The following is a 54,436-nucleotide window of genomic DNA, read 5'->3' as shown; positions in this document are numbered from 1 at the left end:
AGAGCCTGCACACGCTCGGGCCTGCGGAGCGTTGGCCCGGACGGGGGCGTCGACGCCGGCGGTTCGGGTTCGGTGGCTGCCTCAGCCGTGGCCTCGTCCGTGTCGGCGGCCGGTTCTCCGACCGTTTCCCGGTGCCCGGTCGGCAGCGCGTTGAGCGCCGTGCCGGCCTGTGCCCGCTCACCCGGACCCGGGGACGGCCGGGGCGGTGTCACCGCGGCCGGCGGTTCGGCCTCGGCGGCAGTCCCGTGCGGAGCCTTCCCCGCCTCGGCGATCAGCTCCGTGACGGTTCCACCGTGTCCGGGCAGCAGGGCATCGAGCGCCGCCCAGGCCCGCGTCCGCTCTCCCAGATGCGCCTGTGTCAAGGAGTGCAGGCCGGCGACCGCAGCCGTGCCCAGCAGATCCCGTTCGGCGAGGCGGGCGAGTGCGGCCAGGGCGTGGGCCGTGGCGAGGGCGTCGAGGTCATGGGCGTACGGCTCGGACAGCAGGTCGCGCAGGGAGCTGGTACCCCGGGCGGTGGCGAGCAGCGCGGGCAGCCGGGCGGGGTCCTCGTACGGCTCGCCCTGCGCGCGCAGTCGGCGCGGCCCGTCGCCGTCCGGGGCGGCCAGGGCCTCGGTGACCGTGTCCACGACGGCCCGGCTCAGCCAGGCGGTTGCGGCGGGGTCGTCGAGCAGGGCGCGTACGGCGTCCGGGCCGGTCCGCTCCCAGATCCTCAGCAGGGCGTACCGCTGGGCGACTTGGCGCACGCCCCACCGCAGTGCCGGAACCACGAGTTGCGGGTCGCCCGAGCCGAGCAGCGGGGCGAGCCAGGTCCGCGGGGCCCGGCCGTGCGGCGCCGTCAGCTCGGCGCGCAGCGCGTCGTCGAGCGGAACGGTGTCGAGCCGCTCCGCAATGGTGCGGCGCAGGGACTGGGTGGTGCGCGGATTGCGGTAGACGGCCGCGGCGACCTGGGCGTCGCCGACCGCGGCCAGCCGGGCCAGGATCCGGGTGTCGAGCCGGGGATGGCGGGCCAGGGCTGCCCGGGTGCGGATGTCGCCGTGGTCGATGACGGCGGCGACCAGGGCGGGCGCCGGCGGTGTCCCGCCGGCCAACAGTTCTGCCGTCACCCGCTCGGGCAGGGCGGCGAGTGCGGCCGCGGCGTGCCGCGGCTCCGTGTGTTCGAGGAGCAGGCCGAGCGTGCGGTGGACGCTGCGGGGCGCGGGCGGACGGAGCGTGTCGTCGGACACCGGGGCGCCGGCGGCGCGGCGAGCAGTTCGGGCAGAGTGCCACGGTGCCCGGCCAGCGCGTCGTGCAGCCCGCACCAGCGGGCCGCGTCCGCACCGAGGTGGCGCCCCGTCAGCTCCCGGAGGTACGCGGCGGTGCCGTCGTCGGCTCCCCCCGCGGCGGCGACCTCGGCCGCCACCGAGCGCGCGGGCCGCGCCCGCTCCACCGCCCTCAGCGCGGCACCGCTGCACAGGTCCGCGCTCTCCGCGTCCGGACCGACCCGGACCGTCTCGCGCAGTAGTCGCTCTGCCGTCCCCACCTGCGTCTTCGTCATGCTAGACACGGCTCCGGCCCTCCCGGTCGGCACCGGCACCGGCCTCGTCCGGCCCGCCGCTGTCTCGACCGCCTTCACAGGCTGCCGGCGGGCGGGCGTCCGGCCGAGTCCGCTGCAGCCTCCGGCTCCCTGGCCGTGGTGGCCGATGCCCCCCCTGCTTCACCGGTGCCTTGTGCCCGCGCACCGGACATCTGCCGCGATCCACCGAACCCCCTCGACATCCCCTTGTACGCAGAAGAGCGAACGGTAAAGGAAGAGCAGAGGGCGGTCGGCGGAGGGTTCAGGTGCTCAGCCGGTGGGTGGTTCCTTTCAGGCGGAGCGGAGCATCGGCCGGGCCCTGAACGGCGTTGTCGCGTCGTTGGATGCATGACGGCCCGATGGTGCGCCGCGGTATGCGGGCCCGTGAGCCGGAGCTGTGGACAGCCTGCCGACCGGGATCGGCGCGTGAGACCCGCGGCTCACCACCTCCCGCAGAACCACACAGGGATCGGTTACCCGTTCGGCGGGGGCCGGCGGCCGTACTTCTTGATCGACTGCTCGATGGCGTACGCGGTCCTGGTGAACGTCTCGATCTGCTCCGTCGTCAGGTCCTGTACGGAGAGCTCCTCCAGGGCGCGCCACATGTCGGCGATGGGCTCGCGCAGGGCGCGGCCTGCGTCGGTGAGCCGGACCACCATGACCCGCCGGTCGTGTTCGGCCGGTTCCCGGGTGAGCAGTCCGGCGTCCTGCATGCGGCGCAGCGACTTGGAGACGGTGGAATGGTCGAGTCCGACGCTGTCCAGCAGTTCGGACTGGGTCTGGCCGTCGCGGTCGAAGAGCTGCATCAGCAGCAGCTCCTGTCCCGGGTGCAGGTTCATCGCGCGGAGCATGGCGGCGGCGTGACCGCGGTGGGCGCGGGCGAGCTGGAAGACGGCGTAGCTGAGGCGTCCGTCGCGCGCCGTGCCGGGGGTTCTGGAGGCGGGGTCGGTCATCGCTTCTCCTCAGGCGTCGTGGCGGGTGGGGCAGTCGGTGTACCCGGTCCCGCCGCCGCTGTAGAAGGTGGCCGGGTCGGGGGTGTTCAGCGGCGCTCCGGAGCGTACCCGTTCGACCAGGTCGGGGTTGACCAGCGCCGGCGCGCCGGCGGAGACGACGTCGGCCCGGCCGTCGGCGACGTCCTTGGCACGCGCGGCCGGGTCGGCGCCCGCGCGGTTCAGCACGAGCGCTCCCGGCCACAGCGGCCGAAGGGTGTCCAGGAGTTGCTCGTCGCCGGTGTGGACCAGGTGCAGGTAGGCCGGGTCCAGCGGTGCGAGGGCGCGCACCGGCGCCGGGTACAGCTCGTGCGTGTCGTCCTCGCGGATGTCGTTGTACGGGTTGCCGGGGGACAGCCGGATGCCGGTGCGGCCGGCGCCGATCTCGTCGGCGACGGCCGCGGCGACCTCGACGGCGAAGCGGATGCGGCCCTCGACCGGGCCGCCGTAGCGGTCGGTGCGCTCATTGGCGTTGCTGGAGAGGAACTGGTGGACGAGGTAGCCGTTGGCGCCGTGGATCTCCACGCCGTCCGCGCCGGCCTCGACCGCACAGGCGGCGGCGCGGCGGTAGCCCTTCGGCGCGGGAGGATACGGGCGGGAGGCGGGACGGGTGCGGGCCGGTCGGAGGCGGTCGGCCGGGCCGGGACCGGTCCCGGCCCGGCAGGAGGGTCAGTCGACGGTGAGGACGCGCTTTCCGCGGCCGTGGCCGGCGTCGATGGCCTGCTGTGCCTCGGCCGCGTCGGCGAGCGGATGGACCGCGCCGACCGTGATCACCAGCGCGCCCTCGGCGGCCTGCTGGGCCAGTTCGGCCAGTCGGGCGGCCGAGCGGCGCTGCGGGCCCTCGGCGAAGACGACGCCGAGTTCACCGGCCCGGAAGTCGGCGGTGGTGACGATCCGGTCGGTGCCGCCGCGCAGGACGATGGAGTCCTCCAGCGCGCCCTTGCCCGCGGCGTCGAAGACGGCGTCCACGCCCTTCGGGGCGACCGCGCGGACCCGCTCGACCAGACCCTGTCCGTAGACCAGCGCGGTGGCGCCGAGAGACGTCACGTAACTCTGGTTGGCCGGGCCGGCGGTGCCGATGACGCGGGCGCCGCGTGCGACGGCGAGCTGCACGGCGACGGTGCCGAGCGCACCGGAGGCACCGTGGATCAGCAGGGTCTCACCGGCCTTGACATCGAGCAGGTCCAGGACCCGGTCGGCGCCGTCGCTCGCCACCGGCAGCGCGGCCGCGTGCGTCCAGTCCAGGCCGGCCGGCTTGGGGGCGAGGACGGCCGCGGTGGCCAGTGCGTACTGGGCGTAGGCGCCGGTGTCGGACCAGCCCAGGACCTCGTCCCCCACCTTCAGCCGGTCGACGCCTTCGCCGAGGGCGTCGACGACCCCGGCGATCTCCCCGCCGGGGATGGCGGGCAGTGTGGTGGGAAAGATGGCCTGCATGATCCCGGAGCGGATCTTGCCGTCCACCGGGTTGACGCCGACCGCCCGGACGCGGACGCGCACCTGGCCGGGACCGGGCTCGGGGATCTCGGTCTCCGCTTCGCGCAGGACCTCGGTGCCGCCGAACGCGTCGAAAACGATGGCCTTCATGACTGCTGTCTCCCTTGATGGACCGAGCCGGCGACCCACGTTATGTGGCCGACCACGTAAACGTAGCACCGTTTATGTGGCTAGCCAAGTATTAGGGGGGCGGCGGTACGCGACTCGGTGTGCGGAGCCCCGGGCCGCCGGTGCGGCTCGTCAGCCGGGCACAGGCCCGCAGTGTCCACAGAACCGCTTTCTCGCGTTTCTCGCACAGGACGAAGAAGGGTGCCGGCCCCGGTCACGGGAGGGCACCCCGCCGGAAGCCGTCCGTCGAGGTGCGGCAGCGCTGCGGCACCCTGATGCGGTCCGGCGTCTCCCTGCGGAACGAGGTGACCGGTCCGCGGCGGCAGCCGAAGGACACCGGGCTGGAGCCGCGGACTGCCGCCTTCTCCCGGAGGAGCGGCTTCATGCCGTTGAAGAGCTTCTCCGCGAGGGCACTTTCGGGGTGTCCCCCGTGGAGGTCCTCGAAGCGGCGGACCGGACGGTTTCCGTGCCCGAACCCTCGCAGCCGGCCGGCGGGCCTGTCACCGGCCCGCACAGGGCCCTTGCGGGCGGACTCGTCACGTCGGACGCCTTCCGGCTGCCGGACACGGGGGTACGACGGCCCGGCGGACCCGCCCTCGGAGGCGCTGCCCTCGGCAGCACGCCCACGGATGTCCCGGAGGCGGTTCGAAAGCCGCCTGCGCGGACGTCCGGGGCCGGGACGGCACGCTCATTCCCCCCTCCCGGCCTCGGCCACGGGGCGTTGCCCGTACCCGTTCAGGGCGAGTGCTGCCGCTTCGCCCCGTGAGCTGACCTCGAGTTTCCTCAGCACGCCGGTGACATGGAACTTGACGGTGCTCTCGGTGACCCCGAGCGCGTCCGCGATGGCCTTGTTCCGTCTGCCTTGCGCGAGGAACCGCAGGACCTCCCGTTCCCGCGGGTTGAGGCTCGACAGTCTCGCCTCACCGGGTCGCGGGGCCGGCGGGTCGAGAGGAAGGGTGATCGCGGCCCGGCTCCCCCAGCCCGGCACGGCGTCGAGGTCGACCGCGGCGCCGAGCGCGCGTGCGCGGCCGTCGAGCTGGCGTGCCAGCGTGTCCACGTCCACGTGCCCGGACTCCTGCTCTCGCACGTCGATCTTCAGCGACGTGCCGTCGCAGGTCCAGGCGACGCGCAGACACGGCGGGCACGGTTGCGCGGTGAAGGCCAGCACTGCGGACCGTGTCATCGCACGGGCGGCATGGGCGACTTCTCCCGGCAACGGCGGCGTCGCTCTGGCCGGGGGCACGAATTCGACGCGCGTCCGGTGATGCTTGAGCAGGTGCCGGACGTCCCTGCGCAGCTTCGTGAATGCGGCCGGGGCCGGCTCGTCGGTCAGGGCGAGGTCGGACTTCTGCGCGGAGCGCAACGCCACCAGCGCGACGGAAGCGGCCTCGGTCGCGGCCAGGCGGGCACGGCGGTCGTCGAGCGCGGTGGCGCGCAGCGTGTTCAGGATGGCGACCAGGGCGCTCTCCTGCGCCGCCGCCATCTCGGTGATGGTGCGGGCCCGCTCGCTGGAGGCCGCGCGTGACTCGGCAAGGTAGTCGGGGCTCGCCTGCGCGACCTGCTGCCTGATCGAGGTCGCGACGATCCCGAAGAAGGCCGACAGTGCCACGGGGTGCGGGAGTTGCTTGCGGGAGGCGCGCGGCACGAGGACGAGCAGCGTGTCCACCGGGTCGCGGACGGCCCAGACGGTGCGGGTGACCCCGCCGATCACCGCCGTGGTGCTCCGGGACCGGCCGGGTTCGACGAGGGCCTTCAGCTGTTCGAGTTCGTCGATCGTGACCTTGTTGACCATATCGGCCGCGCCGGCGACCTTTCGCGGCCTGCCGGTGCACTCTCTGGTGAAGACGACGAGCGCGGTGTGCGGCCACCGGTCCGACAGAAAGCGGGAGAACCTGCGCGCGATCTCGTGCAGTGGCCCCTCGACGACCTCTCGCAGCGCGAGAAGATCCGCTTCTTGTGGTGTCCTGATGTCGAGCATTCCCGGCACCATAGCCGGTCCACCACCTGGCCGGAAGTCGAGGTTTTACCGGTCCGTCGCACAGGCCGCCCGCAGTCGCCGCAGAGCTAACGTCGCGGAGTGCACGCGTCAGCGCGCATGCGTCGTTACCGACTGATGAGGGATGCAGCTCAGATGCCACAGCAGGTCCGCGGTGTGATTGCCCGTTCCAAGGGAGCTCCGGTCGAGCTCACCGACATCGTGATCCCGGATCCGGGACCGGGCGAGGTCGTCGTCGCGATCGCCGCGTGCGGCGTGTGCCACACGGATCTGACCTACCGCGAAGGCGGTATCAACGACGAGTTCCCGTTCCTCCTCGGTCACGAGGCCGCCGGCACCGTGGAGAGCGTCGGCGAAGGTGTCGAGTCGGTCAGGCCCGGCGACTTCGTCGTCCTGAACTGGCGTGCCGTGTGCGGGCGGTGCCGGGCCTGCAAGCGCGGGCGTCCCCAGTACTGCTTCGACACGTTCAACGCGAGCCGGAAGATGACCCTGACCGACGGGACGGAACTCACCCCGGCGCTCGGCATCGGCGCTTTCGCGGACAAGACCCTGGTGCATGCCGGACAGTGCACCAAAGTGGACCCGGCCGCGGATCCCGCCGTCGCGGGTCTGCTCGGCTGCGGTGTCATGGCCGGCCTGGGCGCCGCCGTCAACACCGGCGGGGTGAGCCGCGGGGACTCGGTGGCGGTCATCGGCTGTGGCGGCGTGGGAGACGCGGCCGTCGCCGGGGCGCGGCTGGCGGGCGCCTCGAAGATCATCGCGGTGGACCGGGACGAGAAGAAGCTGGCCTGGGCGGTCGATCTGGGCGCCACGCACACGGTCAACGCCAGGGAGACCGACGTCGTCGCCGCGATCGCCGAGCTGACGGGCGGCTTCGGCGCCGACGTCGTCATCGACGCGGTCGGCCGGCCCGAGACGTGGAAGCAGGCGTTCTACGCACGGGACCTTGCGGGCACCGTCGTGCTGGTGGGCGTGCCCACGCCGGACATGAACCTGGACATGCCGCTGCTCGACTTCTTCTCCCGCGGCGGTGCGCTGAAGTCGTCCTGGTACGGCGACTGCCTCCCGGAGCGGGACTTCCCGATGCTCGTGGACCTGTACCTGCAGGGCAGGTTGCCGCTGGAGAGGTTCGTCTCGGAGCGCATCGCGCTCGAAGAGGTCGAGAAGGCCTTTCACACCATGCACGCCGGCGAGGTGCTGCGTTCGGTGGTGGTCCTGTGAGCAGTCTGCGTGTCGAGCACGTGGCCACCTCCGGTGTCTTCGCCCTCGACGGCGGCACCTGGGAGGTCGACAACAACGTCTGGCTCGTCGGGGACGACCACGAGGTCGTGGTCGTCGACGCGGCACACGACGAGCAGGCGATCATCGAGGCGGTAAGGGAACGCAACGTCGTGGCCATCGTGTGCACACACGGCCACAACGACCACATCAGCGTAGCGCCGCAGCTGTCCCGTGAGCTCCAGGCACCGGTCCTGCTGCACCCCGGCGACCGGGAGCTGTGGGAGATGACCCACCCGGGCCGGGCATTCGGGCACGCCGGCGACGCGCAACGCGTTGACGTGGCCGGCACCGCGCTCGAGGTGATCCACACCCCGGGACACTCCCCCGGATCCGTCTGCCTGCACCTGCCCGAAGCCAAGGTGCTGTTCACCGGGGACACACTGTTCTCGGGCGGTCCCGGAGCCACCGGCCGTTCGTTCTCCGACTTCCCGACCATCATCGGGTCCCTTCGCGACAGGCTGTTCACGCTGCCCGAGGACACCCGCGTCCACACCGGGCACGGCGACGGCACCACGATCGGCGCCGAGGCACCGCACCTGGCCGAATGGATCGCACGCGGATACTGAGCCGGCTCCGGGCCGGGAGGCGGGCGAAGGCGGCGACAACCCCTTGGCCCGTCTCCCGGCCCGCACGGCAACACCGTCCGATCCACCACCGAGGGGGAGCCGCTCCCCGGACACCCGGCTCCCGGCCCTTCATTCCCGCGCGGCTCACCCCGGCCCCTCGTCAGTCCGCTGCGGACCCGAGAAGCCTGCGTCCTCGGCCAGGAACGCGAACCCGACGCCCGCCTCCGCCCGAAACGCCTCGAGCAGATCCCCTCACTACTTGGAGACCACCAGCACCGGCAGAAGACCTCGGCCCGGTGGACCTTCGCGGTCACAGCACCGGCAGCCGGGCGTCGAGACACCGGTCCTACGTGCGGGCGGCGGAGTGTCACGCCGGGGCCGGCCCCGTCTACAGGGGCGGGTGCCCGGTGAGGGCACCGCCGGGGTCGTCGGCCAGGGCGAGGCGGGCGGTGATGCGTTTGCCCCCCGGCTCGCGCCGGGCTTCAAAACCCTGCGCGACGGCCATCACGATCTCCAGGCCGTGCTGTCCCACCCGGCCGGCGTCCGCGGCCCGGGCGACCGGCAGCACCGGACCGGAGTCCCGCACCGACACCTCCACGGTGCCGCCGACGACACGCAAGGTCATCAGCGCCGGACCGGGAGCGTACTTGCGGGCGTTGGTGACCAGCTCACTGACCACCAACCGCGTCACGTCCATCGCGCGCTGCGAGACCGGCAGGCCGTACTCGGCCTGCACCCGGGCGAGGAAGACGGCGGCCAGGTGACGGGCCCGAGCGATATCGGCGCCGTCCCCGTCCAACGCGACCGTGGTCCGTACGACCTCTTCCCCCGGCGCAGTGCCGTCCTCGCCCACCGGCACTGATTCCATCGTCGCTGCCTTCACTACCCCGTTCACCACCCGACGCGCATACCCGCCCTTGCGCGGTTCACGCCCCGCACCCCGTCACCGGCTGCCCGCAGCACGAAAGGGCGGCGTGTACCGTGCAGGGTGACACTGCGGCCAAGGTCTGATGTGTCACTATCACCCATATGGTCGAGAGACATATGCCAAAAGCACAATCCGTCGATCCAGCGCCGCATTCCGGCAGCGGACTGTCGGTCACCGCCGACACCGCCGACGGCGTACGCGTCCTGACGCTGGCCGGGGAGATCGACCACGACAGCGGCGAGACGCTCCGCCGGGCCCTGGACGTCTCCACCACCGGCCGGTCCCGCATCGTGGTCGACATGCGGCAGGTCACCTTCATGGACTCCAGCGGCATCAACATCTTCCTCACCGCCCACCACGCCGCCGCCGCGGCAGGAGGCCGGCTACGACTGGCCGCGCCCACCCCTGCCGTGCTGCGCACCCTCCAGATCGTCGGCGTCGACGAGATCATCGACTGCCGCCCCACCCTGCCGGACGCCCTCAGCCGCTGACAGCGGCTTCGGACCTCGGGCCACGGGCCGACGCGGCCTCAGGCGGCGTTCTCCTCTCGACTTCGTCCGGTCGCGTGCACGGCGTCCTGTGCGGTCGCGGCACCGGGGTACGGTCGGTTCACCGTGCCCCGGCAAGCGTTCCAGGCGTCACGCCGCCGCCTTCCGGGTCAGGGACTCGGGGTGGACTGCTCGACGTGGTCCCGTTCGGTGTACATGTTCCAGTGGTGCTCGGCGAGATCGTCCGGGGTCGACGACATTGAACCGCGGTCCACCGTCGGTCGCCCCGGAGGCCGCCCGCGCCGCGGCGGACACCTCGCTGCGGGCGATCAGGGACGCGATGGCCGGCATGCCGGTGTGGACGCCGGTGCCGGCCGGTTCGGCGTTGAGGGAGTACAGGTAAGTGCGGGTGGCGGACATCACCGGGCCCAGGCCGCCGAGGTGCGGCATGGGCTGCGCCGCCGGGTAGCCCTGGGCCGGCAGGGTGTTCTGGCGTCAGGGGATTCCGTAGGCCCGGGCGAGGGCCCCTACGGTCTCCGTCATGGTCAGGCGCAGTTCCGCCGGTGCGAGGACCTCGACGTCGACGCCGAGCCGCAGCAGTTCGCCGCAGGCGTGGGCGGTGCTCTCAGTCGGGATGACCGCCTCGATCCACCCGTCGTCGCCGACAGCGGTCGCGGTGGAGTCGACCGCCCGCACCACCTCCGGTGGGACGTTGTCGGGCAGGCGCCGGCGTCCCCGAGGGGACAGGCGGACGGTGGCTGTCCCTGTGTAGCGGCGGGTCCGGAAGTCGTCGAGGTAGGAGGTCCAGTACGTGCCCAGGTCGAAGTCGCCCGGCCGGTCGAACACCTCGTCGCTCAGCACCGCGTCGAGGACTTGGGAGACGCGGTACGTCGCGACGCCCTTCTCCGTGGCGGCCGCGAGGTACCAGGTACCGGATTTGAGGACCAGTCCATAGGGGCGGAGGCGGCGGTTCACCTCCTGCGGGGCGCGCCAGCGACGGTAGCGCACGTCCACCGCGCGTCGGGTGAGCACCGCGTCGACGAGGACGGGGAGATGTGCTGTCCGTTCGGTTTCTCCGTACCAGCCGGGGGCGTCCAGGTGGAAGACCGCCGCGGTCCGCGCCGCCTCCTCGCGCAATCCCGCAGGCAGCGCGGCCAGCAGCTTCAGCCGGGCTGCGGCCACCTCGTCCGCGAGCCCCAAGTCCGCGGCGGGGCCGGGCAGTCCGGCGAAGAACAGTGCCCGCGCCTCGCCCTCGCTCATCCCGGTCAGCCGGGTGCGGTAGCCATCGAGGAGTCGGTAGCCGCCCCCGCGGCCCGACTCCGCGTGGACCGGAACCCCGGCAGCCTGCAGGCGCGCCAGGTCACGGTACGCGGTCCGCACCGACACCTCCAGTTCCTCGGCGATCGTCTGTGCGGACAGGCGGCCACGGGCTTGGAGCAACAGCAGCACCGACAGCAGTCGACTGGCAGACATGGACGCATTCTCCTCGGAAACCCTGACAGCCCCTGTCACACGGCTCCCCTACCGTCGGACCGCGTCCCGGCTCGGACCGAACGAGCCGGGATCACGTACCCGGAGAGCACCGAACAGGAGTCCCGCTGTGCCACCGACCGACCTCGCCGGCCCGCCCGCCGTGATCGAGCTTCGCCAGTACACCCTGCGTCCGGGCCGGCGCGACGAGCTCATAGCGCTGTTCGACCGGGAGTTCGTCGAGTCCCAGGAAGAGGTGGGGATAAGGGTGCTCGGCCAGTTCCGGGACCTCGACGACCCGGACCGCTTCGTCTGGTTGCGCGGGTTCCGGGACATGACGGCGCGTCATCGCGGGCTCACGGACTTCTACGGTGGCCCCGTTTGGGCCAGACACGGTCCCCGGGCGAACGACACGATGGTCGACTCCGACGACGTCCTCCTCCTGCACCCCGTATCGGCCGGGAGCGGTTTCGCCCGCTCCCCCTCCGGGCGGCCTGCGGTCGGAGCTGCTTCGCCGGACCGGTTCGTGGACGCCACCGTGTGGTCCTTCCCTCCCGGACGGCACGACGGCATCGAGCTGATCCGGGACGGACTCCTTCCCGTGCTCCGGGAGACGGGGCCCGCGCCACTCGCCCTCCTGACCACCGAGCACGCGCACAACACGTTCCCCAGGCTGCCGGTCCGCTCCGGCGAGAACGTCGCGGTGATCCTCACCTCGTACCCCGACGAGAGCACGCACCGCCGGCACCTCACCGACGTGCGGGCGCATCCCCTGGTACGGGGCGAACTCCTGCCGGCCATCGAGGGGGAACAGACAGCGGCGCCCCGAAAACTCCGGTTGGCGCCCACCGGCCGCTCGCTCATGTGCTGACTCCCGGGCTGAGAACCCGAGAGAAACGCCCCCCCGTATCCAGGCTCCGCCGGCCGCTGCGGCAGCGCCCCGAAGCCCTCGCCCTCAGCCGTCCGGGCAGATCGGTCCGTGACCACACCAGCGCCGGCGCCTTCCCCGCGCTCGCCCGACAGGCAGACCGGCTGTGCCGACGTCACGAGTTCGAGTTCAGGAGCCGTTACGGGCCATGGCGTCGTCGGCAGCGTGTCCGCGCCGGGCAGCCGGTATCCGGCGACAGCGGTTCTGGTCAGCGGATGTCATGGCCAGGATGATCCTGGTCGTATGCGCGCCGCGCCTCGGCGATGCCGGCGCGGTGGGCGAGCGACCAGTCGGCGAGCGCCTTGACCAGATGGGTCAGACCGGCCCCGGTCCCGGTCAGGCGGTAGTCGACCTGGGCCGGGACGGTCGGGTACACGGTGCGCAGCACGAGGCCGTCGCGTTCGAGCCTGCGCACGGTGAGGGTGAGCATGCGCTGGGAGATGCCGTCAACGGCGCGCTGCAGTTCGCGGAACCGGCGCGGCCCGCTGGCAAGTTCAACGATCACGAGCACCGACCATTTCTCGCCGATGCGGTCCAGGACGTCGCGAATGCCGCAGTCGGGGTGGTCCTCCCGTCCGCAGGGGTCGAGGTCGGCGGGGGTGGTTGTCCCGGTGTGCGTGAGTGACATCGAACTGCCTTCTTGTGGCCGGTGGGCGTGCGATCAAGGATCAAGCGTAGTGACCGATGAGAACCACGACGGAAGACTGCGATTGACATGATCTTGGTGACAGGAGCAAACGGGAACCTGGGCTCGGCCACCCTCGCCGCGCTGCGGGCCCGCGGCGCCGCGGCGACGGGCGGAAGCCGCACGCCGGGCGAGGGGATGCGGCGTCTCGACTTCGACGACCACGCGGATCTCGATCTCACCGGGGTGTCGACCCTGGTGCTGATCTCCGCCGGTTACGCCGAGGACGACCAGGTCGTCGGGCGGCACGCGAGGGTCCTGGACACCGCCGTCCGCGATGGCGTCGGCCATATCGTCTACACGAGCCTGACCACGGCCGGCGACCACCTCGGTTTTGCGCCGGCGCACCGTGCCACCGAACGCCTCGTACGGGCGAGCGGACCGCCCTGGACGATACTGCGCAACGGTCTGTACGCCGAACTCTTCGGCGGCCTGCTGATGTGGGCCGGGGACGGTGTCGAGTCCCCGTTCGGGGGTGGCGCCCTGGCGGCGGTCGTGCGGGAGGATCTCGCCGATGCCGCGGCGATCGTCGCGGTGAGTCCGGCAGGACACAGCGGGCGCGTCTATGACCTCGTCGGTACGCCGGTCACGGCGGACCGGGTGGCCGACCGGCTCGGGGTTCCCCACCACGTCATCGGCCTGGGCGAGTACCGGCGCAGGCTCCTGGACGAGACACCGGGGCTCCTGCCGTTCCAGCCGCCCATGCTCGCGTCGATCGCCACGGGCATCCGGCACGGCTTCCTGGACGGCACCGCTCCCGACCTCACAGACCTTCTCGGCCGCCCGGCCCGCGACCCGCTGGCCACAGCCGTCGCGGTCGCCTCCGCCACCCGCCCGAAGGCGAGCGTCTGACAGCCGTACCGCGCGCTGAGCAGCGGACCGGGTCCTCGCGGCGACCCCCTCTGGGAGACACCCGCACCGCAGTCGTGCCGGAGGTTCACCTCCCTTGAGATCACCCATCGCATCGTGCCGGTGATCGCCGCTCCCCCCGCCTGCCCCGACGCCGGGAGGCCTCAGGGGCGGGGACCCAGTACTTCCAGGGCGCCGGTCTCGGTGTCGTAGCTGCGCAAGGTGGTGAGCCGGACCGACAACGGCGGCGCCGGCAGCAACTCGGGGACCCGCCGGCCGGAGAAGGCACCGGCCCGCCGGGTACGGCCGAGGGTGATGTGCGGACTCCAGTGCCCGGGTTCGTGGAACGGGCTGAGTGTCTCGGACGGGCTGTCCGAGACCACCGCCTCCCACACCCGGCGGTGCAGGCCGACCAGCGCGGAGTCGAGGTCCAGCGCCCAGGCCAGCACCGAGGTGGGCCGCTCGAAGCGGACCACGCCGGTGAACCGCACCGGCAGCGGCAGGGCGGCAGCCACCTCGGCGAGCTCCCAGCGGATCGGGGCGGTCAGTTCCGGGCAGGCGGCCAGGGTCAGGTGCGGGCTGTTGGTCGGTGAGCGGTGGCGTGCCTGACTGGGCAGCCCCGCGTCCGCGAGCCGCCGCCAAGCCTCCCGGACCGCCAGCTCCGCGGCCTCGTCCAACAAAAGCTCGACCGTGCGCACCACCGCAGCCTACCGGCGATCGGCCACGCGTTCCCCGCCGGGCCGCCGGGCCGGGGACTCGGCGGGTGCTCATCGGGTGGCCGGTCCCTGACCGCGGTGCGTCGGGCTGCTGCGCCGGCGGGCCGTCCCCGCGCACCGGGCGCACTCCGCCGGCGTCCTCCCGCTGCGCACAGCGGTCCGCGCGGGACCCGGACGCACCGGGGTGACTCGAAGTGCGCGATGGGGGAACCGGGAGAGAAGACCTGACGCACGAGGGGAGCCGGGTGCCCGCACGACCGGCTCCCCCACCGGAGGAGAGACCACGATGGCGCACGAAGACGACGCCCGGCAGGCCGTGCCGAACACGCCGGGGATGCGTACGGACGGTGACGGCGTCACGCGCCGCCGACCGCTGCGGGAGCGGCACGTCGAGGAGACGGTCGAGGTCGAGGTGCCGGTACGGACGGCGTACAACCAGTGGACGCAGTTCAAGACCTTCCCGCGCTTCTCGACCGTGGTGCGCGGCGTCGAGCAGATCAGGCCCGCGGTGACCACCTGGACCATCGGCTACGGACCCCTGCGCCACCGCTTCGCGGTCGAGATCGTGGAGCAGGACCCCGACGCCTACCTGGCCTGGCGCGGTCTCGAGCAGAACCCCTCCCACCAGGGCGAGGTCGAGTTCAGGCCGGCGGAGTCCGGCGGCACCGCGATCACCGTCCGGATGTTCCTGGAACCGCGGGGAGCCGCGAGGATCCTCACCCGCTCGTCCAGGGCCGTCCGGCTGACCGCCCGGCTGGTGCGCGGCGAGCTCATGGACTTCAAGCGGTTCATCGAAGGGCTGGGGCAGGAGGGCGGGGCCTGGCGCGGCACCATCCGCAACGGCCGCGTGCAGCACGATCATCCGGAACCGCCCAGGAGCCGCGTGGCCCAGTGGCCCGTCGGCTGACCCGCGTACCGGACACGGCAGGAGAAGAGGCGAACCGATGCAGAATCCGCCCGGCGAGGAGCCGGAGACCACCCTCTCCGTGACACCGCCGAAGAAGTGGGCGGCCGGGGTCCCCGCGGTCGTGCACGCGCTGGAGTACTCCCTGGAGCAGACCTCCCCCCGCAAGACCGGGGTGGACCTGCTGGCCATGAACCAGGTGGGCGGGATCGACTGCCCCGGCTGTGCGTGGGCGGACCCGGCCCCGGGCCGGCGCCATCGCAACGAGTACTGCGAGAACGGCGCCAAGCACATCAACGACGAGGCCACCACGCGCCGGATCACCGCCGACTTCTTCCGCGAGCACAGCGTCGCCGACCTCGCCGCCCGCTCCGACATGTGGCTCAACCAGCAGGGGCGGCTCACCGAGCCGATGATCAAGCGGCCCGGCTCCGAGCACTACGAGCCCATCGGCTGGAACGACGCCCTGGGCGTCCTCGCGCAGGAGCTCCAGGCGCTGGCCTCCCCCGACGAGGCCGTCTTCTACACCTCCGGCCGCGCCAGCAACGAGGCCGCCTTCGTCCTGCAGCTCTTCGCCCGCGCCTTCGGCACCAACAACCTGCCCGACTGCAGCAACATGTGCCACGAATCCAGCGGCTTCGCCCTGAGCGAGACCCTGGGCACCGGCAAGGGCACCGTCAGCCTCGACGACCTCCACCACGCCGACCTGATCTTCCTGGTCGGGCAGAACCCGGGCACCAACCACCCGCGTCAGCTCACCGCCCTGGAGGAGGCCAAGCAGGGCGGCGGCCGGATCGTGGCGGTCAACCCGCTGCCGGAGGCCGGGCTGCGGCGCTTCAAGAACCCGCAGAAACCGCGCGGGGTCGTCGGACGCGGCACCCAGATCGCCGACCGCTTCCTGCACATCAAGCCCGGCGGCGACCTCGCCCTGTTCCAGGCCCTCAACCGCCTGCTGCTGGAGGCCGAGGACGCCCGGCCCGGCACCGTCCTGGACCGCGACTTCATCGACGCCCACACCACCGGCTTCGAGGAGTTCGCCCAGCACGCCCGCACCGTCGACTGGGACGACGTGCGCACGGCGACCGGACTGTCCCGCGAGGAGATCGAGAAGGTCCGCGACGAGGTCCTGCGGAGCGAACGCGTCATCGTCTGCTGGGCCATGGGCATCACCCAGCACAAGCACGGCGTGCCCACCATCCGGGAGATCGTAAACTTCCTGATGCTGCGCGGCAACCTGGGGCGCGCCGGCACCGGCGCCTGCCCGGTGCGCGGCCACAGCAACGTCCAGGGCGACCGCACCATGGGGATCTGGGAGCAGATGCCGGACACCTTCCTGGACGCCCTGCAGAGGGAGTTCGGCTTCGATCCGCCCCGGGCCCACGGGCTGGACTCGGTGAACGCGATCAAGGCGATGCGCGAGGGCCGCGTCAAGGTCTTCCTCGCCCTCGCCGGCAACTTCGTCCGCGCCGCTCCCGACAGCGAGGTCACCGAGGAGGCGATGCGCTCGTGCCGGCTGACCGCCCACATCTCCACCAAGCTCAACCGCTCGCACACCGTCTGCGGCGACACCGCGCTGATCCTGCCGACCCTGGGACGCACCGAGCGTGACGTCCAGGCCGACGGCGAGCAGTTCGTCACCGTCGAGAACTCGATGAGCGAGGTGCACACCTCCCAGGGCCGCCTCGAACCGGCCTCCCCGCTGCTGCTCAGCGAAGTCGCCATCCTGTGCCGGCTCGCCCGCCGCACCCTGGACGGCAGGGCGGACATCCCCTGGGCCACGTTCGAGGGCGACTACGGCACCATCCGCGACCGCATCTCGCGCATCGTGCCGGGCTTCCACGACTTCAACGCACGGGTGACCCGCCCCGGGGGCTTCCAACTGCCCAACCCGGTCAACGAGGGCGTCTTCAACAACAAGGTCGGCAAGGCCCTGTTCACCTGCAACGAGCGCGTGGTCCCCCGGGCGCCCGAGGGTCACCTGCTGCTGCAGACGCTGCGCTCGCACGACCAGTGGAACACCGTCCCCTACACCAACAACGACCGCTACCGCGGTATCCACGGCAGCCGCCACGTCGTACTCGTCAACCCTGCCGACCTGACCGAACTCGGCCTGGCCCAGGGCGATCACGTCGACCTCGTGAGCGTCTGGGCGGACGGCACCGAGCGCCGGGCCGAGAACTTCGAGGTCGTGCCCTACCCGGCCGCCAAGGGCTCGGCCGCCGCCTACTATCCGGAGACGAACGTCCTGGTGCCGCTGGACAGCGTCGCCGACATCAGCAACCAGCCCACGTCGAAGGGCATCGTCGTCCGCCTCGAACCCGCCCTCGACCGGACACGGGCCGCATCCGCCTGACCGGCGGCACGATCCCGACGGGGCCCGCGACGACAGCGGGCCCCGTCGGGCGTTGCCGGCAGGGGCCACGCGCCCCCAGCGGGTCGGGAGGAACCCACGGGACGGGGCATGCGGACGGCCGGGACGGCGCCGGCAGCGCGCACGCCGACTCCTGCTACACCTGGAACCGCTCCCTCTCCCAGGGGGCCTCCGGCAGCGACGTGACCCGGCTCCAGATCCGGGTCGCCGGCTGGGTGACCTTCGGCGAACGGCTCTCCTACGACGGCCGGTACGGCGCCCGGACCGCCCTCGGCGACGTCCCGATCACCGTCTCCAGCGGCTTCCGCTCGCGCGCGTGCAACAACGCGGTCGGCGGCTCCGCCACCAGCCGTCACCTCTACGGCGACGCGGCCGACCTCGTCGGCTCGCCGTCCTTGTGCCGCCTCGCCCAGCAGTCCAGGACGCACGGCTTCTCGGAAATCCTCGGCCCCGGCTACCCGGGCCACAACGACCACACCCATGTGGCCTTCGACCCGTCACCGTACTGGTCGGCCCTCACCTGCGGCATCTGACCCACCGAGGACGAACAGGGGCAGGCCCGTCCTCCCCCGACCCTTATGACGCCGGCCCGTAGGTCACCGAAGGCGTCGGCACGAAGACCGGGCTCCTCAACGGCCGGGCCCGCCCGCTGATCCGGCGGGCCACGCCGGATCAGCGGGGTGACAGCCCCGTGGCCCCTCCGTCCTACCGGGCGAACCGTACGGGCAGGCCGCGCGGACCGCGGATCATCATTCCCGGGCGCCAGGTGATCGCCGCCGGGTGGACGTCCAGGGCCAGGTCCGGGCAGCGTTCCAGCAGCGTCCGCAGGGCGATGCGCGCCTCCAGCCGGGCCAGCGGCGCACCCAGGCAGTGGTGGATGCCGTGGCCGAACGCCACATGGCCGCGGGCGTCACGGAAGATGTCGAAGCGGTCGGGTTCGGGGAAGCGTTCGGGGTCGCGGTTGGCATCGGCCATGGCGACGAGGACGAGTTCGCCCCCTCCGGGGATGACCGTGTCGCCGATCGTCACCGGTTCGGTGGTGAAGCGGAACGTGGGGGTCTCCAGCGGTCCCTCGTAGCGCAGCGCCTCCTCGACGGCGGCGTCGACGAGGGAGAGGTCCGCGCGCAGAGCGGCCAGTTGCCCGGGGTGGGTCAGCAGGGCGAGGACGGCGTTGGATATGAGGTTCACGGTGGTCTCGTAGCCGGCCACGAGCAGCAGCCAGGCCATGCCGAGGAGTTCCTCGTGGGAGAGCCTGTCGCCGTCGTCGTCCGAGTTGTGGATCAGCCCGCTCATGAGATCGTCACCGGGCTGCTGCCGCTTGCGCCCCACCAGCTCCACCAGGTAGCGCGCCATCGACTTCGCCGCGGTCTGACGCAGTTCGGGGTCGGCCGCGCCGAGCGCGTCGTTCGACCACGTCCTGAAGGATTCCCGGTCCAGGTCCGGCACGCCCAGGAGTTCACAGATCACGGAGATGGGCAGCGGGAAGGACAGCGCCTCGACGAGGTCGGCGCGCCCGTCGGGGGCGGCGAGCATCCTGTCCAGGAGCGTGTCCGTCGTCTCCTGGATGCGGGGGGCGAGTTCCTCGACGCGGCGCGTGGTGAACTCCCGGGCGACCAGCTTGCGCAGCCGGGTGTGGTCCGGCGGGTCGGCCCTGAGCATATGCGTGCCGGGGGATATGGCGCCGAGGGGAAGGGAGGGCGAGGCCTTGCTCCAGTCCTTGGAGAGTCTCTGGTCCGCGAGGGCGGCGCGTCCGGCCTCGTATCCGACGACGAGCCAGGCCTCCGCACCTCCTTCCGGCATGCGAATGCGGTGCACCGGGCCCTGCGACCGCAGTCGGGCGTAGACGGGGTAGGGGTCGCGGGTGAAGGACTCGCCGAGCGCCGCGAGGTCGACCACGCTCATGGGAATACCGCCTGACTGATTCCGGGAGAAGAGGAGTCGTACGCCGCAGTGGCCCGGGCGCGAACGTCATGGTGACGTGGAGGCGGCAGGGAGGGGGTCACTCGGGAAGCGGCCGGCGGTTGTCGTCCACCGGCGTGTGCGGCCCCGTGGAGGAACGTGTTCCGGCCGGGCCGTGGGCGCCGTGCACGCCGGATGCCGTCGGCTCATGGTTCCGGTAATGGTCCACCCCCTCGGATCAGCACCTGACCGCCCACCGACTGTAGCTCCCGCCGCCACTCAAGGGAGGCGAATATCGGGCGCGCGGAAGGCGGTGGGCGCGTCGGTGCGACCGGTCGGGTGTCGGTTTCCGTACGGGAGCGGGCGGTGGGCCTTGTACCGGCTTCCCGCCGTCAGCCCGTAGGTCGGTGTGCGATGGCTGGTGCCGTGCGCGCCGCGCTGTCCGTGGGCCGTGCAGGAGCGGTGGGCGGCGTCGTCCCACTTCTCGGAGATGACGACGTGGCGGGTGTTGTTGTCGCCGGCGGCGTCGATGACGAGGTCGCCGGGCTGGAGCTCACTCATGGCGAGGGGGCGGGAGAGCCCGCGGTCGGCCGGCCCCACGGTGTCGGCACCGGGCGTCCGTCGTCGGCGGTGAACCGGGGCGCGGCGCGCTGCGGGGTCTGCCGCCGGGAGCCGGGCCGCGGGGCGGGCGGGTCGCCCGGCGGTGACCCGCCGGAAGTGACGGGCCGTCGGTGGCCTCCTCCGGCGTGGGCGGAGGAGGCCACCGGCAGCGTCACACGCTCAGCGGTTGGTCCACAGGTTCCAGAAGAACCTGCCCTCGGCACACTGGTAGCGGTCCCAGTGACCGCGGTCGATGCCCTGCTGGCCGGCGGTCTGGCAGCCGCCCAGGGTCATGTACTTGCCGCGGTGGATGTCGAGGCCGTCGGCCGCCGGGACGGCGGAGACCTGGTGGGATGCCGCGCCGGATGCGGCGACGGCCGGCGCCGCCGCGCCCAGGCCGCCGAGTCCGACGACGGCGAGGGCGGCGAAGGCGGACAGTGCGGTGCGTACACGCATGGTGAAGATCCTTCCGGTAGGGGTTCGAGTGGATCCGTGCGGCATCCGCCGGCACGGTCATGAGGACCGGCACGCTCACCCTCGAGGGTGATCCGCTCAGCCGGTATGCCGAGTTTGCGCAGGAAACGGCACCCCTACAACCGGATCCCGGTTGCTTCATCAATGTCGGGATAAATACAGTCCTGACCTGCTGGGACGCCCCCGTCCCGGGACATGGGACAGCCGGCGGGGACGCGGTTGCCCCCTTCGCGGAAAGGCCCGATCGATGACCGGCCAACAACCGGACCCCCGCGCGGCGGCACGGAAGCTGGGAGGCGCCCTGCGCAGCCTGCAGCAGCGTTCGGGGCTCACGCTGCGCAGCCTGGAGGCCCAGGTCCGGATCAGCGACTCGTCCCTCTCCCGCTACTTCCGCGGTGAAACCGTGCCGGCCTGGCCCGTGGTGCGGGACCTGTGCCGGGCACTGGGCGCCGACCCCGCCGAGTACCGCGCCCTGTGGGAAGCAGCCGGCCACGCCCGCCACGACGAACCAGCCGCCGGCCACGGCGACCACGACCGCGACGAGGCCGCCGGATCCTCAGCCGCGCCCCGCCCGCGCCGGCTGCTCAGGCCGTGGTCCCGCCGCCGGATCATCGCCACAGCCGCTGCCTCCGTCATGGCCGGTGGACTGGTGACAGGCCTGCTGCTCCTGCTGCCGGCCCGGAGCGGGCCCGGCACCACGCCCACGCCGGGTGCCGCAGCCGGCCCGGGCAGCAGCGCCGGCGTCGTCGTCCACAACGTCGAAAGGAAGTGCCAGGAACCGCGCACGCACACCTGCGCCCTGTCCCTGGCCTACAGCCCCTACCGCCCCTACAACACCACCAACTCAGCCGGCCGCGTCTGGCACCACGACCTCCTCCAAGCCCGCTGCACCATCGCCAACGGCGTCACCGTCACCGACGAGAACCACAAACACACCAGCATCTGGATCCAGGTCACGCACAACGGAAAACACGTCTGGCTCCCCGGGATCCGCGTCCACCCCGACCACCTCAGCCAACTCACCACCGTCCTGCCCCTCTGCACGCCCTAGGCGGCCGGAGGGGGAAGTGCCGGGACGGCCACGGACGGCACGGTGGGCAGTGCGGTGCGGCCGGTGGCGTACGGGTGGGGCCGGCGGAGTCCGCCCGGCGATCGTGTTCCCGTGAGCGTTCGTTCCCCGCGCCCACCCGTCAGACGTCTCCCGGTGCGGGGCGGCGGTCTACCGCACGCTCTCGAGGTACGCCACCCAGTCCCCGTGTCCCGTGATGTCCTCCGCCCCTTCCACAGCCCCCGGTTCGCAGGTGAAGCCGAGTACCTCCGTGCCGTTCTCCAGGGTCAGCGGGGTGATCGCCATGGGAGCGGCGAGGTCGCCGAGGAAATCCGTGAAGCCGTCCGGGGTCAGTGCCCACAGTTCGCCGGTGAGGGCGGCGCCTCCGGTGCCGGCCTTGCGGACGGCGGGCTTCGGGGGTGCGGTGTCGAGCCGCGCCATCCGGTACTCGGGGGCCGTCCGTACCGTGCCCGGCAAGCGGGCTCCGGTGTCGACGAGTTGGCGGTGCGCCCGCCTGGCGTGGCGTCACCGGGGCCGGGACGGGGCACGAAACACGGACGGCCCCTGTGAGCCGGGGGAGCCGGTGTCCCCGAACGGTCCGTCCGGCGAGCTGCCGCCCGAGCCGGCCCGGCAGGCGGTGACCGGACCGAAGCCGGGACGCGTCACCGGCACGATCGCGGAGAAGGACATCGACCGGCTCGGCGGGAGCATCGGGCTTGTCGGCGGCATCCGGTGAACCGGCCGCCGCGGAGCCGGGGATCCTCCCCACGGCTTGCAGGGGCGAGCCGGTCGAGTCGCTGCGGTCCGGGCCTCCGGGAGGGCGCAGGTCCGACCCGGGACCCGTCCGCGCCGCGGATGCGACCGTTGCCGCTTCGGCGGGAACGGCACGAAGACCGTGCCGCGGCCCCTACTCGGGATCCGCGGCGGGCCGGGGCCGGGTACGGCGCTGCGGTACGGATGCGGACAGCGCCGCGTCAGGCAGGTGGTGACGGGCGAAGAGGGTGGCGACCAGATCACGCCGGCTGCGGACGCCCGTCTTGTCGAACACCGCCTTGAGGTGGTCCTGGACCGTGTGCGGCGACAGACCGACGTCACGGCTGATGTCGGCTGTGGACCGCCCCCGCAGCACCAGGGCCGTGATGTCCCGCTCCCGGGGGGTCAGCCCGTACGCGGCGACGATCAGCGCGATGTGCTCGGCGGGACCGGCCTGTTCGACGACGACGGCGGCGCGGGCCGAAGATCCCGCGGGTTCCTCCAGGCGCCAGGCGTGCAACCGTATCCGGCCGTACCTGCGGCTGTGCATCCATGAGGTGTGGGAGGCCGAGGCCCCCGGAGCCTGCACCGCCGCCGCCACCGCGTAGACGGCGGGGGGCAGTCCACGGCCGTCGGGCGGTGCGCCGTCGGCGTGAGCCAGCTCGTCGAACCACAGGGCCACGGTGGGCGTCGCATGGACCACCTGGTGGTCGCCGTCCAGCAGCACCAGCGCCGGCGCCACCGCCGAGGCGCCTTCCTCGGCGAGCCGCGTCAGGTGCAGCCGGCGCAGCGCGGTTCCCAGCGGCCGGGCCAGCGATGCCGCCGCGGCCAGGTCCGAGGAGCCGAACGGGGGCGTGTCGTCCCCGCGGCCCATGATCAGGGCACCCCACGCCCCGTGGCGGTCCCGCAGCAGCACACGTAACTCGTCGCGGAAACCCAGGGGCCGCATGATGTCCCGGTACCGGGGACTGAGGTCGAGGTTCCCGCCCGTCTCCCGGCTGAGCAGACCCACCGGCGTCGGTCTGGCCGCCAGGTCCGACAGGTCGTTGGCATCCCCCTCGCGGTACTCGATGTCGAGCATGCGCGGCATCATGGTGGACGGCAGGCCGTCCCGGTAGTCGCCCCCGGTGTTCATCAACGTCTGCGGATCCACGGTCACACAGGCGCAGACGTCGAACCGCAGCACGGGCCTCGTGACCCGTTTCACCGCCCCGAAGAAATCCTCGACGCTCCGCGCGGACCGCACCGCCCGCGCCGCCACGTCCCCGATCCCGCCGATCCGCGTTACTCCCCCGTAGCGCCTCATGGTCCGAGGCTAGCGCGTACCGCGGCTCCCGGGCCCGGTTTGCGCAGGTGGCCGCACCTCCGCTTACCGGGCCCGGGAACCGGGTGTGCCCGAGGCGCGCGACCGACGCCCCGATGCGGTGTCAGCGGTTGTTGTGCAGGACGAGGTTGAGCTTCGCCCAGTCCTTGCCGCCGTTCTCCCCGTTGCGGAGCGTGATCTCGCTGACCGTCGAGGTCTGTCCCGCGGGGACGTAGCGGTTGAAGTGGTACTCGGCGTCGAGGTCGGTGTTGGTGTCGTTCGTGCCCTCGTAGAACCGCAGGGTCACATAGATCATGACTCCGCCGGTGGCGTCCGTCTCCGCGGACACGTGCTTCTCCACACGGATCTCGCCCCCGCACGTGGTCTCCCACCACAGCGACGGCGTGCGGACCTCGTTCACCCAGCCCTCGGAGGCGACGTTGCCGTTGCAGTACGTACCGGCGGCGAAGACGCCCTCGTCGTCACGGATCGTGTAGGTCCCGGTCAGAGCGATGTTCCGCCACACGGAGGCGGTGACCGCGCCGTCCGTCACGGACGGGGCCGCGACAGCGGCCGGAGCCCCCGCCACCGTCAGACCGGCGGCGGCTGCGACCAGGATCCCAACGGCTTTTCTTCGGATGGACATCTCTTCCCCCTTGTTGTCGTCAAGGATGCGCCGAAGGCGGCTCACCGCCACCGGCCAGGTAAAGAGTGCTGCAGCCGGCCGGCGTATCCCATCCCAGATAGGTGGGGGGCTTCTCACCGCCGGCGCCCCGACCCGGCGGGACCGGTCTACCGGCCGGCGTCGGGACGGACCCGCTCGTCCTGCGGGTACGCGCGCATGAGCAGGCGTGCGGCGTCGTGCGCCTGGACCGCCGGCCGGGCGGTGCCGGTGATCGCCGCCGTGGTGATGGCGCCTTCGGCCAGCAGCAGGAGCTGGTCCGCCAGCTCCTCCGGCCGCCCGGAGGCCGCGACGAGGGCGGCGAGGTGGTCGCGGAAGGCCTGCTTGTGACGGCGGGCCTCGTCGGCCACCTCGGGTGAGATTCCGCCCAGTTCACCGAAGGAGTTGATGAAGGCGCACCCCCGGTAGTCCGGTTCCGAGAACCACTTGTGCAGCCACTCGAAGACGGCGAGCACTCGTTGCTCGGGCGTGGCGTGTGCGTCCACGTAGCGGGCGAGGGACTGCCGCCACTGCTCGTCCCGCCTCCGCAGGAACTGCAGTACGAGTGCTTCCTTGGAGGGGAACAGCTGGTAGAGGCGCTTGAGCGACACCCCTGAGGCGTTGCGTACCGCGTCCATTCCCACCGCCTGGACGCCCCGGCTGTAGAAGAGCTCCTCGGCTGCCCTGAGCACCTGTTCCCGTGCTGTCCCGCGGTCCAGAATGTCCGCCCCCTTGCGTGGAGAACCATCGTTCTCTACCTTACAGAACATGAGGAGAACGAACGTTCTCCTCCGTTGGTGAGATTCACCGTGCTCACGAGGAGCCCAGAGCAAGGGACTGCCATGCCCGACACCATCCGTCCTCCGGTCCCGCCGTTCACTCGGGAGACCGCCGCCGAAAAGGTCCGCCTCGCCGAGGACGCGTGGAACTCCCGCGATCCGCAGCGGGTGTCGCTGGGCTATACGGCCGGCTCGCGCTGGCGCAACCGCTCGGAGTTCGCCACCGGACGGGAGGCGATCGTCGCGCTGCTGACCCGCAAGTGGGACACCGAGCTCGACTACCGGCTCATCAAGGAGCTGTGGGCCTGCGACGGCAACCGCATCGCGGTGCGCTTCGCCTACGAGCACCGCGACGACGCCGGCCACTGGTACCGCTCCTACGGCAACGAGAACTGGGAGTTCGACGAGCACGGACTGATGCACACCCGCCATGCCTCCATCAACACCCTTCCGATCGCCGCATCGGAGCGCAGGTACTTCTGGCCGCTGGGCCGTCGCCCCGACGACCACCCCGGCCTCGGCGACCTCGGCTTCTGACAGCGCGTTCCGGCCCCCTGCCTCCGCCTCCCAGGAGCAGTAAGCCCTGCGCGTGCCTCCCCGGCGGAGTCCGGCGCGGCGGCAGCGGTTCGCCACCGTCCGAAGGATGTCCGCAGGCTGCCGCGCGTCCCCGGCCGACGGGCCGCGGGGCAGGCCGGTCCGGAGCGGGCCTCGCCGGGCGTTCGCAGCCGCTGGGGCGAAGGGCCATGAGGTCGGTCACGGCCGGCCGGATCACGGCTTCGGAGCGCTCGGGGAGGGTTTCGCAGCCGCGGGCGGGGCGGCGGTGGAATCGTCACCCATCCATCGGTCCGCTCGACCGCCCACCGCTTCGGCAGGGGCGTGAAGCCCTTGGTCCGGGAGCCGGGCGCCGGCCATGTGCGGGACCACCCTGCCACGAGAAGGCCTGACTCCGGCGGTCAGGCCTTCTTTTGGCGTGCGTAGTGGCGTTGCGCCTTCGCCCGGTTTCCGCAGCCGGCCATCGAGCACCAGCGGCGCGTGCCGTTCTTGGACACGTCGTAGAAGTGCAGGATGCACTCGGGGTTGCCGCACGAACGGATCCGTTCGGGCCGCTCCGCGAGCAGCCGCAGGTAGTCCTCGGCCGCCCGCCACGCGGGCAGCCAGGAGGGGGTTTCCACCTCGACGAAGGTGTCCGGCCCGTCGGGGCGCAGCAGGTGTCCCCTCCGGCCGTGGGCGAGTACGGCGTTGATGTCCTCGACGGCGCCGGCATCCGGGTGCCGCGGGTTCGCGATCGCCTTGTCCAGAGCGGCACGCGCCTGGAGCAGCCGATCCAGCACGTCGTGGTCCACCGGGGTCGGTACGCCGCCGAGGGCCTGGCCCACCAGAGGGCCGGCGAGCCAGGTCGCCAGCCCGTCGAGCGAGTCCAGCAGGTCATGACGGCCGTCGACGTCGATCCATCGGGTGTTGAGGAGATCGATGCAGAGCGGCTCGTTGGTCAGAGGACGGGGGTCGGCCCCTGGAGTTGGCGGCACGGTACGGCGTCCTTCCTTCGCTGTGACGGCGGAATCACACGACCACCGTAACCGGTCATCCGCTGATCATCGGTTGACGCCCCTTCTTCCTAACCCTTAAAGTCAATTTCAGTGGTTGCGAGACGGGCTCGTGACGATGAGTGAAGGCATGTGATGCACCATGACCATGGCCAAGGCGAAGACCCTGCAGACCGGTCACGTGGGAGTGAACGTCACCGACCTCGAACGTTCCCTCGCCTTCTACCGCGCCGTCTTCGACTTCGAAGTGATGGCGGAGGGCAAGGAGGACGGCCGCCGCTGGGCGTTCCTCGGCCGGGAGGGCCGGATGCTCGTTACGCTGTGGCAGCAGAGCGCGGGCTCGTTCGCCACCGACCGGCCGGGGCTGCACCACCTGTCGTTCCAGGTGGAGACCGTCGAGGAGGTCAAGGCCACCGAAGAGGTGCTGCGCGGCCTGGGCGCCGGGTTCGACTACGACGGTGTCGTCCCCCACGGCGAGAACGGCACCTCCGGCGGCATCTTCTTCACCGACCCGGACGGCATCCGCCTGGAGATCTACGCGCCCACGGGTGCCGATCCGGCCGACGCCCCGACCCCCGGCGCCCCCACCTGCGGCTTCTTCTAGGAAGACCTCCGGGCCGGCGGAGTATCGACACCCCTGGCCCGGCACCCCGGTGGACCGCCGGACGGTCACAAGCCGGCACGCACGGAAAGGACATGCCGTGGCCACGTATCACAGCGGCGAGATCGCGGTGCAGGAACGCGCCGGCCTCGCCGGACAGGCGGAGTTCTCACTCGGCGGCATCGGCGGGAGCGTCCCGCCCGTCGCGAAGGACTTCCTCGCCGAACAGCCGCTGATCGTACTGGGCGGCGCCGACCGCGACGGCCGCATCTGGGCCACCCAGTTGACGGGCGAGGCCGGGTTCCTGCGGGTGCCCGACCCCCGCACCGTCATGGTCGGCGCCCTGCCCCTGCCGGAGGACCCACTGGCCGAGGTCCTGACCGGTGAGTCGGTCGTCCGGATCGGAATGATCGCCATCGAGCCCGCCACCCGGCGCCGGATGCGCCTCAACGGCCGGGCCCGCCGGGAGGACGACGGCCTGCGCGTCGACCTCGACCAGGTCATCGCCAACTGCCCCAAGTACCTGCAGAAACGGGACCACCGCAGGACCGGGCCGGGCGAGGGCGGGGCGCGGGACCGTGCCGTCACCGACGGCACCGGACTCAGCCCGGCCCAGCAGCAGGCGGTGCGCGCGGCCGACACGTTCTTCGTCGCCACCGCCTCCGACCGCGGCGACGCGGACGCCTCCCACCGCGGCGGCAACCCCGGCTTCGTCCAGGTGCTCTCGCCCACCCTGCTGCGCTGGCCCGACTACGTCGGCAACGCCATGTTCCTGACCCTGGGCAACCTGCTGCTCAACGCGTCGGCGGGCATCCTGGTCCCGGACTGGGAGACGGGCGCCACCCTGCACCTGTCCGGCACCGCGCACACCGTGTGGGACGCCGAGGAGATCGCCGAGGTGCCCGGCGCGCAGCGCCTGGTCGAGTTCTCCGTCGAAGCCGTACGGGAGATCACCGCCGCCTCGCCGCTGCGGTGGACCAGTCCCGGTTACTCCCGCTTCAACCCCCCGGTCGGCTGACGTCCGACCGCATCGCACGCACCGACGACCATCACGGGACCCCTATGGAGCGACCATGCAGATCACCGTGGACATGAACCTCTGCGAGAGCCACGGACAGTGCGTCTTCGCAGCGCCGGAGATCTTCTCCTTCGACGACGACGACCACCTCGCGTACGAGGCCGCCCCGTCCGACGCGCTGCTCGACAAGGCCGAGAAGGCGGCGGCCGTCTGCCCGGTCCGCGCCGTCACCGTCTCGCCGGCCGCCTCATGAGAGCAGGCGATCGTCGCGAACTGGTCGTCGTGGGCGCCTCGCTCGCCGGACTGCGGGCGGCTCAGACCCTGCGCGAGCGGGGTTTCACCGGCGCCCTGACCATCGTGGGCGACGAACCGCGTCCGCCCTACGACCGGCCGCCGCTGTCCAAGCGGGTACTGACCGCCCCCGGCCGGCCGCCCGGCGTCGAACTGCCCGTACCGCACGGGCTGGAGGCCCACTGGCGGCTCGGGCAGGCGGCGGTCCGCCTGGACCCCGTGGCAAGGACCGTCACCCTCGCGCACGGCACGCGGCTGCCGTACGACGGGCTGGTCATCGCCACCGGGTCGGCCGCCCGCGGCTGGCCGGCCACGAAGCCCCCGCCACCGGCCGGTGTGGTCACCCTGCGCGGCTGGGACGACGCGCTCGCCCTGCGGGCCGCGCTGGTAGCGGGACGGCGGCTCGTCGTCATCGGCGCCGGATTCCTCGGCGGCGAGATCGCCGCCGCCGCCCGGGAGCGCGGAGTCGACGTCACGCTCGTCGAAGCCGCGGCCCAGCCCCTCGCACGCGCCATCGGCACCACCGCGGGCGCCTACGTCGCCGCGCTCCACCGCGAGGCGGGCATCGCCCTGAGGACCGGCACCACCGTCGAAGGCTTCCTGACGGGGGGCGACGGCCGGCTGGCCGGCGTCCGTCTCTCCGACGGCTCCACGGTCCGGGCCGGCACGGCAGTCCTGGCGCTGGGCGGGGTGCCGTCGACGGGCTGGTTGGCCGGCTCCGACCTCGCCCACGACGGCGGCGTCCACTGCGACCCCCGTCTGCGCGTCCTGCGCACCGACGGTTCGGTCGTGCCCGACGTGGTGGCGGCCGGTGACGTGGCGCGCGTGCCGCAGCCGCTGGCCGACGGTGAACGCCTGGCGCTCGGTCACTGGACCAACGCCGTCGAGCAGGGTGCGGCGGCCGCCGCCACGCTCCTGGCCGGGCAGGACCCGGCCCGGGCACCCGGGCCGTTCGCGGCCGTGCCGTCCTTCTGGTCGGACCTGCACGGCGCCAGGATCCGTTCGGTGGGCCTGCCCGCCGCCGCCGACGAGACGCGGGTCGTGGAGCACGACCTGGCGGGCCGTCGGCTGGAGATCAGCTACCACCGTGCGGGCCGGCTGGTCGGAGCGCTGACCATCGGACGGACAGGGCGGCTGGCGTCGTACCGCCGCGCGCTGGAGGAGCGCCTGCTCCCTGTGACGGCGGCGAAAACACCGGCCGCCACGTGAGAAGCCGAGCGGAGCGGGGCCGTCCCGAGATCCCCCGGACACGGCCCCGCTCCGCTTCTTTTCCCTTCTCGCCGCTGCCGACTCGCCGGGTGTCCCGCCCACAGCGATGGATCACCCACCGGAACGACGGCTCGATCCGGGTCGATTCGCGTTCACAGACGTCTTGCGCCACCGCTCTCCTGGGCTTCGAGGAGTGCGTCGCCGTACTCGACCGCCCAGCGTCCGAGCGCCGCCATCGGGCCCTCGACCAGGCTCCGCCCCAGGCCCGTCAGGGCGTAGTCGACGCGTGGTGGCGCCTCGGCGTGCGCGTGGCGCTCGACCAGTCCGCACCCGAGCAGACGGTGCAACGAGTCGGTCAGCACCTTGTCGCTGATGCCGCCGATCGCGGCGCGCAGCTCGCGGCGCCGACGCGGTCCCATGCGAAGCGCCGCCAGCACAACGGGATCCCAGGTATGGGCGAAGAGGTCGGTGGCCGCGCGCAGACGGCAATCGGCGACCAACTCGTGGCAGTGGGCGTCGTGATCGGTCATCTCGTCACCCATCATCGCGCGTCGGCCGCGCACCGATCGGTGCGTGACGCCTTCCTTACCGTAACCACCCGGCCAACCGCTACGGGAAGAGGTACGGGCAGATGCGCATCGGGATCCTGGGAACAGGGGCGCTGGCGGCGGCCCTCGGTGAGGGCTGGACACGTACGGGACATGAGGTGGTGATCGGCGGACGGTCACGGACCAAGGCGGAGGAACTCGCCGAGCGGCTGGGCCCCGGAGCGCTCGCCGTCACGCCGTGTGAGGCGGCCGCCGGGCGCGATGCGGTGCTCCTCGCCGTGTCCTGGGACGGCGTCGAGGACATGCTGGAAGCGGTGGGCGCGTCCGACGGCGCGCTCGGGGGGACGCCGTTGATCGATCCCACGAACGCCGTCACGCATGGCGTCGGCGTTCTGCTCGCCGAACCCGGGGAGTCGATGGCGGGGCGGATCGCCGGACTCGCTCCGGGGGCCCGGGTCGTGAAGGCGTTCCACCTCTTTCCCGCCGGCCAGTGGACGCGTCCGCCCGGTGGTGGCAGGTCCCGGGTGACGGTGGCGATGTGCGGCGACGACACGACGGCACTGAACGTCGTCGGCGAACTGGTCCGTGACGTCGGCGGGGTCCCGGCGGTTCTGGGAACGTTGAGCCGTGTCCGGCAGTTGGAGGAGGTGGCGGGTTTCGTCATCGGCCTGGCCTTCGCAGGCTTCGACCCCGGTTCCGCCGTCCCCCGCGTCGAAGTGATCACGACTGCCCGATGACGGTCACCGGTCCGTGCCGCCACCAAAAGCCCATCGATCGCAACCGCGGACAGTCCCCGGCGGGGGCGGAGGCCCTCCCAGGAGGTACATCGGTGCGGCGTGGGGCCTCGGGGGCGTGCTGTGGTGCCGGGCGGGGCGTGCTGACCCCGCCCGGCACACTTCAGGGCCGCTCCTCCAGTTCTCCCTCGGCGGTCAGCCCCAGTTCCCCGGTCAGGGCCTGGTCGCAGCCCTGCTCGGTCTGCCGCAGGGTGATCGTGCGGGAGGCCTTCAGGCCGGTCGTGTCCTGTCCGCCGGACAGTTCGAGGCGGATCCGCGCCCGCCGTTCGTCGTAGCTCTCCGGCAGGCGCAGCTTGACCCGCAGCTGGTCACCGTAGCGGCGCGGAGCACCGCTTCCGCAGTGCCCGTCCACGCACAGCCGGTAGGCGGAGTCCTCGCCGTAGGGCAGCGCGTCGGCCTGCCACGTCACGGCGACCTGCGGGACGAGGTCGAGCAGTTCGCACGGCTCGGAGTCGCCGCCGCAGCCGGTCAGGGTCCACAGGACCGCGCCGACGGCGGCGGCCCGCAGCGGCCGGCTCACCATTTCTTCACGATGCCGGGCAGCGCGTCCTCGGCGAGCTTGATGTCGGTGAAGATGATCTCGCAGTCGTAGTCGGTGGCGTCCGAACAGTCCTTGTCGTCGTTCCAGCCGTCGTCGTCGCCGTCGGAGCCGATGCCCCAGCCGGAGCACAGCCCGCCGGAGATGACGCCCTTGGCGTAGATGTGGCCGTTGGAGAGCACGGTGTAGACGGGCCCGCCGGAGTCGCCGGGGTAGTCGCAGGTCCCGGAGCTCTTCTTGCCCCTGGTGGCGTTCTTGATGATGGTGCCGTCCGAGTACTCGATGGTCAGCTTGCCGCTGGTGACCTTCCAGCCGCAGATCTCGCCGGTGGTGGAACCGCCGGCGCAGAACTTCTGTCCCACCTTGGAGCGGGTCGTCCAGCGGTCCTGGATCCGGCGCGTGGAGGTGCCGTTGGGACCGCCCTTGTAGATACGGGCGGAGACGCCGTACTTGTTCTCGATGACCTCCCCGGTCACCAGGTCCCCGGAGTAGTACGACTTGCCGGCGACCTTCACCGATCCCTTGCTGTTGTTCCAGTTGTCGTAGGCGACGAAGGCGAAGGTGACCCCGGGGTTCCAGCTGTCCATGTAGCCGTTGCCGGTGGTGCAGTGCCCCGCGCTGAGCATGTACGGGTGGCCCTGGTGGGTCCAGGGGAACGCGGTGGTGCACCGCCACCCGTCACTGACGGAACCGTTCGAGGAGACCCGCACCGGCTCGTAGGCGGCACCGCCCTTGAACGGGCTGACGTCGGTGTACCGGCCGGCGGAGGTCCGCAGCGCCGCGACCTCGGGGGCCACGCGGACCGCGACGGTGCCGGTGCCGTACCGCTCGCCGAGCGCGTCGGCCACCGCGTCGTCGGGTTCCGGGAGCTCCACGACGACCCGGTTGGCCTCCGCGTCGACACTGGCGGTGACCAGCTGGGAGGCTCCGGGCACCTCGGTGTCGGGCAGCAACAGCACCTCGTCGACGATGGACTGGAGTTCGGCCTGGCTGTGGTCGACCTCCTCGGTCACAGGAGTGACCGTCCTGTCCTGGGTGGCGACCTCGTCGGCTATGCCGTCCTCGCCGGTGGGGGCGTCCGTGTCGGTGTCCGGATCGCCCTCGGCGCTCCCGTCGTCGCTGCCCAGGGTCACCGGGATGCCGGTGAGGGTGACGGCGGCCGTCGCGTCGGGCTTGGCGGCGCTGTCGGTGACCGGGAGCACGATCCGGTCGGTGTCCTGGTCGAGGTAGGGCGGTGCGAAGGTGTCCGGGGCGGCCTCGGCCCGTTCCTCGGCGACCTCCAGGGCGTACGACTCGACGGTGTCCGGTTCGGCGAGGGTGTCGAGCGCGACGGGTTCGGTCAGCACGTCGACCCGGTTGAGGGTGACCGTCACCGGCTCCGAGGGAGCGGGGCTGTCGCTGCCCTCGAAGCGGACCCGCACCTGCAGGTCGCCGTCCGCGGTGAGCCGGCCGGTGTCCCAGAGCAGACCGGACAGCGAGCCGGCACTCACCGTGGCCGGCCAGGTCACCGCGGTTCCCCCGGCGTCCGTGACCTCGGCGGCCGGGACGTCGGTCCAGGCGTCGGTGTCGGCGCGGCGGTACTGGAAGGTGGCCCCGGTCAGGTCGGTGGGACCGGCGACCGCGAGCGGCACCCGGTGGCCCACCTCCTCGCCGGGCAGCGGGGAGACGAGGCCGGCGGTGCCGACGTGGAAGGTGTAGGTGGCGGCGGCGGAGGCGTTGCCCGCCTTGTCGAGGGCGACGGCCGTCAGACGGTGGCTGCCCTCGTCGGCGACGGTCAGCCGTACGGTGGTGGTGGGTCCGGTGGCCGTGACGGTGGTCTCGGTGCCGTCGTCGAGCCGGTAGCGCAGGGCGTGCAGCCCGGAATCCGTCGACGTCAGCCCGAAGCCGCCGGTGTCGCCCGCGTCGCCGGCCCAGCCGTGGTCGGGGAAGTCCGGTGAGCCGACCTCGGGGGCGGCGGGGGCGGTGGTGTCGACGGTGAACCGGTAGTGGGCCGTGGGCCCCCACGTGCCGGCCGCGTCGACCGCGCGGACGTGCAGGTACCAGATGCCTTCGGCCTTCGTGGTGCCGTACGAAGCCGTGGTGCCGTCGCTGACCGTGTCGGGCACGGTGGTGGCGGACGTGTCGACCGCGTAGCTGTATCCGGCGGCGGAGGCGGTGGTCTGCCAGGCGGCGGTGAAGGCCGTGGTCCGGTAGGCGGCCGACTGGTCCGGGTGGCTGGTCGAGGTGACGGCGGGCCGCAGTGCGAGCGAGGCGTCGACCTGGAAGGGGAAGTGGGCCGCGCTCGCCGACCAGTTCCCGGCCCGGTCCCTGGCCCGTACGTGGAGGTACCAGGTGCCGTCGGAGGCGACGGCCGCGTGGAACGTGGTACCCGTCTGCACGGTGCCCGTGCCGGGCAGCGTGGTCGCGCTCCGGTCGACGCTCACCGCGTAGCTCGCGGCGCCCGAGCCGTCGGTGGGCGCGGTCCAGGAGAAGGTGCCGGTACGGCTCGGGTACACGGCCGTGGTCAGCGGGTGGGTGGACGAGGTGACGGTGGGTGTGCCCGGCGCGGTGGTGTCCACCTGGAATGCGAAGTGCCGGGTGGTGGACCACAGTCCGGCGGCGTTGCGAGCGGCGGCGTGCACGTACCAGGTGCCGTCCGCGCGGTCGGCGGCCGAGACGGTCGTGGAGGTCTGGGTGACCTCCGTGCCGGCGGCGGTCAGCGGGCTCTGGTCGATCTTGACGGCATAGCCGGTGATGGCGCTGGTGTCGCTCGCGCCGAGGGTGCCGGTGAAGTCTTTGCCGGCGTACCAGGAGCCCGGCGAGGCATGGCTGGTGCTGGTGATCGTCGGGGCCGTGGGCGCGCTCGGGTCGACGGTGAGCGTGCGCCAGGTGGACCACGACTTGGACCAGTTGACCGAGTCGTAGGCCCGCGCCCGCCACTTGTAGACGCCCGCGGGCAGGGTCGGCGAGGACCAGCTCGCGATGGAACCCGGGGCGAGGTAGGCCGTGTTGCCGGTGGTCCTGCGGGCGGTCAGCTCGGCGTCCCACACCTCGAAGGTGTAGCGCAGCTCGTCGAGGTCGGGGTCGCCGGCGCGGGCCCGCAGGGTGGGCGTGGCGTCGCTGGTGGCGGTGCCGCTGAACGGCAGGAAGCCGCTGGTGGCGCCGGGGTAGGAGTCGTAGGTGACGCTGAGGTGCGGTTCGGTGGTCTCGTCCTCGCCGGAGACGTGGTTGGCCGAACGGTAGCGCCGCCAGGTCAGCGAGTCGTTCTCGTCCACGCCGCGCACCTGCACGCCGTGGTTGTCCTCGCCGTCGGCCCAGGACTGGACGATGGCGTCGACGTCGAAGCCGACGGTGCCCGCGGGGCAGTCGGCGGAGTAGCCCTTGGCGGCGGTGTTGGTGGCCGCGCCGGTGGTGGTCGTCGTCGGCTGCTCGGCCCAGGTGACCGCGGAGGAGGTCCAGGCGGAGGTGATCCGCCGGATCTGGGTGCCCGAGCCCTCGGCACAGGACGAGGACCAGGTCGAGTAGAGCGACAGGTCGGTGTCGACGATGTGCTTGCCCGCCAGGGCGGACACGTCGAACTTCAGGTACGAGCGGGCTTTGGTGGTTCCGCCGTCGTACGTACCCGACTTCAGCTCGGTCGAGGAGACCTGCGAGTCGGGGTAGTTGGTGGCGACCCAGGTGTCGGTGGACGCGGCCAGCGTGGACGTGGGGTCCACGGTGACCGGATAGTCGGCGGCGGCGAGGAACTCGGGGTCCGGGGTGAGCACCAGGGTCTGCTGCCCGTCTGCGCCCTCCTCGATCTCGGTGTCCACGGGCGCCTGCCGCCCGGACTCGCCGGAGAGCCGGTCGCGGCTGGAGTCCCACATCATCGGCGCGGGTGCCTCCGCGACGAGCTTGCCGCCGGTGTCCTTCAGGAGCAGGTGACCGGAGTCGTCGCGGGACAGGCGCAGCCCGTCCACGCGAACCGGTATGCGGTAGCCGACCCGCTCCTCGGGAGCCCGGTCCAGCAGGATGTTCTGGGCGAAGCCGTCCGCGAGCGCGGTGACCGTCAGCGTCGCGTCCTTGCCCAGTGCGTACGAGGCGGTGTCGCCGCGCACCTCGGGAACGGGCAGCTGATCCTCCCAGCCGAGCCCGAAGGAACGGTTCCCCTGGGTGACCCTGGCGAGCCGGGTGTCGCCGCCGTCGGAGACCTCGATGTCGGTGCCGGTGACCTCGGGGGTGAGGCTGGCGCCGGTGTCGGAGAGCGTGGTGTCGATGTCCCGCCAGGTGCCGCCCTCCTTCACCCGGACCGGCGCGGCGTAGGCCTCGGCGGTGAGTGTCCCGTCCGGGTTGGCCCAGGTACCGCCGGTCTCCGTACGCTCCGACAGGATCTCGATCCGGCGGCCCTGCGCCTGGGCGAGCAGTCGCGCCTCGGACTCGTCGGCCGCCTCGGCCGGACCGAGGTCCGGTGCGGGCGGGGTGACGGCGGCCTGTTCCTCACCGGAGTCCGCCTGCGCTCCCGCGCCGGTCGTCGCCGCGAACCCGCCCGCGAGGGCCAGCACCAGCATGGCCGCCGCAGCCTTCTTCCTGCTCCCCCGCCAGGATCTTCGCCTGGTTCGGACGGAGCTGTTCCGCACTGACGTCGACAAGGTCGTGTCCCCTCCCTGATGAAACCCGAGCAAGATCCACTCGGGAAGGGGGGAATTATGCGGCACGTTTGACGGAATTTGACATTCCGTTAGCACTCCGGCCGTGGTGGTGGATTTTGACGGCGTCGCGGCGGTGACGGCATGCGCGGACTCGGGCCTGACGTCGGCGGCGCCACGGGGACCCGTGCGGACGGTACTCGCGGGCGCGGTGCCGTTGTCGAGCGCCTGCTCGCCGTCGGCGATCCACAGCCGGTGCCCCAGCGGTGGGTCCGCGACCAGCCACACCTGGACGGGGGCCGGGCGGTGAAGCCCCGTCCGCGCCCTGGCCTTCGTCCACGTGGCGAAGCGCCGACGGGCCGTCGCTCCCGACGGGCCGGACGACGTGGACGGCAACTGCCGCCACGTGCAGCCCGACGTGGCCACGAGCATGATCGCGGCCAGCGCCTCCCGGTCACCGTGACGGCGTCGGCCACCGCCTTGACCGGCTCCGAGAAGGGCTGTCACCGGCTTCCGCCGGAAGGGGTGGGGCGATCAGGCCGGCGCAGCCGGCCTCGTGGGTCTCACACCGGCCGGGATCCGCCGTCCGCCGGCAGCCCGACCCCGGAACCGGCGGGCCGGCGGCGCACGGCGAGGGCCGCGATGTCGTCGTCGAGCCTTCCGCCCGCGTAGTGGAGCAGATCCGCGTGCAGCCGGTCCAGCAGCTCACGGGGCGGTGCCTGGTGGTGGCGCCGCGCCCAGTCCGCCAGCGGGAAGAACTCGCCGGTTCGGTCGCGGGTCTCCGTCACGCCGTCGGTGTAGAGCAGCAGCTGGTCGCCCGGCACGAAGGGGGCGGTGTCCACGTAGTAGTGGTCCCCCAGGAGCGCCGAGAGGTTGAGGGGGGTCGAGGCGAGGGCGGGCTCGAGGACGTGGATCTCCCCTCCGCGCACGAACACCGGTGGCGGGTGCCCGCAGTTGAGGATTCTGACGTGCCCGCCGCAGTGCGGAATCTCGGCGATCAGGGCGGTGGCGAAGTGCTCCGTCTGATCATCGGCGGGAACCGCGGCGCTGTAGCGGGACATGGTGATCTGGAGCCGGCGGATGACGGCCCTGAGGTCGGGCTGGTCGTACGCGTTCTCCCGGAAGCAGTTGATCACCGCGGAGGCGGCCCCCACCGCCGACAGGCCCTTGCCGCGCACGTCGCCGATGAGCAGCCGGACTCCGTACGGCGTGTCGGCGGCCTCGTAGAAGTCGCCTCCGATCCGGGCCTGCTCCTGGGCCGCCAGATACAGCGACTCGATCTCGACGTCCTGGACCCGGTGCGGCAGCGGCCGCAGCAGCACCTTCTGGGCCGCGTCGGCGACGAGCCGGACCTGGAAGAGCGTCTCCTCCCGCTGGAGCCGCAGATGGCTCGCGTACGCGGCCGCCAAGGTGACGGCGGTGATCGCGGCGGCCGTGTACGGCGTCCCCAGGTCGGAGTAGACGAAGCTGAGACCGATCATGATCAGCAGGCAGAACGTCCCCAGGAGCACCGTGGGGAGCACGGGCCACAGTGCGGCGGCGAGGGCGGGTGCCGCGGGCAGCAGACGGCTGAAGGCGATCTCCCTGGGAGTGGAGAACGCCAGGCCGGCGATGAGGGCGGTGACGATCACCGGTGACAGCAGCACGGCTCCCCGCCGGCCACCGTTCGGACGATGGCGGCGTCGGGGCCTTCGCAAGGTGATCACAAAAGGCATCTTATCGGGAGGATACGGGCACCTGTCCGCGACGGTGCGCGTCCTCGGATCCGGTGATCAGCCGCTCGTACGGTTCTCCGGAACGACCGGACGGCAGCGCACGTGTCCTCCCCGCGCGACGCGGGGCCATGGAGGCGGGGCCCGTCAGGAAACCGGCGTCGCGGCCCGGCAGCCGGGGCACAGGCCCCAGAACGTGACCGCGGCCTCCTGGGTGTCGTACTCCTGCGGCAGCCGCGGCTCCATGCAGGGCGCCGCGCCCACCGCGCACTCCACGTCGCGGATGGAACCGCAGGCGCGGCACACGAAGTGGTGGTGGTTGTCGTGGCGCTCGGTCTCGTAGCGGGTGGGGTGACCCGCGATCTGGGTGGATCGGACCAGACCGGCGTCCGTGAGGGCGCGCAGCACGTTGTAGGTGGCCTGCAGGGACAGACGGCCGGTGATCCGCCGAGCGCGCTCACGCAGGGTGTCCGCGTCGAGGTGACCGCCCGAGTCGGAGACGGCCGTCAGCACCGCCATGCGCGGAGCGGTCACTCGCATGCCCGCCGTACGAAGCCGTTCGGCGGCCAGCGCCATCGGTTCATCGGCCGCGCCGGGGGTCGTCATGCCGCCTCGCCCTTCGCCTCACCGTCGGGCCCGGGTGCGCAGGGGTCGCCGGAGAGCTCGAACCACACGCTCTTGCCCTCGGGCCCGGTCTCACAGCCCCACCGTGCAGCCAGCATGTCCACGAGGGCGAGTCCGCGACCGCACTCTTCCTCCGGGCCCGCGTCGGCCGGGCGCGGAAGGTCCGCGGTGCCGTCGCTGACCAGACAGCGAAGGCCGGACACCCGCTCGAGGGTGAGGCGCAGCGGACCGGAGGCATGCCGCAGGGCGTTGCTCACCAGTTCGCTGACCAGCAGTTCGGCGGTCGGTACGAGGTCCTCCAGACCCCACCGCCGCAGTACGTCACGGATGACGGTCCTCGCGGAGGAGCACGCGGTCGGCGACCACGGCAGGGACCAGGGCCCGCCCACGAACGATTCCACACGGGTCCCGGCCGCCACGCCGGAGGGCAGGGCGGCAGCCGGTCGCTGAGGGCCGGGGACGGCCACATCGGCGATCGTTCCACCCGGGAGGGGCTCCCGGGGAGCTGTGCGATCCATGGTGCGCTTTCGGGGACGATTGCAATCTTCCTTACGACCGTACGCCTTTTCTTGAATCGGTCAAGTTTGTGGATGACGTCCTTTTTCGTGATTCCGCACGGTCTTCGATGCACGCACCGCGTCCGTCGCCCCGCGATGTCAGCCGCCCCGCGCGCGGTCCGCGGCGGCCTGGGCGAGCAGCCCGTCGACGAGCGCGCGGAGCCCCTCGGGGTAGGTGTCCCGTGCCGCCGGCTCGGGCCACCGGCCGCCGATGGCGGCCAGGTGCGGTACCCGGGAGGCGTCGAAGGCCTCGCGGCGGACGGGATTCCCGGCATCGGCACGCCGGTGGGGCGAGTGGGCGCGGACGAGGACCTCGCCGACGGGGTCTCGCCGCCCCGGGCCGACGGCGAGCGGCAGATGTCCGTCGCCGTCAACCTCATCAGGTGGAACGCACCGGACCCCGCGGGCGATCCGCGGCCCCACCCCGTCGACGACGCGCTGAAGACGCTGTACGGACAGGCGATGTGCGCCACCACGGACACCCGCGGCCGGACGCCCGGGCCGACGGGAACCGTCTGAAGCCACACCCCGGACCCCTCCGGGAAGCACAGGCGGCACGGGGTGGACGTCCGGGTCCTCACGGAGAGGGGACTCACCTGGCGGGCGGACGGGAAGCAGCGGCTCTCAATCGGCCGGACGCGCTCCCGGACGCCGTCCCGGCCCCGCGCTCCCGTTCACGGACCGGAGCAGGGCGTGCTGGCGACGGACCTGGTCACGGCCCCGGTAGGGCTCGCGCCGGCCCTCGTACTCGCTGGAGAGCCAGCCCTGCCAGCCGGCGGTGCGCAGGGTGGCGACGATGTCGTGCCAGGGGATGTGCAGGTCGGTGAGCCGGTCGTCGATCTCGAAGAACTTCGCCTGGATGAAGTGCACGTGCGGCAGGACGTCGGCGAGGTCGGACATGGGGACGGCCAGGGGTTCCAGGAACGCGGGGCGCTTCGTGCCCTCGAAGCCCTCGTGGCCGTCGTCGACCGGAGCCGTCTGGAAGATGCCGGTGTCGATGAGCAGCTTGAAGTGGTCGCTGCCGGTCCGGCCGATGAAGTCGAGGTACGCCTGCGTGACCGGGTGCTTGATCGGGGTGGGGCTGTGGATCTCGGGGCAGATGACGACGCCGAGGTCGGCCGCGAGGTCGAGGACCCGTTCCACGGCGGGCTGCCAGAGGGGGTGCGGGTCGAGTTCCGGTGTGACGACACCGAACTTGGGGCGGATGGAGGTGAAGCCGAGCAGCTTGGCCAGGCGCAGGTCGCGCGCGAGCTGTTCGCGGCCCTCTTCGGCGGTGAGGTCGCGGTCGCGCCACATGGCGGTGTCGACCCAGGAGCCGTAGTTCGTCGGCGTGAGTCCGTACCGTTCCAGCATCCGGTGCCAGGCTTCGATCCAGTCCGGGTCGGGGTGCGGGTAGCCGGGGACGTTGCCTTCGCCGAGGATCTCGATGCCGGTGGCGCCCAGGTCGGCGATGTCGGCCATGGCGTCCTCGAGGGTCATCGACGTGTACAGGTCGCCCGAGTAGCTGTAGAGCGAGACGCCGTAGCGCAGCCCGTGTGCGGCGCCGTCCTCTTCGGGCACGATCGTGGCCGTGGCGGTGGAGCGGAACACGGACGGCCCGGCGACCTCGGGGATGTAGGGCCGGCGCAGGTGGACCGCGACCTCGATCCGGTGGACGCCCGCGCTCAGGCCGCCCCGGTGATCGACGGAGAGCGTGGCGGTCTCGTCGAGCTGCCAGCGCACGTCCGTGGAAGCGCGCAGTTCGCCGAGGGTGAAGGTGCGGCCCTGCAGCGTCCAGCGCTGCGCTTCTCGCGGGAACGGGTGTCCGTCGACGATCACGTCGGCGCCGTCGACGAGGCTGCCGGCGATCCCTCGGTAGTTGGGGTTGCGCAGGAGGATCTGGAAGCCCGTGACACCGGTGTCGTCGGTCGTGTTGCGGAATCCGCGCTGCTGGATGATCGGGCGTTCGAGCATGGTCGTCCTTCGTGACGGGTACGGGGTGGAATCGGGGTTCGGGCCGCGGCCGGCCGGGCCGTGTGCGGGCGGGGCTGCGGACTCAGCCCTCGCGGTCCTCCAGGCCGTAGAGGGCCATGCAGGCCACCTGCACCAGGCAGAGCGCGGCGGGAAGCCCGATGAAGGCCCACTCGATGGCCTGGCCCGCCCGGTCGGAGACGTGGTCGGCGCGGTATCCGCCCCAGGCGAGGGCCCAGGCGAAGAGGGAGCCGCCGAGCGCCGTGCCCACCTTGGTGGCGAAGCTGTAGCCGGCGTACAGCAGGCCCTCGTCGCGGCGGCCGGTGAGGGTTTCGTGGTGGTCGATCGTGTCCGAGACGAGCGCCGGGGCCGCGACGAAGCCGAAGCCGCCGATCAGGTTGGCGAACAGGAAGACGGCGAGGAACACCATCGGCTGTCCGTCCAGGAAGAAGAGGAGGACGTACAGGACCGCTGTGGCGACGAGACCGATGTCGATGCCCCGGCGCTTGCCGGTGCGGCGCAGGAACCAGGGGGTGACGAAGGAGCCGACCAGGGCCGACAGGGAGAACGCGAGCAGGATGTAACTGGTGGCCCAGGCGTCGTCGAGGACCTCGCGGGCGTAGAAGACGGCGCCGGCGGTGATGATGCCCAGGCGGACGAAGGCGACGAGCGACGCGGCGCTCACGCCCAGCCAGTGACGGTTGCTCCGCAGCGACGCGAGTGCGCGCCAGGTGGTGGCCTCGCGGGCGACCGGTGCGGCGGGGCGTTCGCGGCACAGCAGGGCGACGATCCAGTAGAGCAGGGTGCCGACCGCGCCGAGGACGACGGCCATGCCCGTGAAGCCGCGGGCCCGGTCGGCGCCGCCCAGGGCGCCGACGAGCGGCATGACGGCGAGGGAGACGGCGATCAGCCCCAGCGAGGCGCCGACGAACCGGTAGCCGCTCATCCTCAGGCGTGTGTCGGCGTCGTCGGTGAGCATGGGCAGCATCGCGCCGTAGGGGACGTTGACGAGTGAGTGGCTGATGCCGACGGCGACGAAGGTGACCGCCGCCCAGACCACGGCCGTGGTGCCGGTGCCGGGCGAGGAGAAGGCCAGGGCGAAGGCGATGCCGAGGACGGGTGCGGCGAAGATCAGGTAGGGGCGGGCGCGGCCGAACCGGCTGCGGGTGCGGTCGACGGCCAGGCCGACCACCGGGTCGATGACCGCGTCCGCGATCCGGCCGACCAGCAGGATGGTGCCGGCGGTGGCGGCGGCCAGGCCGGCGACGTCGGTGTAGTAGTACAGCAGGAACGCCGTCAGCGTGGTCCAGGTCAGGTTGGACGCCAGGTCACCGAGCCCGTAGCCGAACTGGGCGGCTTTGGCCGGCGGGAGCGGCCGGGCGCTGGACTCCGGGGTCGCGGCGGTGGCGGGGGAAGGTACGGCACTCATCGTCGAGTCCCTTCGGGAGGCAGAGGGCACGCCGCCACGACGCGGAGAGGGCGGGGGACTGTGGGCGGCTGCCGGGGACCGCGGCGGATCTCGTCCGGAGTCCGCTCGCTGTCGACGGAACTTATGCACACCACAGACATAAGTCAATGGTTTCTCGGCCTTCATACGCACGGCACAGCCACTGTCGATGACGGACGGCGGAGGCATCCGCCCCGAGGATGACCCGGCAGGCCGCCGACGTCTCACACCCCGCCGACAAGGCGGGCCGGCTCCACCGCGGACGGCCTTCCGCCGGGCGCCCAGGCGGCGAGCGCGTCCGCGGACAGGAGGGTCTCGACGGCGAGGTGGGCCCCGCCCGCGACGCCCGCGGTACCGCCCGCCGACGAGGCCCGGATGGTCAGGTCCGCCGAGGCCAGGGGCAGGGCCCGGCTGCGTACGGTGTGGTCGACGACCCGGAGGAAGGTGCCGTCCCCGCCGGCGACGGCGCCTCCGCCGAAGACCAGGCAGTCGGGGTTGTAGAAGTTCACGAGCGCGGCCATCAGGCTGCCGATGCGCTCGGCGGCGCGCGCCACGGCGGTCAGGCACCAGGCGTCCCCCGCCACGACGCCACGGCCGATGTCGGCCGGAGTGACCTCGCCGGTGGCGCGGTGGACGTCGGCCAGGAAGCGGCTGCGGCCCTCGTGCACGGCGCTCACCGCGTCCCGGGCCAGCGCCCAGCCGCCCGCGAGCGCCTCCAGGCAGCCGGTGCGTCCGCACCGGCACATCACGGAGTTGTCCTCCAGGACGCGGGCGTGCCCTATGTCGCCCGCGGCGCCCTTGCTGCCCCGATGGACGCGGCCCCGGCTGACGACACCCGCGCCGATGCCGGTGCCGACCTTCACGAAGATCAGGTGCCGGTCGTCGTCCAGGCCGGTGCTCCTGGCCTCTCCGAGGGCGAGCAGATTGGCGTCGTTGTCGACCCAGACCGGCACGCCGTGGCGGTCCTGGAGCCGGCCGCGGATGTCGAACCCGTCCCAGCCGGGCATGATCGGCGGCTGCGAGGGCCGGCCCGTGGCGAACTCCACCGGGCCGGGAACGCCGATCACCACGGCCCACAGCCGCTCCGGGCCACGCTCCTCGAGCAGGCCGGCGAACTGGTCGTCGAGGAAGCCGAGCGTCTCCTCGGGGCCCCGGGCGACCGGCCATTCCAGATGGCGGTGCTCCAGCACCCGGGCGTCGAGGTCGGTGAGGGCCACGTCGAGTGCGGCGGCGCCGAGGACGGCGGACAGCACGAGTCCCTCCTCGGCCCTGAAGCGCAGCCGCCTGGGCGCCCGGCCGCCGCTCGACGGGCCGACGTCGGCGTCCTCGAGCAGCCCGAGGTCCATGGCGTCCTCCACCCGCTGGGAGATGACGGTGCGCCCCAGGAGGGCGGCCGCGCCGAGCTCCGGGCGGGTGCGCGCCCGGTTGTGGCGCACCAGGCGCACCACGGTGGAGAGGGCTTCGTACTGGTCGATGGCGGTGGGCGGTCGACGTGACATGCCGACATCATTCCGCACTTCCGCCGTGATGGAGCACTCCCTTGACGACTTTTGCACGTGACGTGCAATAGTGTCTCGCATCATTCCCAGAAGAAGCCGGAGACTGCCATGACGCAGCAGATTCGGGCCGCGGTCGTGGGCACGGGGTTCATGGGGTCCGTGCACGCCCGCGCCGTGACGGCGGCGAGAGGCCGCGTACGCCTGGTCGTCGGCAGTTCGCCCGGACGCGCCCGCGAGCTGGCCGCGGCCGTGCCCGGGGCCGAACCCGCCGGATTCGACGAGATGCTCGCCTCCGACGTGGACGTCGTCCACATCTGTACGCCCAACCACCTGCACTACGACATGGCCCGGCGGGCATTGGAAGCCGGCAAGCACGTGATCTGCGAGAAGCCCCTGGCCGTCTCCGTGAAGGAGGCGGCCGACCTGACCTGCCTCGCGGCACGCACGGGTCGCGTGGCCACGGTGCCGTTCGTCTACCGCTTCTACGCCTCGGTCCGGCTGGCGCGTTCGCTGATCGGCGCCGGCGGCCGCGGGCCGTGGCTGCTGCACGGCTCCTACCTCCAGGACTGGCTCGCCTCGCCCGACGCCGACAACTGGCGCGTGGATGCCGCCCGGGGCGGCGGCAGCCGGGCCTTCGGCGACATCGGCATCCACTGGTGCGACCTGATGGAGTTCGTCACCGGACAGCGCATCACGGCGCTGCAGGCCGTGCTCGGCACCGCTCACCCCGTGCGCGCGGGCCGCCCGTCGGCCACCGAGGACGGCGGCGTGATCTCCTTCCGCACCGACGGCGGAGCCCTGGGCTCCCTGGTGATCAGCCAGGCCAGCGCCGGGCGCAGGAACCGGCTGTGGTTCTCCTTCGACGGTCCCGACGCCAGTTACGCCTTCGACCAGGAGAGGCCCGAGAGCCTCTGGGTCGGCGGCCCGGACTCCAACCGCACGCTGACCCGCGACCCCGCCCGCGCCGGAGGCCGGCCGGACGCGCTGCCCGCCGGACACCCCCAGGGCTACCGCGAGTGCTTCGCCGACTTCGTCGCCGACACCTACGCCGCCGTCCGGGGCGAGACCCCCGACGGCCTCCCCACCTTCGACGCCGGGCTGCGTGCCGCCCGGCTGACCCGGGCCGTGCTCGACTCGGCCGCCGACAACGCCGCCTGGACGGAGATCCCCGCATGAAGCTCGGCATGCTCACCGCCTGCCTGCCCACCTGGCCGCTGGAGCTCATCGCCGACCGGGCCGCGAAGACCGGCTACGAGTGTCTGGAGGTCGCCGTCTGGCCCGGCACCGGCGGCCGCGACTTCGAAGCGGCGCACATCGACGTCGCGCGCTTCGACGCCGGAGAACGCGAACGCGTACAGCGGCTGTTGCGGGAGACCGGTCTCGAGATCTCGGCACTGGCGTACTACGAGAACAATCTCCACCCCGACCTCGAGCGGCGCGAACGGATCCGCACCCACCTCAAGCACGCGATCGACACCGCACAGGCGCTCGACGTGCCGTACGTGGGGACCTTCATCGGCCGTGACCCGTCCCGCAGCGTGCCCGAGAACCAGCGCGAGGCCGAACGCGTACTGCCCGAACTCGTCGCGTACGCGGGCGAGCGCGACGTGAAGCTGATCATCGAGAACTGCGTGATGGAGGGCTGGCACCCCGACGGCCACCCGGGCAACATCGCCTACTCCCCCGAGCTGTGGGAGTGGATGTTCTCCCTCGGCCTGTACCTCAACTGGGACCCGTCGCACCTGCTGTGGCTCGGCATCGATCCACTGGCCACCATCACGCCGTACGCCGACCGGATCGTGCACGCCCAGGCCAAGGACATCGAGGTGGACCCGGTCGCCCGCAACCGGTACGGGTTCTTCGGCACGACCGCCAAGAACGGCGATCCGTGGGCCACCGGGTGGTGGCGCTACCGGGTCCCCGGCCGCGGCCAGGTCGACTGGACCCGCGTCGTCGACCGGCTCTACGAGGCCGGCTTCACCGGCACCCTCTCCGTCGAACACGAGGACCCCTTGTGGGGCGGCACCCCGGAGAAGGTCTGCCAGGGCCTGACCATCGCCCACCACACCCTGCGCCCCCTCGTCACCGGCTGATCCCGCTCGTCCCTCCCCTCCCTCCGGAGCCGCACCGTGTCCCTCCCCCGTCACCCTTCCTACGACCTCGTCGTCGTCGGCAGCGGACCCACCGGCAGCACCTACGTACGCGAGGTGTACGAACAGCGCCCCACCGCGACGATCCTGCTGCTCGACGCGGGCCCGCGCCTGACCGATCCCCCCGGCACCCACGTCAAGAACATCCCCGACCCGGACGTCCGCGCCCGCGCCCGGCGGGACTCCGAGGGCCCCGGCCCGGCGGGCCGCCCCGGCACCCGGCTGCTCGGCTCGCCCGACCTGCCCGCCGCCGCCCTCTCCACCAACGTCGGCGGCATGGGCGCGCACTGGACCGGCGCCTGTCCCCGCCCCGGCGACGGCGAACGCATCGGCTTCATCCCCGGAGCCGAGATGGACGCCCACCTCACCCGCGCCGAACAGCTCCTGCACGTCGACGCCCACGCCTTCGACCAGGCACCCTTCGCGGACGAGGTGCGCCGCCGCCTGTCCGCGCTCTTCGACCCCGGCCGGCCCGCGCACCGGCGCGTGGCTCCCATGCCCCTGGCCGTCACCGCCCGTGGCGACGGTGCCCACACGTGGAGCGGCACCGACGTGATCCTGGGCCGTGCGACAGCGGACGAGCGCGTCGACATCGCCGACCGGTGCCTGTGCCTGCGCGTCGTCCTGGACGGGGACACCGCCACCGGGGTCATCGTGCGCGACCTGGCCACCGGTGAGGAGAGGAGTGTGACCGCGCGGGCGGTCGTCGTGGCCGCGGACGCCCTGCGCACTCCGCAGGTGCTGTACGCCTCCGGCGTCCGCCCGCCCGCACTGGGCCGCTACCTCAACGACCAGCCGCAGATCGTCCACGCCGTCCGCCTGCCCGACGACGTCGTCGCCGCCCACCGCGCCGTCACCGGCCGCACCCGCGACGAGGACGGTGCCATCGTCCCCCAGAGCGGCGTCAGCTGGGTGCCGTACACCGACACACGGCCCTTCCACGGCCAGGTGATGCAACTCGACGCCTCCCCCGTCCCACTCGCCGACGACACCGACGTCGAGCCCGGCGCCGTCGTCGGACTGGGCTGGTTCTGCGCCAAGGACATCTCCCCCGACGACCGCATCGAGTTCGCCGACACCGCGGCCGACGCCTACGGGCTGCCCGCCCTGCGCATCCGCTACCGCTACAGCGACCGCGACCTGGCCACCATCGAACAGGCCAAGAGGGCGGTCGCCGAAGCGGGGGCCGCCGTCGGCGTCCCCCTGGACGAGAGCCCCACCCTGCTGCCCGCAGGCAGCTCACTGCACTACCAGGGCACCACGCGCATGGGCCCCACCGACGACGGGACCAGCGTCTGCGACAGCCACAGCCGCGTCTGGAACACCCGCGGACTCTGGGTCGCCGGCAACAACGTCATCCCCACGGCCACCGCCTGCAACCCCACGCTGACGTCCGTCGCCCTCGCCGTCAGGGGCGCCCACGCGCTCCTGGACCACCTGGACTCCACGGCCGCGCAGAGCAGCACGCCGACCGCTCCGGCGGGCCTCGGCACCGCCTGAACCGTTCCCCGTCACGGGGTGCCTGCCGCAGGAGCACCGGAGTGCCGCCGTGGGTGCCGTGGTACGCCTCGGCGGGTCCGCCGCCGAGCTTCGTGACGAGCGCTGTCGGCGGGCCGGCCGGCATCGTCCAGCCGCGCAGGCGGGTGTCGCCGCCGAGCGGCACGATCAGCCGGAATCGTCGCGAGCGGGGCGCCCGGCGCCGTCACCCGGTCCTCGGCGCGGCGCGCGAGCCGGCCGGGGCCGAGGGAGGGGAGGCGGTCACCACCGGCCGGCTCGCCGGGGAACGCGATCCGGGGCGTCGCCCGCATGCACGGCCTCGCCCTCACCACATGATCGCCGGTACAGTCGCCCGCATGGCGACACCGGTGCTGCGGGCGATCGAATGGGACGGCACGTCGTGGGACGACCCGTCCGAGGAACAGTTGCACGATCTGCTGGCCGACATGAGCCTGACCTGGCGGTTCGTCATCGTGGAACGTCTTGGTCCCGAACCTGCGGGACAGCACTGCATGCAGGTCCGTCTCAACGACGACCTGAGCCACCAGGTCGAATACCGTGAGGGCGGCCCGGACAGGCACTTGCGGGCCCGGGTGCCGCGCGAGCACGAGGTGTCCGCCGTGGAACCCGTGGCCGAGGTGCTCCAGGACTGGGCTTTCGGGCGGCCGGGCCGGCGTGAGGCCCTTCCCTGGGCTCCGTGGTCGCCGGTGGAGCCGCGGTGAACCTCACACGGGCGCACCGCGCGTCCTGTGCTCCCCCGGTCATTCGCTGATCGCTGCGCCCGGCGCGGTGGCCTCGCAGCGGACGGCGGGCTTGTCGTATCGGGTGGCCACGGCACGCGGCGCCCGCGGCAGTCGGTCCTGCGGAACCCCGGCGGCCCGTCGCGTTCCCGTTCCGTGCCGGTGGCGGTGATCCGGCGGGTAAGGCGCATCACTCCTGGATACCCCCCGGGGCATAAACCCGACCCTGTTACGGTTGAGCCCGGACATACCCCCCTGGGTATTCCCGACGGCAAGTGGGCAGGAGCCCCCCCGCATGGTTCACGAAATCGACCGGCAGCGGTTCGCCGAGGCGCACGCGGCAGGCGCCCCCACCGTCCCCGCGCACTGCGCCGGCGGCTACCGCGCCGGGATCGTCGCCGCACTGCTCCACGCCCGCGGCCGTGACGTCGTCGCCGTCGACGACGACGGCTTCGACAACGCCCTCGGCCTGGGGCCGTGCTCCCTCCCCTCCGGCATCCCCGCCACCCGCGACAACCGACAGGAGATCAACGCGTGACCACCTCCACCACCCCCCGCGGCCTGACCACCGACGAACTGCGCGCCGCGCTCGACTCCGCCAACCCGCCCCGGCTGCTCGACGTGCGCTCCCCCGCCGAGTTCGAGGGAGCGCACATCCCCGGCTCCTACAACGTCCCGCTGGACACCCTGCGCGAACACCGCGAGGAGTTGACCCGGCACCTGGACACCGACGTGGTGCTGGTGTGCCGCTCCGGCCAGCGCGCCGGCCAGGCCGAACGCGCCCTCGCCGAAGCCGGGCTCCCCGGCCTGGCCGTCCTGTCGGGCGGCATGACCGCCTGGGAGAAGTCCGGCGCCCCGATCACCTACGGCCAGGAGCGCTGGGACATGGAGCGCCAGGTCCGCCTGGTCGCCGGCTCCCTGGTACTGGTCGGCGCCCTCGGCAGCTTCGCCGTCCCCGGCCTGCAGGCGCTGTCCGCGTTCGTCGGCGGCGGACTGGCCTTCGCCGCCCTCAGCAACACCTGCGCCATGGGCGTGCTGCTGTCGAAGATGCCCTGGAACCGCACACCGTCCTTCGACCCGCGCAAGGCCGTCGCCCGGCTCGCCGACGGCAGGTGACCACCATGACGCCGGTGCTCGTCCTCGTCCTCGCGCTGCTGGTCGGCGTCTCCCTGGGGCTGCTCGTGGGAGGCGGGTCGATCCTGACCGTGCCGCTGCTGGTCCACGTCGCGGGCATGGACGCCAAGGAGGCCATCGCCACCTCCCTGTTCGTCGTCGGCGTCACCTCCGCCGTGGGCATGATCAACCATGCCCGCGGCGGACGGGTCAGCCGGCGCACCGGCGTCCTGTTCGGAGCGGCGGCATGGCCGGCGCCTACACCGGCGGACTCGTCGGCGGCCACATCCCCGACGTCGTCCTGCTGATCGCCTTCGCGGTGATGATGACCGTCACCGCCGCCATGCTCCGCGGCCGCCGCGCCGGCGGCCCCGACCGGGCCCGCCGGCAGCTCCCGTTGGGGCGGGTCCTGCTGGACGGCGCGGCCGTCGGCCTGGTCACCGGCCTGGTCGGCGCGGGCGGCGGCTTCCTCGTCGTTCCCGCCCTGGCCCTGCTGGGCGGCCTGCCCATGCCGGCCGCCGTCGGCACCTCCCTGCTGGTCATCACCATGAAGTCCGCGTCCGGATCGACTGGACCCCGACCCTGGCCGTCACCGCCTTCGCGGTCGCCGGCAGCCTCGCCGGGGCCCGGCCGGCCGGACGCGTCCCCGCCCACGTCCTCTCCCGGCTCTTCGCCTGGTCCGTGCCGGCCATGGGCACCTTCGCCCTGGTCCAGCAGGCACCCGCCCGCATCGCCGTCCCGGTCCTCGCCGCCGTCGCCTCGCTGGGCGCCGGAGCGGGCGTCTGCTACGGCTTCGTCGCACGCTGCCCGCTGCGACGCGCCGTGCACCGCACCCAGCGTTCCCGCTGCGACCCTGCTCCCCCGCTCCGACCCACCGCTGCCCCGGCGCGCCGTCCCCCTCGGCGCGCCGGGGCAGCGGCGTACCGGAGCACCCGTGAGCAATCCCCGCCCGACGAGCGGCGCCGACCGGAGCACCGGCGGAATGCCCCGCCCCGTTCCGACGTTGTGTACCCCAGGGGGTATTAATCACCCCACTTCGGCAGAACGGAAGGACCCTCCCCATGAGCACCGTCGCCCTCACCGCCGCCGACTTCGAGAACACCGTCACCGGCAACGACATCGTCCTCGTCGACTTCTGGGCCTCCTGGTGCGGACCGTGCCGGATGTTCGCCCCCGTCTACGAGAAGGCCTCCCGGGCCCACTCCGACATCGTCTTCGGCAAGGTCGACACCGAGGCCGAGCAGGCCCTGGCCGCCGCGGCGGACATCACCTCGATCCCCACCCTGATGGCCTTCCGCGAAGGCATCCTGGTCTTCTCGCAGCCCGGCGCCCTGCCGCCCCGGGCCCTGGACCAGCTGATCACCGCCGTCCGCGAGCTCGACATGGACGAGGTGCGCACCTCCCTCGCCACCCGGAGTCCCAGCCAGTGACCGCAGCCGGTCCCCGACCGGCCCTTCGAGAGGAACACCCCATGGTCCAGCTCCCCGCCGACCAGGTGCGGTCGGCCGCCAACCGGCTCAAGCGCGCACAGGGCCAGCTCGCCGGCGTCGTGCGCATGCTGGAGGAAGGGCGTGACTGCGAGGACGTCGTCACCCAGCTCGCCGCGGTCAACCGCGCGCTGGACCGGGCCGGCTTCGCCATCGTCGCCAGCGGCCTCAAGCAGTGCCTGACCCAGGAGGGCGGAGCCGACAGCCTGGACACGCAGAAGATGGAGAAGCTCTTCCTCTCCCTCTCCTGAGACCCTCCCACCCCCGCCGGCGGCGCGCCGCCGCCGTCCGGGGGCGGCCGTCCGCCGCGCCGCGGCACCCCGGACGTAACCGCACACCGTGATCCACCCGCACGTCCCGGCCACCGGGCCGCTGCTCCCTCGCGCCGTCCGCCGGCCCGCCCCGGCGCGTCGCCGCCGCGGCCCGGCCGTGTGGGGAGCCGCCCCGCCGGCCGCCGGGGCCGCGCACACCGTGCTGTCCGAGTGCCCGTACGTGACGGTGCCGGGCGGAAGCGGACCCGAGGCGGCGCACCGCGGCCGAGCACCGACGAAACGGCCGCCCCGTCCGGAGAGGTCAGGCGGCGGACAGGGCGTTCAGCGCGGCGTCCAGGCGGGTGGTGGCCTCGTCCGCGACGGGCTCGAGGGCGTCGAGGCCGGTGAGGGTGACCATGGTGCCCGGGTCGAGGGCCTGGACGAGCGTGTGGTCGCCGTCGCGGCGGACGACGACGTTGCAGGGCAGGAGCAGGCCGATGGAGCGGTCGGTTTCCAGGGCCCGGTGGGCCAGGGGCGGGTTGCAGGCGCCCAGGATCAGGTAGTCCTCCATGGCGTGGCCGAGCTTGGCCTTCAGGGTGGCCTTCACGTCGATCTCGGTGAGGACGCCGAATCCCTGGTCGGCCAGGGCCGTGCGCACGGCGGCGACGGCGGCGTCGAAGTCGGTGTCGAGGCGGACGGTGCGGTCGTAGGACACGGGCACTCCCGGGTGGTGCGGGACGGCTGATTCCCCTCTCCCCCGCCGGATACCCGCCGCAGGGGACGCGATACCGGACGGACCCCGGACCTTCGGAATACCCCCCTGGGTATCCCTGTTAGAGTGGGTGTCGGATACCCCCCGGGGTACAAAGTCTCTTGTGGAGGAGCCGCAGCCGTGTTCTTCATCGACACCCTGGAGCTCGAGGGCCTGGGCAACCGCAGCTACCTGGCCGGCGGCGCCCGCGGAGCGGTCGTCGTCGACCCGCCGCGCGACATCGACCGGGTGATCGCCGCCGCGGCGAAGCGCGGGGTGCGCATCGCGTACGTGGCGGAGACCCACGTGCACAACGACTACGTCACCGGCGGACTGGAGCTCGCCCGGGTGACCGGCGCCTCCTACCTGGTACCGGCCGCGGCCCACGTGTCCTTCTCCCGCACCCCGGTCGCCGACGGCGACACCGTCGACGTGGACGAGCGCCTGGTGCTGCGCGCGGTCGCGACCCCCGGCCACACCCCGCACCACACGTCCTACGTCCTGGAGGAGGACGGGCGCGGGGTGGCGGCGTTCACCGGCGGGTCGCTGCTGATCGGCACGGTGGGCCGCCCCGACCTGGTGGAGCCGCGGCTGACCGAGGAACTGGCGCGCGCCCAGCACGCCTCCGCGCACCGGCTGGCCGATGAGCTGGACGACGAGGTGCCGGTACTGCCCACCCACGGCTTCGGCAGCTTCTGCTCCTCCTCACCGGCGGAGGGGGACGCGACCACGATCGGCCGGGAGCGCAAGACCAATGACGCGCTGACCCTGGACGTGGACACCTTCGTCGCCGAGGTACTCGCGGGACTGGACGACGTACCCGCCTACTACGCGCACATGGGCCCGGCCAACGCCGCCGGCCCCGCCCCGATCGACCTCACCCCGCCCGAGCCGGCCGACGCCGAGCGGATCGCGCGGCGGCTGGCGGCGGGCGAGTGGGTGGTGGACCTGCGCAGCCGGGTGGCCTTCGCGGAGGGGCACGTGGCCGGGTCGTTCAACTTCGAGGGCGAGGGCAAGCTCGCCACGTACCTGGCCTGGCTCATCCCGTGGGGCAAGCCCGTCACCCTGCTCGCCGACACTCCCGGGCAGATCGCCGACGCGCAGCGTGAGCTGGCCCGGGTCGGCATCGACCGCCCGGCCGCCGCCGCCACCGGTGACCCGGCCGCCTGGGTCCGCGAGGGGGAGCGGCTCGCCTCCTTCCCGCGCGCCCGCTTCGCCGGCCTCGCCGAAGTGCGCGAGCGGGGCGAGGAGGTGGTGGTGCTGGATGTGCGTCGCGGCTCCGAACGCTCCGCGGGACACGTCGTGGGATCGGTGCACATCCCGATCCACGAGCTGCACGGCCGACTCGCCGAAGTCCCCTCCGGAACCGTGTGGGTGCACTGCGCGGGCGGGATGCGCGCGGCGATCGCCGCCTCCTTGCTGGACGCCGCCGGACGGGACGTGGTCGCCGTCGACGACGGCTTCGACGCCGCCGGCGAGGCGGGCCTGACCGTGACCCGCCACTGACCACCCCACCCTCCCACCCGAGCCAAGGGCACCACCATGTTCCTCTTCCGACGCGGCACGGACCGCCTCACCCCCGAGCAGGCCCGCATCCGCACCGACGACGGCACCGCCGTGCTGCTCGACGTGCGCGAGGTACCGGAGTGGAAGGCCGGGCACGCGCCCGGCGCCGTCCACCTGCCCCTGACCCGGCTGCTGACCGGAGCCGCCCTGCCGCCGGAGGCACGGGGCCGGCCGGTGGTGGCGGTCTGCCGCTCCGGGCACCGCTCGCAGCAGGCCGCCAAGCTTCTGGCCTCGCGCGGCGTCGACGCCGTCGACGTCACCGGCGGCATGAACGCCTGGACGAAGGCCGGACTGCCGGTGGTCGACGAACGCGGGCAGAGCGGCCGGATCGCGTGAACGCCCTGATCCTGGCCCTGACCGCGGGGGCCGTGGTCGGCCTGGCGCTCGGCGCGCTCGGCGGCGGTGGCAGCGTCCTGGCCGTCCCCGCCCTGATCTACCTGCTCGACTTCACCCCCGCCGCGGCCACCACCGCCGGCCTCGTCATCGTCACCGTGACCTCCCTGACCGCCCTGTACGCCCACGCCCGCGCCGGGAACGTGCGGTGGAAGGCCGGAGCGGCTTTCGCCGCCGCCGGCCTCCTGCCCGCCGCCCTGGCGGGAGCCGCCGCAGCCCACCTGCCCCAGGCCGTCCTCACCCTCGCCTTCGCGGCGGTCGCGGCCCTCGCCGCGCTCAAGATGCTCCGGCCCACCGGCCCGGCCGGCGCCGGAAGCGGCGCGGTACGACCGGGCCGGGCCGCCGGGGCCGGGGCGGGACTGGGGGCGCTGACCGGACTGCTGGGCGTGGGCGGCGGCTTCCTCGCCGTGCCCGCCCTGGTGACCGTCCTGGCCTTCGAGATGCAGGCCGCCGTCGGCACCAGCCTGCTGGTCATCACGGCCAACTCCCTGGCCTCGCTGGCCACCCGCTCGGGCGCCGCCGTCTCCCTCGACTGGGCGGTGATCGGTCCCTTCATCGCCGCCGCCGTCCTGGGCGCCTGGGACGGCAAGCGCCTTGCCGCGAAGGTCTCCGGACCCCGCCTGCAGCGCGTCTTCGCGGTGGTCCTGCTGGCCGTGGCCGCCTTCATGCTCGCCGACGCCGTGACGTGAGACGGCGCTCAGGCCAGCGAC

At 72.7% G+C, this 54,436-nt stretch carries 53 protein-coding genes and 7 pseudogenes (2 of these 60 running past the window's edge); 29 read left to right on the top strand and 31 right to left on the bottom strand.

Annotated features, from left to right (window positions below; all coding sequences use genetic code 11):
- From ACFY3N_RS19765 to ACFY3N_RS19740, 6 genes and pseudogenes are all read right to left on the bottom strand, one after another.
- Positions 1-1,223: the 5' portion of a hypothetical protein gene (locus ACFY3N_RS19765; RefSeq protein ID WP_390817975.1), read on the bottom strand. Its footprint begins 928 nt before the window's first position; only the first 1,223 of its 2,151 coding nucleotides appear in the window; the start codon lies at positions 1,221-1,223; the stop codon falls past the left edge of the window.
- An 802-nt stretch (positions 1,224-2,025) separates the two neighbouring features.
- A complete protein-coding gene (locus ACFY3N_RS19760) occupies positions 2,026-2,505 on the bottom strand; it encodes a MarR family winged helix-turn-helix transcriptional regulator (protein WP_390817974.1) in 480 nt (159 codons plus the stop codon).
- A gap of 9 nt (positions 2,506-2,514) precedes the next feature.
- A pseudogene (locus tag ACFY3N_RS19755) lies at positions 2,515-3,102 on the bottom strand (alkene reductase); the annotation flags it as partial.
- A 108-nt stretch (positions 3,103-3,210) separates the two neighbouring features.
- Entirely contained in the window at positions 3,211-4,125 is a 915-nt protein-coding gene (locus tag ACFY3N_RS19750) for an NADP-dependent oxidoreductase (RefSeq protein WP_390817973.1), read from the bottom strand.
- Between the two features lie 232 nt (positions 4,126-4,357).
- Positions 4,358-4,528, bottom strand: coding sequence for a hypothetical protein (locus tag ACFY3N_RS19745; RefSeq protein ID WP_390817972.1), 171 nt, complete (start codon positions 4,526-4,528; stop codon positions 4,358-4,360).
- Between the two features lie 303 nt (positions 4,529-4,831).
- On the bottom strand, positions 4,832-6,121 hold the full coding sequence (locus ACFY3N_RS19740; protein ID WP_390817971.1) for a helix-turn-helix transcriptional regulator: 1,290 nt from the start codon (positions 6,119-6,121) through the stop codon (positions 4,832-4,834).
- A 153-nt stretch (positions 6,122-6,274) separates the two neighbouring features.
- Here ACFY3N_RS19740 and ACFY3N_RS19735 point away from each other — a divergent pair, with 153 nt between their 5' ends.
- The gene (locus ACFY3N_RS19735) at positions 6,275-7,360 is read left to right on the top strand and encodes an S-(hydroxymethyl)mycothiol dehydrogenase (protein ID WP_390817970.1); all 1,086 of its coding nucleotides are present in this window, start codon (positions 6,275-6,277) and stop codon (positions 7,358-7,360) included.
- Positions 7,357-7,986 (top strand): MBL fold metallo-hydrolase, encoded by a 630-nt coding sequence (locus ACFY3N_RS19730; RefSeq protein WP_390817969.1) that lies wholly within the window; start codon positions 7,357-7,359, stop codon positions 7,984-7,986. The genes ACFY3N_RS19735 and ACFY3N_RS19730 overlap by 4 nt, the downstream gene beginning before the upstream one ends.
- A 388-nt stretch (positions 7,987-8,374) precedes the next feature.
- On the opposite strand, the gene ACFY3N_RS19725 is transcribed toward ACFY3N_RS19730, so the two are convergent.
- Complete coding sequence (locus tag ACFY3N_RS19725) at positions 8,375-8,854, bottom strand: ATP-binding protein (protein ID WP_390817968.1); 480 nt, start codon at positions 8,852-8,854, stop codon at positions 8,375-8,377.
- 176 nt (positions 8,855-9,030) lie between these two features.
- On the opposite strand from ACFY3N_RS19725, the gene ACFY3N_RS19720 reads away from it, so the two are divergent.
- Complete coding sequence (locus ACFY3N_RS19720; protein ID WP_390817967.1) at positions 9,031-9,405, top strand: STAS domain-containing protein; 375 nt, start codon at positions 9,031-9,033, stop codon at positions 9,403-9,405.
- A 492-nt stretch (positions 9,406-9,897) separates the two neighbouring features.
- On the opposite strand, the gene ACFY3N_RS19715 is transcribed toward ACFY3N_RS19720, so the two are convergent.
- Positions 9,898-10,875, bottom strand: coding sequence for a helix-turn-helix transcriptional regulator (locus ACFY3N_RS19715; RefSeq protein WP_390817966.1), 978 nt, complete (start codon positions 10,873-10,875; stop codon positions 9,898-9,900).
- Positions 10,876-11,002: 127 nt separating this feature from the next.
- Here ACFY3N_RS19715 and ACFY3N_RS19710 point away from each other — a divergent pair, with 127 nt between their 5' ends.
- On the top strand, positions 11,003-11,743 hold the full coding sequence (locus ACFY3N_RS19710; protein WP_390817965.1) for an NIPSNAP family protein: 741 nt from the start codon (positions 11,003-11,005) through the stop codon (positions 11,741-11,743).
- 265 nt (positions 11,744-12,008) lie between these two features.
- Here the strand turns inward: ACFY3N_RS19710 and ACFY3N_RS19705 are convergent, their stop codons facing one another.
- Positions 12,009-12,428 (bottom strand): winged helix-turn-helix transcriptional regulator, encoded by a 420-nt coding sequence (locus ACFY3N_RS19705; RefSeq protein WP_390817964.1) that lies wholly within the window; start codon positions 12,426-12,428, stop codon positions 12,009-12,011.
- 87 nt (positions 12,429-12,515) lie between these two features.
- Between ACFY3N_RS19705 and ACFY3N_RS19700 the strand changes: the two genes are divergently transcribed.
- Positions 12,516-13,337 (top strand): NmrA family transcriptional regulator, encoded by an 822-nt coding sequence (locus tag ACFY3N_RS19700; protein ID WP_390817963.1) that lies wholly within the window; start codon positions 12,516-12,518, stop codon positions 13,335-13,337.
- 161 nt (positions 13,338-13,498) lie between these two features.
- Here ACFY3N_RS19700 and ACFY3N_RS19695 read toward each other — a convergent pair whose 3' ends face one another.
- On the bottom strand, positions 13,499-14,032 hold the full coding sequence (locus ACFY3N_RS19695; protein ID WP_390817962.1) for a 2'-5' RNA ligase family protein: 534 nt from the start codon (positions 14,030-14,032) through the stop codon (positions 13,499-13,501).
- A 304-nt stretch (positions 14,033-14,336) separates the two neighbouring features.
- On the opposite strand from ACFY3N_RS19695, the gene ACFY3N_RS19690 reads away from it, so the two are divergent.
- From ACFY3N_RS19690 to ACFY3N_RS19680, 3 genes are read left to right on the top strand one after another with little or no spacing between them, the layout of a single operon-like run.
- Positions 14,337-14,957, top strand: a complete 621-nt coding sequence (locus ACFY3N_RS19690) for an SRPBCC family protein (protein WP_390817961.1) — start codon at positions 14,337-14,339, stop codon at positions 14,955-14,957.
- 37 nt (positions 14,958-14,994) lie between these two features.
- Positions 14,995-17,307 (top strand): FdhF/YdeP family oxidoreductase, encoded by a 2,313-nt coding sequence (locus ACFY3N_RS19685; RefSeq protein ID WP_390817960.1) that lies wholly within the window; start codon positions 14,995-14,997, stop codon positions 17,305-17,307.
- Positions 17,298-17,858, top strand: coding sequence for a D-Ala-D-Ala carboxypeptidase family metallohydrolase (locus tag ACFY3N_RS19680; RefSeq protein ID WP_390818093.1), 561 nt, complete (start codon positions 17,298-17,300; stop codon positions 17,856-17,858). Before ACFY3N_RS19685 ends, ACFY3N_RS19680 begins: the two co-directional genes overlap by 10 nt.
- 172 nt (positions 17,859-18,030) lie before the next feature.
- Here the strand turns inward: ACFY3N_RS19680 and ACFY3N_RS19675 are convergent, their stop codons facing one another.
- The 3 genes from ACFY3N_RS19675 to ACFY3N_RS19665 form a co-directional block, all read right to left on the bottom strand.
- On the bottom strand, positions 18,031-19,227 hold the full coding sequence (locus ACFY3N_RS19675; RefSeq protein ID WP_390817959.1) for a cytochrome P450: 1,197 nt from the start codon (positions 19,225-19,227) through the stop codon (positions 18,031-18,033).
- Between the two features lie 276 nt (positions 19,228-19,503).
- On the bottom strand, positions 19,504-19,785 hold the full coding sequence (locus ACFY3N_RS19670; RefSeq protein ID WP_390817958.1) for a hypothetical protein: 282 nt from the start codon (positions 19,783-19,785) through the stop codon (positions 19,504-19,506).
- Between the two features lie 219 nt (positions 19,786-20,004).
- Positions 20,005-20,280, bottom strand: a complete 276-nt coding sequence (locus ACFY3N_RS19665) for a hypothetical protein (protein WP_390817957.1) — start codon at positions 20,278-20,280, stop codon at positions 20,005-20,007.
- 265 nt (positions 20,281-20,545) lie between these two features.
- Here ACFY3N_RS19665 and ACFY3N_RS19660 point away from each other — a divergent pair, with 265 nt between their 5' ends.
- Positions 20,546-21,349: a helix-turn-helix domain-containing protein gene (locus tag ACFY3N_RS19660; protein ID WP_390817956.1), complete on the top strand. Its 804-nt coding sequence runs from the start codon at positions 20,546-20,548 to the stop codon at positions 21,347-21,349.
- 168 nt (positions 21,350-21,517) lie between these two features.
- On the opposite strand, the pseudogene ACFY3N_RS19655 reads toward ACFY3N_RS19660, so the two are convergent.
- Positions 21,518-21,844: pseudogene (locus tag ACFY3N_RS19655) on the bottom strand (allophanate hydrolase); the annotation flags it as partial.
- Between the two features lie 85 nt (positions 21,845-21,929).
- Here ACFY3N_RS19655 and ACFY3N_RS19650 point away from each other — a divergent pair.
- A complete protein-coding gene (locus ACFY3N_RS19650; RefSeq protein ID WP_390817955.1) occupies positions 21,930-22,082 on the top strand; it encodes a hypothetical protein in 153 nt (50 codons plus the stop codon).
- 171 nt (positions 22,083-22,253) lie between these two features.
- Here ACFY3N_RS19650 and ACFY3N_RS19645 read toward each other — a convergent pair whose 3' ends face one another.
- The 3 genes from ACFY3N_RS19645 to ACFY3N_RS19635 all read right to left on the bottom strand — a co-directional run bounded on the left by ACFY3N_RS19645 (position 22,254) and on the right by ACFY3N_RS19635 (position 24,785).
- Positions 22,254-23,405 (bottom strand): LuxR C-terminal-related transcriptional regulator, encoded by a 1,152-nt coding sequence (locus ACFY3N_RS19645; protein WP_390817954.1) that lies wholly within the window; start codon positions 23,403-23,405, stop codon positions 22,254-22,256.
- A gap of 121 nt (positions 23,406-23,526) precedes the next feature.
- Entirely contained in the window at positions 23,527-24,048 is a 522-nt protein-coding gene (locus ACFY3N_RS19640) for a hypothetical protein (protein WP_390817953.1), read from the bottom strand.
- Between the two features lie 146 nt (positions 24,049-24,194).
- Positions 24,195-24,785 carry a TetR/AcrR family transcriptional regulator gene (locus ACFY3N_RS19635; RefSeq protein ID WP_390818092.1) on the bottom strand — a complete coding sequence of 197 codons (591 nt, stop codon included), beginning with the start codon at positions 24,783-24,785 and terminating at the stop codon, positions 24,195-24,197.
- A 120-nt stretch (positions 24,786-24,905) separates the two neighbouring features.
- Between ACFY3N_RS19635 and ACFY3N_RS19630 the strand changes: the two genes are divergently transcribed.
- Complete coding sequence (locus ACFY3N_RS19630) at positions 24,906-25,379, top strand: DUF1348 family protein (RefSeq protein ID WP_390817952.1); 474 nt, start codon at positions 24,906-24,908, stop codon at positions 25,377-25,379.
- A 187-nt stretch (positions 25,380-25,566) separates the two neighbouring features.
- Here ACFY3N_RS19630 and ACFY3N_RS19625 read toward each other — a convergent pair.
- A pseudogene (locus ACFY3N_RS19625) lies at positions 25,567-25,732 on the bottom strand (IS5/IS1182 family transposase); the annotation flags it as partial.
- A 63-nt stretch (positions 25,733-25,795) separates the two neighbouring features.
- On the bottom strand, positions 25,796-26,368 hold the full coding sequence (locus ACFY3N_RS19620) for a CGNR zinc finger domain-containing protein (protein ID WP_390817951.1): 573 nt from the start codon (positions 26,366-26,368) through the stop codon (positions 25,796-25,798).
- A 166-nt stretch (positions 26,369-26,534) separates the two neighbouring features.
- Between ACFY3N_RS19620 and ACFY3N_RS19615 the strand changes: the two genes are divergently transcribed.
- The 4 genes from ACFY3N_RS19615 (at position 26,535) to ACFY3N_RS19600 (ending at position 29,505) form a co-directional block, all read left to right on the top strand.
- On the top strand, positions 26,535-26,990 hold the full coding sequence (locus tag ACFY3N_RS19615; protein WP_390818091.1) for a VOC family protein: 456 nt from the start codon (positions 26,535-26,537) through the stop codon (positions 26,988-26,990).
- Between the two features lie 97 nt (positions 26,991-27,087).
- Positions 27,088-28,005: a pyridoxamine 5'-phosphate oxidase family protein gene (locus tag ACFY3N_RS19610; protein ID WP_390817950.1), complete on the top strand. Its 918-nt coding sequence runs from the start codon at positions 27,088-27,090 to the stop codon at positions 28,003-28,005.
- Between the two features lie 55 nt (positions 28,006-28,060).
- The gene (locus tag ACFY3N_RS19605) at positions 28,061-28,258 is read left to right on the top strand and encodes a ferredoxin (RefSeq protein ID WP_390817949.1); all 198 of its coding nucleotides are present in this window, start codon (positions 28,061-28,063) and stop codon (positions 28,256-28,258) included.
- Positions 28,255-29,505: an NAD(P)/FAD-dependent oxidoreductase gene (locus tag ACFY3N_RS19600; protein WP_390817948.1), complete on the top strand. Its 1,251-nt coding sequence runs from the start codon at positions 28,255-28,257 to the stop codon at positions 29,503-29,505. The genes ACFY3N_RS19605 and ACFY3N_RS19600 overlap by 4 nt, the downstream gene beginning before the upstream one ends.
- Positions 29,506-29,657: 152 nt before the next feature.
- On the opposite strand, the gene ACFY3N_RS19595 is transcribed toward ACFY3N_RS19600, so the two are convergent.
- Positions 29,658-30,035 carry a winged helix-turn-helix transcriptional regulator gene (locus tag ACFY3N_RS19595; protein ID WP_390817947.1) on the bottom strand — a complete coding sequence of 126 codons (378 nt, stop codon included), beginning with the start codon at positions 30,033-30,035 and terminating at the stop codon, positions 29,658-29,660.
- Positions 30,036-30,121: 86 nt separating this feature from the next.
- Here ACFY3N_RS19595 and ACFY3N_RS19590 point away from each other — a divergent pair.
- Positions 30,122-30,790 (top strand): annotated as a pseudogene (locus ACFY3N_RS19590) (NADPH-dependent F420 reductase); the annotation flags it as partial.
- A gap of 160 nt (positions 30,791-30,950) precedes the next feature.
- Here the strand turns inward: ACFY3N_RS19590 and ACFY3N_RS19585 are convergent.
- From ACFY3N_RS19585 to ACFY3N_RS19560, 6 genes and pseudogenes are all read right to left on the bottom strand, one after another.
- A complete protein-coding gene (locus tag ACFY3N_RS19585) occupies positions 30,951-31,370 on the bottom strand; it encodes a hypothetical protein (protein ID WP_390817946.1) in 420 nt (139 codons plus the stop codon).
- Complete coding sequence (locus tag ACFY3N_RS19580; protein ID WP_390818090.1) at positions 31,364-35,911, bottom strand: DNRLRE domain-containing protein; 4,548 nt, start codon at positions 35,909-35,911, stop codon at positions 31,364-31,366. Before ACFY3N_RS19580 ends, ACFY3N_RS19585 begins: the two co-directional genes overlap by 7 nt.
- A 381-nt stretch (positions 35,912-36,292) precedes the next feature.
- Positions 36,293-36,472 (bottom strand): annotated as a pseudogene (locus tag ACFY3N_RS19575) (transposase); the annotation flags it as partial.
- Between the two features lie 80 nt (positions 36,473-36,552).
- Positions 36,553-37,635 carry a PP2C family protein-serine/threonine phosphatase gene (locus ACFY3N_RS19570; RefSeq protein WP_390817945.1) on the bottom strand — a complete coding sequence of 361 codons (1,083 nt, stop codon included), beginning with the start codon at positions 37,633-37,635 and terminating at the stop codon, positions 36,553-36,555.
- Positions 37,636-37,848: 213 nt separating this feature from the next.
- A complete protein-coding gene (locus ACFY3N_RS19565) occupies positions 37,849-38,307 on the bottom strand; it encodes a Fur family transcriptional regulator (RefSeq protein ID WP_390817944.1) in 459 nt (152 codons plus the stop codon).
- Positions 38,304-38,714: an ATP-binding protein gene (locus ACFY3N_RS19560; RefSeq protein ID WP_390817943.1), complete on the bottom strand. Its 411-nt coding sequence runs from the start codon at positions 38,712-38,714 to the stop codon at positions 38,304-38,306. The genes ACFY3N_RS19565 and ACFY3N_RS19560 overlap by 4 nt, the downstream gene beginning before the upstream one ends.
- A gap of 264 nt (positions 38,715-38,978) precedes the next feature.
- Between ACFY3N_RS19560 and ACFY3N_RS19555 the strand changes: the two genes are divergently transcribed.
- Positions 38,979-39,401, top strand: coding sequence for a hypothetical protein (locus ACFY3N_RS19555; protein ID WP_390817942.1), 423 nt, complete (start codon positions 38,979-38,981; stop codon positions 39,399-39,401).
- A 105-nt stretch (positions 39,402-39,506) separates the two neighbouring features.
- Here the strand turns inward: ACFY3N_RS19555 and ACFY3N_RS19550 are convergent, their stop codons facing one another.
- From ACFY3N_RS19550 to ACFY3N_RS19540, 3 genes are all read right to left on the bottom strand, one after another.
- Positions 39,507-40,835: a DUF6379 domain-containing protein gene (locus ACFY3N_RS19550; protein WP_390817941.1), complete on the bottom strand. Its 1,329-nt coding sequence runs from the start codon at positions 40,833-40,835 to the stop codon at positions 39,507-39,509.
- A gap of 82 nt (positions 40,836-40,917) precedes the next feature.
- Complete coding sequence (locus tag ACFY3N_RS19545; protein WP_390817940.1) at positions 40,918-42,261, bottom strand: MFS transporter; 1,344 nt, start codon at positions 42,259-42,261, stop codon at positions 40,918-40,920.
- 242 nt (positions 42,262-42,503) lie between these two features.
- Positions 42,504-43,778: an ROK family protein gene (locus ACFY3N_RS19540; protein ID WP_390817939.1), complete on the bottom strand. Its 1,275-nt coding sequence runs from the start codon at positions 43,776-43,778 to the stop codon at positions 42,504-42,506.
- Positions 43,779-43,886: 108 nt separating this feature from the next.
- Here ACFY3N_RS19540 and ACFY3N_RS19535 point away from each other — a divergent pair, with 108 nt between their 5' ends.
- The 9 genes and pseudogenes from ACFY3N_RS19535 (at position 43,887) to ACFY3N_RS19495 (ending at position 51,016) form a co-directional block, all read left to right on the top strand.
- On the top strand, positions 43,887-44,954 hold the full coding sequence (locus ACFY3N_RS19535; protein WP_390817938.1) for a Gfo/Idh/MocA family protein: 1,068 nt from the start codon (positions 43,887-43,889) through the stop codon (positions 44,952-44,954).
- Positions 44,951-45,871: a sugar phosphate isomerase/epimerase family protein gene (locus ACFY3N_RS19530; RefSeq protein WP_390817937.1), complete on the top strand. Its 921-nt coding sequence runs from the start codon at positions 44,951-44,953 to the stop codon at positions 45,869-45,871. Before ACFY3N_RS19535 ends, ACFY3N_RS19530 begins: the two co-directional genes overlap by 4 nt.
- 36 nt (positions 45,872-45,907) lie before the next feature.
- Complete coding sequence (locus ACFY3N_RS19525; protein WP_390817936.1) at positions 45,908-47,428, top strand: GMC oxidoreductase; 1,521 nt, start codon at positions 45,908-45,910, stop codon at positions 47,426-47,428.
- Between the two features lie 353 nt (positions 47,429-47,781).
- The gene (locus ACFY3N_RS19520; protein ID WP_390817935.1) at positions 47,782-48,147 is read left to right on the top strand and encodes a hypothetical protein; all 366 of its coding nucleotides are present in this window, start codon (positions 47,782-47,784) and stop codon (positions 48,145-48,147) included.
- Positions 48,148-48,517: 370 nt separating this feature from the next.
- Positions 48,518-48,703 (top strand): annotated as a pseudogene (locus ACFY3N_RS19515) (hypothetical protein); the annotation flags it as partial.
- Positions 48,700-49,281, top strand: a complete 582-nt coding sequence (locus ACFY3N_RS19510) for a rhodanese-like domain-containing protein (RefSeq protein WP_390817934.1) — start codon at positions 48,700-48,702, stop codon at positions 49,279-49,281. The pseudogene ACFY3N_RS19515 and the gene ACFY3N_RS19510, both read left to right, overlap by 4 nt.
- Positions 49,282-49,286: 5 nt before the next feature.
- Positions 49,287-49,786 (top strand): annotated as a pseudogene (locus tag ACFY3N_RS19505) (sulfite exporter TauE/SafE family protein); the annotation flags it as partial.
- Between the two features lie 553 nt (positions 49,787-50,339).
- Positions 50,340-50,708 carry a thioredoxin gene (gene trxA / locus ACFY3N_RS19500; protein WP_390817933.1) on the top strand — a complete coding sequence of 123 codons (369 nt, stop codon included), beginning with the start codon at positions 50,340-50,342 and terminating at the stop codon, positions 50,706-50,708.
- A gap of 41 nt (positions 50,709-50,749) precedes the next feature.
- Positions 50,750-51,016, top strand: a complete 267-nt coding sequence (locus tag ACFY3N_RS19495) for a metal-sensitive transcriptional regulator (protein ID WP_210921691.1) — start codon at positions 50,750-50,752, stop codon at positions 51,014-51,016.
- Between the two features lie 322 nt (positions 51,017-51,338).
- Here the strand turns inward: ACFY3N_RS19495 and ACFY3N_RS19490 are convergent, their stop codons facing one another.
- Positions 51,339-51,731: a DUF302 domain-containing protein gene (locus tag ACFY3N_RS19490; RefSeq protein WP_390817932.1), complete on the bottom strand. Its 393-nt coding sequence runs from the start codon at positions 51,729-51,731 to the stop codon at positions 51,339-51,341.
- Between the two features lie 177 nt (positions 51,732-51,908).
- Between ACFY3N_RS19490 and ACFY3N_RS19485 the strand changes: the two genes are divergently transcribed.
- Genes ACFY3N_RS19485 through ACFY3N_RS19475 form a run of 3 tightly spaced genes read left to right on the top strand, consistent with a single transcriptional unit; the run spans position 51,909 to position 54,415 of the window.
- A complete protein-coding gene (locus ACFY3N_RS19485) occupies positions 51,909-53,273 on the top strand; it encodes a rhodanese-like domain-containing protein (RefSeq protein ID WP_390817931.1) in 1,365 nt (454 codons plus the stop codon).
- A gap of 36 nt (positions 53,274-53,309) precedes the next feature.
- Positions 53,310-53,669, top strand: a complete 360-nt coding sequence (locus ACFY3N_RS19480) for a rhodanese-like domain-containing protein (RefSeq protein WP_390817930.1) — start codon at positions 53,310-53,312, stop codon at positions 53,667-53,669.
- Positions 53,666-54,415, top strand: a complete 750-nt coding sequence (locus tag ACFY3N_RS19475; protein ID WP_390817929.1) for a sulfite exporter TauE/SafE family protein — start codon at positions 53,666-53,668, stop codon at positions 54,413-54,415. Before ACFY3N_RS19480 ends, ACFY3N_RS19475 begins: the two co-directional genes overlap by 4 nt.
- Before the next feature lie 8 nt (positions 54,416-54,423).
- On the opposite strand, the gene ACFY3N_RS19470 is transcribed toward ACFY3N_RS19475, so the two are convergent.
- Positions 54,424-54,436, bottom strand: partial view of a metal-sensitive transcriptional regulator gene (locus ACFY3N_RS19470; protein ID WP_390817928.1) — the end only. It continues 266 nt past the right edge of the window; the window shows 13 of its 279 coding nt (coding positions 267-279); the start codon falls outside the window, past its right edge; it ends in the stop codon at positions 54,424-54,426.

This window comes from Streptomyces sp. NPDC000348, assembly GCF_042898795.1.
Taxonomy (GTDB): domain Bacteria; phylum Actinomycetota; class Actinomycetes; order Streptomycetales; family Streptomycetaceae; genus Streptomyces.
Note: the sequence above shows the minus strand (reverse complement) of the source record. Positions and strands in the feature narration are given on the sequence as shown.

Bases quoted from the DNA above. Each gene is read 5' to 3' on its own strand.
- ACFY3N_RS19760 (WP_390817974.1), bottom strand. From the start codon at position 2,505: ATGACCGACCCCGCCTCCAGAACCCCCGGCACGGCGCGCGACGGACGC.
- ACFY3N_RS19750 (WP_390817973.1), bottom strand. From the start codon at position 4,125: ATGAAGGCCATCGTTTTCGACGCGTTCGGCGGCACCGAGGTCCTGCGC.
- ACFY3N_RS19745 (WP_390817972.1), bottom strand. From the start codon at position 4,528: ATGAAGCCGCTCCTCCGGGAGAAGGCGGCAGTCCGCGGCTCCAGCCCG.
- ACFY3N_RS19740 (WP_390817971.1), bottom strand. From the start codon at position 6,121: ATGCTCGACATCAGGACACCACAAGAAGCGGATCTTCTCGCGCTGCGA.
- ACFY3N_RS19735 (WP_390817970.1), top strand. From the start codon at position 6,275: ATGCCACAGCAGGTCCGCGGTGTGATTGCCCGTTCCAAGGGAGCTCCG.
- ACFY3N_RS19725 (WP_390817968.1), bottom strand. From the start codon at position 8,854: ATGGAATCAGTGCCGGTGGGCGAGGACGGCACTGCGCCGGGGGAAGAG.
- ACFY3N_RS19720 (WP_390817967.1), top strand. From the start codon at position 9,031: ATGCCAAAAGCACAATCCGTCGATCCAGCGCCGCATTCCGGCAGCGGA.
- ACFY3N_RS19715 (WP_390817966.1), bottom strand. From the start codon at position 10,875: ATGTCTGCCAGTCGACTGCTGTCGGTGCTGCTGTTGCTCCAAGCCCGT.
- ACFY3N_RS19705 (WP_390817964.1), bottom strand. From the start codon at position 12,428: ATGTCACTCACGCACACCGGGACAACCACCCCCGCCGACCTCGACCCC.
- ACFY3N_RS19700 (WP_390817963.1), top strand. From the start codon at position 12,516: ATGATCTTGGTGACAGGAGCAAACGGGAACCTGGGCTCGGCCACCCTC.
- ACFY3N_RS19690 (WP_390817961.1), top strand. From the start codon at position 14,337: ATGGCGCACGAAGACGACGCCCGGCAGGCCGTGCCGAACACGCCGGGG.
- ACFY3N_RS19685 (WP_390817960.1), top strand. From the start codon at position 14,995: ATGCAGAATCCGCCCGGCGAGGAGCCGGAGACCACCCTCTCCGTGACA.
- ACFY3N_RS19675 (WP_390817959.1), bottom strand. From the start codon at position 19,227: ATGAGCGTGGTCGACCTCGCGGCGCTCGGCGAGTCCTTCACCCGCGAC.
- ACFY3N_RS19670 (WP_390817958.1), bottom strand. From the start codon at position 19,785: ATGAGTGAGCTCCAGCCCGGCGACCTCGTCATCGACGCCGCCGGCGAC.
- ACFY3N_RS19665 (WP_390817957.1), bottom strand. From the start codon at position 20,280: ATGCGTGTACGCACCGCACTGTCCGCCTTCGCCGCCCTCGCCGTCGTC.
- ACFY3N_RS19660 (WP_390817956.1), top strand. From the start codon at position 20,546: ATGACCGGCCAACAACCGGACCCCCGCGCGGCGGCACGGAAGCTGGGA.
- ACFY3N_RS19645 (WP_390817954.1), bottom strand. From the start codon at position 23,405: ATGAGGCGCTACGGGGGAGTAACGCGGATCGGCGGGATCGGGGACGTG.
- ACFY3N_RS19640 (WP_390817953.1), bottom strand. From the start codon at position 24,048: ATGTCCATCCGAAGAAAAGCCGTTGGGATCCTGGTCGCAGCCGCCGCC.
- ACFY3N_RS19630 (WP_390817952.1), top strand. From the start codon at position 24,906: ATGCCCGACACCATCCGTCCTCCGGTCCCGCCGTTCACTCGGGAGACC.
- ACFY3N_RS19615 (WP_390818091.1), top strand. From the start codon at position 26,535: ATGGCCAAGGCGAAGACCCTGCAGACCGGTCACGTGGGAGTGAACGTC.
- ACFY3N_RS19605 (WP_390817949.1), top strand. From the start codon at position 28,061: ATGCAGATCACCGTGGACATGAACCTCTGCGAGAGCCACGGACAGTGC.
- ACFY3N_RS19600 (WP_390817948.1), top strand. From the start codon at position 28,255: ATGAGAGCAGGCGATCGTCGCGAACTGGTCGTCGTGGGCGCCTCGCTC.
- ACFY3N_RS19595 (WP_390817947.1), bottom strand. From the start codon at position 30,035: ATGACCGATCACGACGCCCACTGCCACGAGTTGGTCGCCGATTGCCGT.
- ACFY3N_RS19585 (WP_390817946.1), bottom strand. From the start codon at position 31,370: ATGGTGAGCCGGCCGCTGCGGGCCGCCGCCGTCGGCGCGGTCCTGTGG.
- ACFY3N_RS19580 (WP_390818090.1), bottom strand. From the start codon at position 35,911: ATGCTGGTGCTGGCCCTCGCGGGCGGGTTCGCGGCGACGACCGGCGCG.
- ACFY3N_RS19565 (WP_390817944.1), bottom strand. From the start codon at position 38,307: ATGACGACCCCCGGCGCGGCCGATGAACCGATGGCGCTGGCCGCCGAA.
- ACFY3N_RS19555 (WP_390817942.1), top strand. From the start codon at position 38,979: ATGTCAGCCGCCCCGCGCGCGGTCCGCGGCGGCCTGGGCGAGCAGCCC.
- ACFY3N_RS19550 (WP_390817941.1), bottom strand. From the start codon at position 40,835: ATGCTCGAACGCCCGATCATCCAGCAGCGCGGATTCCGCAACACGACC.
- ACFY3N_RS19545 (WP_390817940.1), bottom strand. From the start codon at position 42,261: ATGAGTGCCGTACCTTCCCCCGCCACCGCCGCGACCCCGGAGTCCAGC.
- ACFY3N_RS19540 (WP_390817939.1), bottom strand. From the start codon at position 43,778: ATGTCACGTCGACCGCCCACCGCCATCGACCAGTACGAAGCCCTCTCC.
- ACFY3N_RS19535 (WP_390817938.1), top strand. From the start codon at position 43,887: ATGACGCAGCAGATTCGGGCCGCGGTCGTGGGCACGGGGTTCATGGGG.
- ACFY3N_RS19530 (WP_390817937.1), top strand. From the start codon at position 44,951: ATGAAGCTCGGCATGCTCACCGCCTGCCTGCCCACCTGGCCGCTGGAG.
- ACFY3N_RS19520 (WP_390817935.1), top strand. From the start codon at position 47,782: ATGGCGACACCGGTGCTGCGGGCGATCGAATGGGACGGCACGTCGTGG.
- trxA (WP_390817933.1), top strand. From the start codon at position 50,340: ATGAGCACCGTCGCCCTCACCGCCGCCGACTTCGAGAACACCGTCACC.
- ACFY3N_RS19495 (WP_210921691.1), top strand. From the start codon at position 50,750: ATGGTCCAGCTCCCCGCCGACCAGGTGCGGTCGGCCGCCAACCGGCTC.
- ACFY3N_RS19480 (WP_390817930.1), top strand. From the start codon at position 53,310: ATGTTCCTCTTCCGACGCGGCACGGACCGCCTCACCCCCGAGCAGGCC.